This is a genomic window from Pseudomonas sp. 05N433, from assembly GCF_056396925.1.
Genome location: NZ_JBFTML010000018.1, coordinates 57672 through 114808, shown reverse-complemented (window position 1 = coordinate 114808; position 57137 = coordinate 57672). Strand labels below are relative to the sequence as shown.

The window sequence follows — 57137 nt, the reverse complement described above, 5'->3', positions numbered from 1 at the left end:
TTTCATCGCTTACAACCAGAGGTTCAGCAATTGCGCGCCGCGGGCATCGCTGTCGGCGAAATGCTGCCCGTTGCTGCTGAGGAAGCTTTGACCGGCGCTGCTCTTGTCCCAGAACTGACCGCGCAGGAACACACTCATGCCGGCGATGCTCTGGCTGGCCGGTGGTTGGGCGGTCAGCGTCAGCCGCTGCCAGGCCTGACCTTCGCTGAGTTCGCCGGCCTTGAGGCTGACAGAGCCCGGCGCGGGCAGGCCTCTATAGCCGCGCCATGGTTGATCCCAGGACCCACGCCCGACGACGAACGCCGGGACCGCCACCAGTTGCGCGCCTTGGGCGTCAAGTTTGCGGTAGTTGTCGGGGTACCAGCTGTCGCTGCCGATCAGCACGCCGAGGCGTCCGGCCGGGGTGTCGACGACGTTGACCGGATGATCGGAATTGCCTTGGAGCGTGCCACGTCCAGCGAATGTCGGGTGCACTTGTCGCTGGGGCTGGCCGATTGGCAGGCCGTCGCGACCGAACACCACGCTGCTGTTGTACAGCGCGCCGCGACCGATGTGCAGGGTGCCGTCGCTGACGCTCGGCTCGGGCAGCACGATGGAACCGGCCACCAGGGTCACGTGGAATTCTTTCGCCAGGCCACCGAACAGCGCCTGGTAATCCTTGGCCATGCGTTTGGCTTTCATCCGCAAGTGCGCGTCGTCGAGACGGTTGCTGCCTTCGGCGCTGATCAGGGCGCGGATGAACTGCAGCGGGTTGCTCACCGCCAGCCAGTTCATGGCTTCCTTGAGGGTGGTGGCCTGGTACAGCTCGTCTTTCTCGCCGCTGACCATCAGCCAGGTGCCGACATGTTCAGGCAGTACGACGATGGTTTTTTCATTCAGCAGGCCCTGGTCCTGGGCCTTCTGCAAATAGGCCGYGAGCTTGCGGTGCAGGCGTTCAGGGCTTTGATAGTCGGTGGGGAACAGCTCGGGCTGGATGCCCAGCAGATTGCCACGATCGGCGGGTGTGCCCTGATCGACCGCGAGATTGATGCGCAGGTCCGACAGGTAATGACCCACCGGACGGTCCGCGGCCCACATCGCGTAGGTCGTCAGAACGGCGATCAACGCCATGGAGACGGTCAGGTACAGAAGTTTGCGCATGGAAAACAGTCAGCGGCCGTGTGCAGGGTTCGCGACTAGGGTAGGGCCCATGCCAGCGCTTGCCAAGGGGCGCTGCGCATTTGGATCAATAAGTTGTCAGTTACGGTCATTGAGTGACAGCGGTGCGACTCTTAGTCTGTCGAACATGACTGACGGGGGCCGAAGAGCTCCTGCAAATTTTCCGTGATCGCTCGTTGTGGAGTTACCGATGGCCGCCGCTCATTACCCGCACCTGTTGGCCCCGCTGGACCTGGGTTTTACCACGTTGCGCAACCGTACCCTGATGGGTTCGATGCACACGGGCCTCGAGGAAAAACCCGGCGGTTTCGAGCGCATGGCCGCGTACTTTGCCGAACGTGCCCGTGGCGGCGTAGGCCTGATGGTCACTGGCGGTATCGGCCCGAACGATGAGGGTGGGGTTTACTCGGGCGCGRCCAAGCTGACCTCCGATGAAGAAGCGCTCAAACACCGGATCGTCACCCGCGCGGTGCACGAGGCGGGCGGCAAGATCTGCATGCAGATCCTGCATGCCGGGCGTTATGCCTACAGCCCGAAACAGGTGGCGCCGAGCGCGATCCAGGCGCCGATCAACCCGTTCAAGCCTAAAGAACTGGACGAGGAAGGCATCGAGAAGCAGATCAGCGATTTCGTTACCTGCTCGACCCTGGCGCAAAAAGCCGAGTACGACGGCGTCGAGATCATGGGTTCCGAAGGTTATTTCATTAACCAGTTCCTCGCCGCCCACACCAACCATCGCACTGACCGCTGGGGAGGTGTCTACGAAAACCGCATGCGCCTGCCGGTGGAAATCGTCCGTCGGGTGCGCGAAGCGGTCGGCCCGAACTTCATCATTATCTTCCGCCTGTCGATGCTCGACCTGGTGGAAGGCGGCAGCACCTGGGAAGAAATCGTGCAGTTAGCCAAGGCCATCGAGCAGGCGGGCGCGACCATCATCAACACCGGCATCGGCTGGCACGAAGCGCGGATTCCGACCATTGCCACCAAGGTGCCGCGTGCAGCGTTCAGCAAGGTCACGGCGAAACTGCGTGGTTCGGTGAGTATTCCGCTGATCACCACCAACCGCATCAACACCCCGGAAGTCGCCGAGCAGATCCTGGCCGAAGGCGATGCCGACATGGTGTCGATGGCGCGACCGTTCCTCGCCGACCCGGACTTCGTCAACAAGGCGGCGGCCGGCCGTGGCGATGAAATCAATACCTGCATCGGTTGCAACCAGGCTTGCCTGGATCACACGTTCGGCGGCAAGTTGACCAGTTGCCTGGTGAACCCGCGGGCCTGCCATGAAACCGAACTCAATTACCTGCCGGTGCAGCAGATCAAGAAAATCGCCGTGGTTGGCGCCGGTCCCGCGGGGCTGTCCGCCGCCACCGTGGCGGCCGAGCGCGGTCATCAGGTGACGCTGTTCGATTCGGCCAGCGAAATCGGCGGCCAGTTCAACATCGCCAAGCGCGTGCCGGGCAAGGAAGAGTTCTTCGAAACCCTGCGCTACTTCAACCGCAAGTTGCAGACCAGCAACGTCGAGCTGTGCCTGAACACCCGTGTGGACGTGGCGCAGCTGGTCGAGGGCGGTTACGACGAAATCATCCTCGCTACCGGCATCGCGCCGCGGGTGCCGGCGATTCCGGGTGTCGAGCACGCCAAGGTGCTGAGCTACCTGGACGTGATCCTCGAGCGTAAACCGGTGGGCAAACGCGTCGCGGTAATCGGCGCTGGCGGTATCGGTTTCGACGTGTCGGAATTCCTCGTGCACGAAGGCGTGGCCACCAGTCAGGACCGCGACGCGTTCTGGAAGGAGTGGGGTATCGATACGCACCTTGAAGCGCGTGGCGGTGTCGCGGGCATCAAGGCTGCGCCGCATGCGCCGGCCCGCGAAGTATTCCTGCTGCAACGCAAGACCTCCAAGGTCGGTGATGGCCTGGGCAAGACCACCGGCTGGATTCACCGCACCGGTCTGAAGAACAAAAAGGTGCAAATGCTCAACAGCGTCGAGTACCTGAAGATCGACGACGAAGGCCTGCACATCCGCATCGGCGAAAGCGGCGAACCGCAGGTGCTGCCGGTGGACAACATCGTGATCTGCGCCGGGCAGGATCCATTGCGCGAGTTGCACGACGGTCTGGTTGCGGCCGGGCAGAACGTGCACTTGATCGGCGGCGCGGACGTGGCGGCGGAGCTGGATGCCAAGCGTGCGATCAACCAGGGGTCGCGGTTGGCGGCTGAACTCTAACGTTCGCAGCTATCCCTTGTAGCAGCTGGCGCAGCCTGCGTTCGGCTGCGCAGCAGTCGCAAAATCAGCCATCGCGGTATTCCAGATAAACCGAGGTGTCAGGATTGACGACTGCTTCGCAGCCGAACGCAGCCTTCGGCAGCTGCTACAGGGTTCGTGCTGGCTGATAGACTCCTGTTTTTCGTCAGAACGTAACGCATCAATGCTTTTTCCTCCTGCCGACTGGCTCCCCCAAGCCCCTCTCGAACCCCTTCACCTCGACTGGCTCACCACCGCCGGCATCGACGTCGCCATCCTGCGTCTGGACCAGATCGACCCGCTGATCAGCGGCAACAAGTGGTTCAAACTCATCGAACACCTGAAAGCCGCCGACCAGAACGGCGCCCAAGGCATCATCAGCCTGGGCGGTGCTCACTCCAACCATCTCCACGCATTGGCCGCCGCAGGCAAGCGCTTCGGGTTCACCACGGTCGGTTTGCTGCGCGGGCATCCGCAAGACACCCCGACAGTAAAGGACTTGCAGGCGTTCGGCATGCAGTTGCACTGGCTGGGTTATGGCGGTTATCGAGCGCGGCATGAGCCGGGTTTCTGGCAGCCGTGGCGGGCGCAGTATCCCGAGCTGCAACCGGTGCCGGAAGGTGGTGGTGGCTTGCGTGGGGCGAAGGGCTGCATGCAGCTGGTGGCGCAGGCCCGCGAGCAACTGAGTGGTCTGGGCTGGAGCCATTACGACGGCTGGTGGCTGGCCTGCGGAACGGGCACGACCCTGGCCGGTCTGGTGCTGGCCGAGGCGGGTGAACACCCGGTGTATGGCGCGCTGGCGGTGCCCGATGATCATGGCGTGGCGCAGCAGGTCGAGATGATCGGGCGGGAAGCCGGTTGGGTCGATCCCTTGTATGAACTACTGGACGCCAGCCGTGGCGGTTTTGCCAAAGTCGATCCGCAGCTGCTTGCATTCATCGAGCAGACCGAACAGGCCAGCGGCATTCTTTTCGAGCCGCTGTACACCGGCAAAGCGCTCATGGCTCTCAAGCAACAAGTCGAAGCTGGTAAATTTCCCCAAGGCACGCGCCTGATCTTCATCCACACCGGCGGCCTGCAGGGCCGCCGGGGTTTCGAGCAAAGCGGTCGCGATTAACCGCGTTTGGGCATCATCCGCAGCAAGGTGTTATCGCGCACCACATAGTGGTGGTAAATCCCGGCCACCGCGTGCAACCCGATCAGCCAATAACCGATGGTGGCGCCGAGCTCATGCCAGCCTTGGAACTGCTTGGCCAGCGGTTTGTTTTCTTCGATCAGCAATGGCAAGTCGACGCCATAGAACATCACCCGATGCCCCTCGGCGCTGGTAGTCAGCCAACCCAGAACCGGCACGGTGATCATGAAAATATACAGTGCCCAATGCATCAGCCTGGCAACCACGGTTTGCCAGCGAGGGGAGGCGGGGAATATCTGCGGTGCCGGCCCCAGGCTGCGGGCGAACAGCCGCAACCAGACCAGCACGAACACGGTCAGGCCGAGCATGAAGTGCGCTTCCTTGATCAGCGTTCGGCCGCCACTGCCTTTGGGAAAGATCCCGCGAAATTCGATACAGGCGTAGACCAGTATTAACAGAACCAGCATCAACCAGTGCAGCGCGATCGATACGGTGCTGTAGCGTGATTCGGAATTCTTCCAGGGCATACGGTGTTTCCTCACAATTCTGGTCTGAAGTCACCGTTCTTGTTCGACGGCGTGCACTAACTGTAATCCTGTTTCGCAGGATTTGCCCGAGGCAAATGGGCCGCTCAATGCTCTAAATCAAGTGATCGACCACAAAAAAGCGTCAGTTCCATCCAAGGAACTGGCGCTTGTATTATGAGGCGAGGGGTGCGATCAGTTGGCTTGCGGCATCTCGCCGTTGGCCAGGCGCTTGTTGATGTCGGCGATCACCTCGGGCAAATCGGTGATGGTGTCGATCATGTAGTGCGGTCGCGAGCCTTCGAACAGGGCATGAATGCGCTTGCGTTCGCTGGCCAGTTGGTCGCTGCTTAGCGCGCGATAACCTTCGTAGTCCAGACCCAGCGCGTTACCGGAGCAGATCAACGCCACGGTCCACATGCCGGCACGGCGACCTTCGAGAATGCCCGGCACCGTGTCGTCGATCTTCAGGCAGGCCGCGACGTCGTCGATGCCCAGCGCAATCACATTGGCCAGGGCCTGAGCGGGCCATGGGCGGCCGTTGGGCACTTCGTCGGTGGCGACCACGTGATCGGCGACATAGCCGTTGGTGGCGGCCAGTTCCACCACTTTGTCCATGACTTGTTTCGGGTAGCCGGAGCACGAGCCGATCTTGATTCCTTGCTGACGCAGGTTGGCGATGGTGTCCAGGGCGCCCGGAATCAGTGCCGAGTGTTCGGCGATTTTTTTGATCTGCAGCGGCATGAAGCGTTGGTAGATGGCGGTGACGTCATCGTCGGTCGGCGTGCGGCCGAACACCTGGCGATAACGCTCGGCAACTGATGGCTGATCGCACAGGGTGCGGATGTGGTCCCACTTGCCCATGCCCATCGGCTCACGGGCTTCTTCGATGGAAACCTGGACGTCGAACTCGGCGAAGGCTTCGACGAAAATCTGCGTCGGGGCGATGGAGCCGAAGTCGACCACGGTGCCGGCCCAGTCGAGGATGGCGGCTTGCAGTTTGGTTGGGTTGCTGTAGTTCATGGTGATCAAATCCTGTCTTGGGGAATGTGGATCAAATCTCTAATACTTCCATCTCGCGCAGCACCTCGGCCACGGCCGCCACCGCTGCGTGCATTTCGGCCTGGTTGACGTGGCCGATGCAGCCGACCCGGAAGGTTTCGACCTGGGTCAGTTTGCCGGGGTAGAGGATGAAACCCTTGGACTTGACCCGTTCGTAGAATTCCTTGAACTGATAGCGCGGGTCTTTCGGCGCATGGAAGGTAACGATGATCGGCGCCTGGATCGCCGCGGGCAGGAAGCTGCGCAGGCCGAGTTTGGCCATGTCATCGAGCAGCACCTGGCAGTTGTTGGCGTAGCGCTGATGCCGGGCGGGCAAGCCACCTTCTTCGTGGTATTGCAGCAAGGCTTCGTGCAGCGCCGCGACCACGTGGGTCGGCGGGGTGAAACGCCATTGACCGGTCTTGGCCATGTAGGTGTGCTGATCGAACAAGTCCATCGCCAGCGAGTGCGAGTTGCCGGCGGCGTTCGCTAGCGCTTCTTTGCGAGCGAAAACGAAGCCCATCCCCGGCACGCCCTCCAGGCATTTACCCGAGGCGGCGATCAGGGCGTCGAAAGGCACCTGTTGCGCATCGATCGGCAGGGCGCCAAACGAGCTCATGGCGTCGATGATCAGGCGTTTGCCGTGCTGCTCGATGACGTGGGCGATTTCTGCCAGTGGGTTGAGGATGCCGGTGCTGGTTTCGCAGTGAATCAAGGCGACGTGGGTGATGCTGGCGTCGGCCCGCAGCAAGCGGTCGACGTCGACGGCGGTGGTCGGCTCGTCTTCGGCGGTTTCGAAGGTGTTGAACGAACGGCCGAGCACTTCGCAGATCTTCGCCAGGCGTTTGCCGTAGGCGCCGTTGATCAGCACCAGGACTTTGCCGTCCCGGGGCACCAGCGTGCCGATCGCCGCTTCGACCGCGAACGTGCCGCTGCCTTGCAGGGGCACGCAGTGGTGGCTGTCGCCGGCGTTGATGATCACCAGCAATTTCTCGCACAGGCTGGCGGTCAATTGGTTGAAGCGGTCATCCCATGAACCCCAGTCGACCATCATCGCCTGACGGGTACGTTGCGATGTGGTCAATGGGCCGGGGGTGAGCAGGATGTGCTCGGCAGTACGCATTCTTGTGTCCTTGCAAAAGCTCAGTGGGATGAAACTACGGGGCATAAATTGCAATTCGGCGTGCTATCAATCAAATTGTTTGTTGTTATGCCAGCCATCAGTGAGAGTTATTCATGAATCTGTTCCAGCTGCGTGCCTTCGATGCCGTGGCCCGAGAGGGCAGCTTCACCCGCGCCGCCGAGCGCCTGTTTATCAGCCAACCGGCGGTCACCGGGCACATCAAGGCGCTGGAGGAGCACTACCAGATCACCTTGCTGCGCCGCACCGCGCGGCGGGTCGAGTTGACGGAAGAGGGCACCAGGCTCGCGGCGATCACCCGGGCAATGTTCGGCCTGGCCGAAGAAGCGCAGGCGATGCTGGAGGCCAACCGGCAGCTACTCACCGGGCGCCTGGAAGTGGCGGCGGATGGCCCGCACATGGTCATGCCGATGCTCGCCAGCCTGCGTGCGCGTTATCCGGGGATCACCGTGAACCTGCGGTTGGGCAATGCCCAGGAAACCCTCGCGGCGTTGCTGTCGGAGCATGCCGACGTGGCGGTGCTGACCGAAGTGGAGCCGCGCAAAGGGTTGCATCTGCAAGGGTTGAGCGAGTCGAGGATTTGCGCGTTGGTGCCCGCGGGCCATCCGTGGGCGCAGCAGTCGCAAGGGCTGCCGCTCAAGGCGCTGGATCAGGTGATCATGGTGCTGCGCGAGCCGAGTTCGATTACCCGGCGCACGTTCGACGAGGCGTGCGTTCAGGCCGGGGTCAATCCACGGGTGTTGCTGGAACTGGACAGTCGCGAGGCCGTGACCGAGGCAGTGGCCGCCGAGTTAGGCGTGGGCGTGGTGTCGTCGGTGGAAGTCAGCCACGACCCACGGGTGGCGGCGGTGCCGATCATTGGCGAGGGGCTGGTCAATCGGCACATGATCGGTTGTATGGAACGGCGGCGGGATTTGCGCTTGATACAGGCGTTTTTTGGGCTGGCGCCCGTCGGGTAGACCGCGGCGCGGCTATCGCGGGCAAGCCACGCTCCCACAGGTTTTGCGTCGTACGCAAGGTTGGCGGCCAGCATAAATTCCTGTGGGAGCGGCCCGGTAAAATCACGGCATGGGATCCGAGCGGTTGATCAGCCAGTCGAGCAGTAGATGCGCATCGCGGCGCGGCTCGGGAGCGGGACGGGAAGGCTGGAGGTGGCTCATGCCGGCACACAACACCGGCCGGTCCGGGTCGCTGTCGAGAAAACTGACCAACACTTCGGTGCCGGCCAAGGGCAGCCTGGACGGATCGATCCGACCGTCCGGTGCTGCGAGGGCGACCGGTAGCCAGAGCCCAACGGACTCATCCGCCTCGAACCCCGGTTTCGGCCACAAGCAGACCTGTATTCGGCCTTGCTCATCGAGTGCCGCCGGTTGCCCGACGGGGCCCAGCACCCGGGCGGTCTGATAGCCCGGGATGCTCGGCCTGACCTGTTTGAGCGCCGGCCTGAACACCGTTGACCAGGGAATGGCGGTGAAACGATTGCTGTAGCGCCCGGCCATGTCATGGCCGGGCTTGTCCTCGGCGAGAATCGACGGCTGCTGCCCCTGGTGCTGGATGTTGGTGAGCAGCCACTGATCGTTGAAGCTCGAGAGCGGGTGCTGCGCCACTTGTACGATTCGTCCGCTGCGCAGCTCGTTCAGGGTGCTTTGGCCGTGGATCTGCCGGTGCTGGCAACGCAGGCGTTCCAGCGAGCGGCGGCCCAGCTGTTCGCGATGAAGCTGTTCGGGCGCAGGTCTTGCCGTAACCGGGCCCGTTCCGGTGAGCGGGTGGTTGGCCGCGCCGTCGCCGATCACGTGCGCGCCGCGGTTTCTGGCATCCCATTGTGCCGGGGCGGGGTCCGGGTCATGGCGCTGGAACAGTTCGCTGATCGCCGGCAAGAGCGGGTCGTTGAACACGTCGGCATGGAACGGCATCAGCAGCGGTTCCTGCGGGAAACTCAGGCTGTCATCGGCCAGGACCAGCACGTGCCCGTCGTGCTGATGTTCGAAGTGGAAGTGGATGCCTTCTTCTTCACACAGCCGCTGCATGAAGGCCAGATCGCTCTCATCGTACTGAATGCAAAAGGGCCGCAGCGGGTAGTGGCCGCAGGTCAGGTCGAAGCGATAGCTGTGCTCGGGCAGCTGATGCTTTTCCAGCAACTGACGCATGATCGCCGGCACGCTGAGACGATGAAAAACCCGACGCGAGCTGTGCAACTGAAGTCGTTGCAGATGGGGCGCCAGCACCAGTGAGTAGCCGACCCGATACGGGCCGCGATGTTCGCGGCTGACGCTGTGGATCACGCCGTGAATGCCCTGATCAGCCGACAGCCTCAGGAACGCCGGCTGTTGCAGCAACCGATCCAGGTTCATCGCCGGCGCGAGGCCGATCACCTCGATGTCGAATCGATAGGGCTGGTTGAGGCCCTCGCGGCCATTGAACTGCAACACCTGCAAACTCAGACCGCTGTCGAGGAGTGTCAGGGTGTAGGGGCTTTCCTTGTCGTTGTGCATCGAGCGCGCTTCTGCCTTGGAGAACGGGCGCAGAGGGTACGAAACCATAGCCCTGAAGCGTCACCGCAAATCGACTTTTCAGAATCGCCCTACAAACGCTGGTGAAGATGTCGACCCGTCGTGGGCTGAAGATGTTGGAATTTTTTGGTCGATTGGCATCTTTAGGCCGTATAAACTTGCGCTACGCGTCGGCCAATAGATGTCTCGGCGCCACAGATCAAGAGAGTGAGTAATGGGCGCACAGTGGAAGGTTAAACACAAAGAAGCGGCWGCCAACGCCAAGGGCAAGATCTTCGGCAAACTGGTGAAGGAAATCACCATTGCTGCGCGCAACGGTGCCGATACCGCCACCAACGCACACCTGCGTCTGGTGGTCGAACAGGCGAAAAAAGCCTCGATGCCTCGCGAAACCCTGGAACGCGCGATCAAGAAAGGCTCCGGCCAGCTCGGCGAAACCGTGCAATACCATCGCGTGACGTATGAAGGGTTCGCACCGCATCAGGTGCCGCTGATCGTTGAATGCGTGACTGACAACATCAACCGCACCGTCGCTGAAATCCGCGTGGCGTTCCGCAAGGGCCAGTTGGGCGCTTCCGGTTCGGTGGCCTGGGACTTCAACCACGTCGGCATGATCGAGGCGTCCCCGGACAGCCCTGACGCCGATCCGGAAATGGCCGCGATCGAAGCCGGCGCCCAGGATTTCGAGCCGGGCGAAGACGGCGCGACGCTGTTCCTGACCGACCCTGCGGACCTGGATGCGGTACAGAAAGCGCTGCCGGAGCAAGGCTTCACCGTGTTGTCGGCCAAGTTGGGTTATCAGCCGAAGAACCCGGTGAGCGGCTTGAGCGACGAGCAGATGGCAGAAGTCGAAGCGTTCCTCGAAGGCCTCGATAACCACGATGACGTACAGGACATGTTTGTCGGGTTGGCGGGTTAAGCGGTTCTGACCGTTGTGATTTAACCTGTGGTGAGGGAGCTCCCTCGCCACAGGTTCTATATTTGCCGCTAGTTGAACGCAGCCATCTCCCGCACCACCTCACTGAACCCCGGCCGCGCCAACACATCCGGCTGACAGCAGCGCTGTTGTAAATCCTCTAACGCGACCCGCTGTTCAGCGCTCAACCCTGAGTCGATCCGCTCCAGCAATTCTCCCAGCAAAATCCCGAACGCCCGTACCTCGATCCGTTGCAGCGCGCGGCTTTCAAGGCTGTCCGAGGTGGCATGGAAAGATGCCGCGCCAAAATCCCCCAACAGACAATCGCCATGCTCGTTCCACAGAATGTTGTGGCCATAGAGGTCGCCGTGGGTGATGCCTTGGCGGTGCAGGTGTTCGGCCACCGAGGCGATGCCACTGGCGATGCGCATTGCCACGCCGGCGCTGAACCGGGTGTCGTCGGCATAGATGTCGCGGGAGCAGGACGCCAGGCTCGGCAGGCTGGCCAGGTTGCGGTAGCTCGGATCGATCAGTTGCATCACCAGCCCGGCTTGCGCCTGTGGGTGCCCGACGATCCGCCCTTCGACCCGGATCAGGTTGGGGTGGATACCGGCAGTGATGCAGGCGTTCATTTCGTGCAACGGCGAGCCGTCGCTGGTCATCTCGCCTTTGTAGAGTTTTACCGCGACCTGTTTTGTCTGCTCCCACAACGCCTGATGAATGACCCCCGACGCGCCTTCGCCGAGTTTCTGCTCCAGGCTCAGCTCGGACCAGGGAATGCTCGTCGTGGCTTCAAGTGCGGCCGCATCGGCTTCGGTCTCCAATGGATTACCGGCGTACGCCAGCCAGGTCAGGCCCGGCAGGGTCAGCAGCCATTCGGGAAGCTCGGTGAGCTGATTGGCGGCAATGCGGATCAGTTCAAGTCGATGACAGTGGCTCAGGCTCTCGGGCAAACGCTGTAAGCGGTTACCGGCGAGCATGAGTTTTTGCAGGTACGGGCGCTCGCCCAGTTCGGTTGGCAGATCCGTGATGCGGTTGTCGGTCAGGATCAGCCAGCGCAACAGCGGCGGCAGGGCGGCGGCCGGCACGTGTTCGATGGCGTTGGCCTTGAAACCGATCATTGTCAGCGCCGTACACTGGCCGAGGCAGGCGGGCAGTTCGGTGAACTGATTGTCCGAGCAGAACAGCACGCGCAAACGGGTCAGGCGGTGCAGATCGTCCGGCAGGCTGCGCAAGGCGTTGCCGCTGAGGTTGAGCACTTCCAGCGAGTCCGCCAGGTCGAAGATTTCCCGGGGGAATTCGGTCAGGCCACAGACCAGGTCCAGGCGGGTGATACCCGACAGTTGGCCGGCGCGCAGTTGTGCGAGGGTGTGCATAGGCAGGTTCGCTATTGATCTGAAGGAAGGCGCTGGGGCCTGGAAATGGGCGACATGATAGCGGGAAAGTGGTGGTGGTTGTCAGGCGAGTTCCCTGACTTCCAGTAACTGCCCCAGCCGGCTGCGCGTGCGCGCCAGGTCGATGGCATCGCCATCCAGGCATTCGCGCAATGACTGGTGGCCGAGCAGAATCAGGTGTTTGTCCTGGTCGTACAAGACGTCGATCAGGTTGATGAAGCGTTGCTGGGCGGCGATTGAACAGCCGGCGAGGCTGGGCAGTTTGTCGATGATCCAGCGGTCGAAGCGCCGGCACAGTTCCAGGTAGTCCATGACGGCGGTGGGGTGTTCGCACAAGTCGGCGAAGGTGAAGCCAATGGTTCGCCCTTCGCAGTATCGGGCTTGAAGGTGTCGTGTCCCGACGGGCAGCCGAATGGGCGGTGCGTCGTGTTCGAGCAGGTGCAGCGCCTGACGCTGGCTCACCGTGGCCGGCCAGACGTACTGGCCCTGGGTAAACAGCTGCTGCGCACGGGGTCGCGCCTGACTGCGGTAATCATGGGGGCCGCCGACTTCCATCACCTGCATGCGCGTGTTGATCAGGTCGATCACCGGTTTGAAACGGGCATGGTAAAGCGGGTTGGGCAGTAAACCTTCCGGCGGGTAGTTTGAGGTCACCAGCAGCAGAATCCCCCGGCGAAACAGCGCCTTGAACAACCGCGTGATGAGCATCGCATCGCCGATGTCATGCACGTGGAATTCATCGAAACACAGCACCCGGCAGTCTTGCAGCAGTTCGTCGAGGGTGGTTGCCAGCGCATCGGGCTGATCGCGATGGCTGAACATGCCCTGGTGCAACTGCGCAAAAAACTCATGGAAGTGCAGGCGCTGTTTTGCCGTGACGGGGATGGCCTGGAAAAAACCGTCGAGCAGCCAGCTCTTGCCGCGCCCGACCGCACCATGGAGGTAAAGTCCGGGGAGTGGCGTCGATGACCCCGGCAGCGCCGACGCGTGCTGCGCCATGCAGTCGATCACGCGCAACTGGCTGTGGCTGAGGGTGTAGCCCTGAACATGGGCCTTGTGGCGGAAGTAGTCGTGGATCACCCGGCCTTGCGCGCTGCCACTGGATGGCGCCGCGAATGCCTTGCCGAAAAAACGGCGTAGCGCGGACCAGCGTGGTGTGAGTTGCGGACGGTTGGGCGGTCGTACGGCCAATGTGATGTCACCCCGTAATCTTCAGGCCGGCTCCCCCTGAGCCGCAGCGGCGTAGTTTAACCAAGAGGGTAATTTCCCTTCCACTGCTGCCGACCAAGCTTTTGTGTCGAGAAGGCTTTTGTGGCGAGGGAGCTTGCTCCCGTTGGGCTGCGAAGCGGCCCCAAAAAAGGAACTGCTGCGCAGTTCAACGGGAGCAAGCTCCCTCGCCACAGGCAAGCTCCCGTGCCACAAAAGCCCTCTCACCTGATCTTCGAGGTTAGCGCTCGATACTGCGATTCCACCGGTCATTCCACGTCGGACGCTGTTCGTTGACCTGATCCCAATCGATGGCAATCGCCGTTTCCAGATAGTGTTTCATTGCCTCGACCTGACCGCGGGTCTTGTCGGTGGTTGGCGTATTCGGGTTCGACGGAATCTGATCGCCGTCTTCAAGCGCCGCAGCCTGTGCGGCAGGCGTCAGCAAGAAGGCTGCGAGTTTCTGCGCCAGTTCCGGTTGGGTGTTGTTGGCGATGGCGCATTCGGCCACGTTGAGCACCACCGAGCCTTCCTTCGGCTGCGCATATTCCACCGGCATGCCCTTGAGTTTCAGCGCGGTAACCTGGGTCGGGGTCAGCGGGAACAGCGCCGCTTCGTCGGTCTGGAGCATTTCGGAGATTTTCGCCGAGCTCGGAATGTACTCCAGCACGTTGCGCCCGACGGTGTTCGGCCAGGCCTTGAACCCCGGTTCGACGTTAGTCTCGCTGCCGCCCTGAATCCGGTTGAACATCAGGAAACCGTGCAGGCCGAAGGTCGAGGAGGCCATCGACTGGAACACCAGTTTGTCCTTGAAGCGCGGATCGGCCATGTCCATCCAGGAGGTCGGCGCGTTCCAGCCCTTTTCCTTGAACAGCCGCGTGTTGTACGCCAACCCGGTAACGCCGAGGCTGACCGCCACCGCTTGATCCTTGATGCGGCCCTTGGGCGGAATCTGCGCCAGGGTCGGGCTGTCTTCGAGTTTGTCGCACAGGCCCATGGCAATGGCGCGGTACATGATGCCGTCGTCGAGGAACATCACGTGCAATTGCGGGTTGCCTTTGCTGGCCTGGACCTTGGCCAGAATATCGGCCGAGGTCCCCGGCACAATCACCACTTTGACGTTATTGGCTTTCTCGAAAGCCGGCAGCACCTTGTCGGCGTAGAGCCGCTCCATGGTCCCGCCGTTCATGCCCAGGTAAAGCGTCGGTTCGGCGTGGGCCTGAGTGACCGTGAGCAGGGCGCTCATGCAGGACAAACCGAGTAGTGCAGTGCGTTTGAGGTTATTCATTGGCGCGACCTTCCTCTATCAAGCTACGGAGATGGAGTGAAACCGGGTGATGGAAAACGCATCCAGCGGCGTCTTTGACGCGCCGCTACAGATGATCTCGGTGAGCGCCTGGCCCACCGCAGGCCCGATCTGAAAGCCCGCGCCGGCAAAGCCGAATGCGTGCAACAGACCGGGTTGGGTGCTGCTGTGACCGATCACCGGTTGGCGGTCGGGTAAATAACCTTCGGTGCCGCTCCAGGTACGAATCGCCTGGGCGCCTTCAAGAAACGGGTAAAGCTCGACGGCCTGACGCAGGATCTCGATCACCGCGCTCTGACCAGGTCGGGCGCGGGCACCATCAAGGGCAAAGCCCTGACCGCCGCCCAACACACAATTGCCCCGCGCGACCTGACGGGCATAGATGCCGCCGCCTTCGACGCCGGTGCTGGCATTCATCACCAGCGGCAACGGCTCGGTGACCAGCATCGCCGGGTGCCCGGCATGCATCGGCACCGCTTCACCGAATTGCGCGGCAAGGTTGCCGGCCCAGGCGCCGGCGCAGTTCAGCAGCCAGGGGGCGCGCAGTTCGAGGCCGGATTGAGTGCTGACGCGAAAGCGCTGACCATCGTGGTCCACCGCCGTGACTGCGCATTGCTCATGCACCTGCGCGCCATGCCGACGTGCCGCTTGGGCAAACGCCGGAGACACCAGGCGCGGGTTGGCGTGGCCATCGTCCGGGCACAGCGAAGCACCGACCGCGACGTCTCCGACCCACGGAAAACGTGCGCGCAACTCATCGCGATCAAACAGCTGCAAATCAAGGCCGAACCCCTGGCTGCTGGCGGCGTAATCCTGCAAGGCATGCAGATCGTTGAGGCTGCGGGCGAGTTTCAGGTGACCGCTGCGCTGGTACTCACCGTCGATGCCGATCAGTTGTGGCAGCTGCCCCCAGATCTCATGAGCTCGTTGCGACAACGGCAATTGCGACAGCGGCCGGCCCTGACGACGCACGCCGCCATAGTTCACACCGCTGGAATGCGAACCGCAAAAATCTCGTTCCAGCAGCGCTACGCGTCGGCCAGCCTTGCTCAGAAACAGGGCGGCGGAGGCCCCGACAATGCCACCGCCAATGATGACCGCCTCGACTTCGATCATGGCTCGACCTCCAGACCGAACGGCAAGGGTTTGATCGGTGCCTGAGCCCGCAACCGACCGATGTCGGCTACTGAACGCTGACTTTCGCAGGCAATGATTTCCGCGGCGGCGGCCCCGCACATCCGGCCCTGACAGCGACCCATGCCGATCCGGCAGTGGGCCTTGACCCGGTTGATCTCCCAATGACCTTCGCGCACCACCTGGCGGATGTCGCCGGCGCGTACTTCTTCGCAGCGACAGATCATCAGGTCATCCGCAGCGTCGGTGGCCCAGCTTTCGGGGAAGGCAAAGGCACGCTCAAGGCCCTGGCGGAATCTGCCGATTGCTTTCAGCGACTGTTCCAGCTGGGTGGCACGTTGCGGCGGGAGCAGGTAACCGCTGTCTTCGAGCAGCGCCAGGGCTGCCCGTTCGCCAGCCATTTCCGCCGCGTCGGCGCCCATGATGCCGGCGCCGTCACCCGCCAGGTACACCTCGGCGACACTGCTGCGCCCGGCGCTGTCGCGCTGTGGCAGCCAGGCGCGGTTGAGCGGGTTCCAGGTGAATTCGCAGCCCAGCAGATCGGCGAGTTGGGTTTCGCTGCGCAGGCCATGGGCGAAGGCGACAGCGTCGCAGTCGATTCGATGTTGGCCTTTTGCGTTGCGCCAGATCAGCGATTGCACACGCTGTTGGCCATCGATGCCTGACAGGCTGGCGCCCTGATGCACCGGGATGCCGTGGGTGGTCAGCCAGGTGCGGTAATAGAGGCCTTTGGCGAGGGTAGCCGGTTGCGACAACAGACCGGGCAGGGCGCGGGCCTGAGCGCTGAACGGCGAACTGTCGAGCACCGCGACCACGTTGGCACCGGCCTTGGCGTATTGATAGGCCACCAGGTACAGCAACGGTCCGCTGCCGGCGAACACCACGCGTTCACCAATGGCACAGCCCTGAAACTTCAAGGCGATCTGCGCCGCGCCGAGGCTGTACACCCCCGGCAACGTCCAGCCCGGCACCGGCAGAATCCGGTCGGTGGCACCCGTGGCGACAATCACCCGAGAGAACGCCACGCGCATGGCGCGGCCCTCGTGCAAAGTGTCGAGTGCGTTGGCCTCGGCGTTCCATACCAGCGTGTCGGGGCGGTAATCGAGTTGTTCGCGCAGTGCGTCGATGGTTTGATGCAGCGCGTTGGCCTTGGGGGCTTCGAAGCCATACAACTTGACGGGCGAGCGCTTGAAGTTCGCCGGTTGCCGCCGATAAATCTGCCCGCCACCGCGTGCGGCTTCGTCCAGCAGAACCGGGCGCACGCCATGCGCCACCAGCGTCTGCGCCGCACGAATCCCGGCGGGGCCGGCGCCGATGATCACCACCGCGTTCATACCGAGCGCCCCGGTTCGCGGCTGACCTGCTGGCCGGCTTCAAGCTGCGTCGAGCAGGCCCGCACCCGGCGACCATCGCCCAGGCGTACCCAGCAGTCCTGGCAGGCGCCCATCAGGCAGAAGCCGGCGCGGGGTTCGGCGCTGAAGTCGCTGCCGCGCAGGTGTTCGCTGCAGGTCAGCACGGCGGTCAGCAGGGTGTCGCCGAGCAAGCCACTGGCAGGCACGCCGTCGAGGGTAAAGTCCAGGGCCGGGCGGTCGCCTTCGGCCAGTCGTTTCAGCAGAGCCATGGCGCCCTCATTGTTTACCCACCAGAACCCGATCCAGGCCGTAGACCCGATCGAGCAGAATCATCGTCAGCGCAGTCAGCGCGATCACCAGGGCCGACACCGCCGCCATCATCGGATCGATGGATTCGGTGGCGTACACGTACATGCGTACCGGCAAGGTTTGCGTGGCCGGCGAGGTGACGAAGATCGACAACGTGACCTCGTCAAAACTGTTGATGAACGCCAGCAGCCAGCCACCGGCGACCCCCGGCAGAATCATCGGCAAGGTGATTTGCCGGAACAGCGTGAAGCGCCCGGCGCCCAAGGATTGCGCGGCGTGTTCGGCGCTGCGGTCCAGGCCGATGGCCGACGCCAATACCAGCCGCAACACATACGGCGTGATTACCAGCACATGGGCGAAGATCAGCCAGGCGAAGCTGCCGTTGACGCCCATCAGCGCAAACAACCGCAGCAACGCCACCCCCAGCACCAGGTGCGGAATGATGATCGGCGACAGGAACAGGGCATTGAAAAAGTCCCGTCCGGGGAACTCGAAACGGGTGATCGCCAGCGCCGCCGGAACCGCAATCAGCGTCGCCAGACTGGCCGCGCTGAAGGCCAGGATCAGGCTGTTGTAGAACGCATCGACAAAGTCCGCGCGTTCGAACACGGCGCGGAACCAGCGCAGGGAGAAATCCGTGGTCGGCAGGCTCAGGGTGTTTTCCGGGGTGAAGGCGACGAGGCACACCACCACCAGCGGCGCGAGCATGAACAGCACCACCAGGGCATGGAACAGCAGGGCGAAAGGACCGTTTCTGGACATGACGAATTATCCCAATGACTTCTTGTAGCGGCCTTCGATCATTCGGTTCCACGACAGCATGATCAGCAGGTTGAGCAACAGCAGGGCCACGGCAATCGCGGCGCCCATCGGCCAGTTCAGCTCCGACAGGTACTGGTCGTAGATCAGCGTGGCGACCATCTTCAGCCGGCGTCCGCCGAGCAGGCCGGGAATGGCGAAGGAACTGGCCGCGAGGCCGAACACGATCAAGGTGCCGGAGAGCACGCCGGGCATGACCTGCGGCAACACCACTTTGCGTATCACCGTGAAGTGGCTGGCGCCCAGTGACAGCGCAGCCTGCTCGGCGGCCGGGTCGAGTTTTTGCAGCGAGGTCCAGACCGGAATGATCATGAACGGCAGCATCACGTGGACCAGCGCGATCACCACTGCGAACGGCGTGTAGAGCAGCTTCATCGGCGAGCCACCGAAGGCTTGCAAGGTCTGGTTGACCAGCCCGTCGGCGCCCAGCAACAGGCTCCAGCCGAACGCCCGCACCACCACCGAAATCAGCAGCGGCGTGAGGATCAGAATCAGGAAAATCGAACGCCACGGTGCGCCCATGCGACTGAGGATGTAGGCCTCGGGCACGCCGATCAGCACGCAGAGCAGGGTGGTCAGGGCGCTGATCCACATCGTGCGCAGAAAGATCTCGTAGAAGTACGGATCGCCCAGCAGGCTGCTGTAATGGGCGAAGGTGTAGGCGTCGCTGTTGATCCCCGAGCTGTAGTCGAAGACGTTCAACGACAACACCAGCGTCAGCAGCAGCGGGATCGCCAGCAGGCCGACGTACAACGCCAGGGCCGGCGCCGACAACACATACCCTTGGCGTCCCTGACGGATGGCGGCGAGCGTATTCATGCCGACACCTCGTCGACACTCAGCACCCGCAGCAGTGCCGCGTCCCAGTCGAGGCCGACCGCCGTGCCTTCGGCCAGTGGCGCCGAGCCGTCGTTGCGGCGCACCACGCAGAGTTCGCCCAGGGTTGTCGTTACGCCGTACAACCATTGGCTGCCGAGGAAGAAGCGGCTGGCGATCTTGCCTTGCAGACGGCCATGGCCTTTTTCCCGCAGATCGATTTTCTCCGGGCGCAGGCTTAACGTCAGTTCACCGTTGCCGGTGTTGCACACCTGAACCACGCCGGCGCCATCTCGCTTACCGGGCAGCAGATTGGCTTTGCCGACGAACCCGGAAATGAACTCGGTGCGCGGGTGTTCGTAGAGGGTGTAAGGGGCGTCGATCTGGGTGATGCGCCCGGCCTGCATCACCACCACCCGATCGCTGATCGACAGCGCTTCGGACTGGTCGTGGGTGACCATCAGCGTGGTGATCCCGACTTCACGCTGGATGCGGCGGATTTCGAACTGCATCTCTTCGCGCAAATTGGCGTCGAGGTTGGACAGCGGTTCGTCGAGCAGCAACACCGGCGGCTCGATCACCAACGCCCGGGCCAGTGCAACACGCTGGCGCTGGCCGCCGGAAAGCTCTCGCGGGTAACGCTCGGCGTGCTGGTGCAGGCGAACCAGTTTCAGCACCCGGTCCACCCGTTGCTGCAACTCACCGTTGGGTACTTTGCGCATGCGCAGGCCGAAGGCGACGTTGTCTTGCACGGTCATGTGCGGGAACAGCGCGTAACTCTGGAACACCACGCCCAGGCCACGGCTGGCGGGTTTGGCGTGGGTGATGTCGCGACCGTCCAGCACAATGCGTCCGCTGCTGACTTCGACGAAGCCGGCGATCATTTGCAGGGTGGTGGTTTTGCCGCAGCCGGAGGGGCCGAGCAGTGAGACGAACTCGCCTTTTTCCACCGACAGGTTGGTGGCGACGACTGCGTCGATCTCGCCATATCGTTTGCCGAGGTTTTCAAGCTGCACAAAGGCCATGACTGCGCTCCACCTGAGATTGTTATGCGTCGCCAACGGCGCGCTTTTTTGTATGGGCAGATACGAAAAGATATTGCGGGGGGTGTTGGCGCTCGACGTGTGTCGGCTGCCGTTGTTGTTCGAATCGCCCCTGTATGGACGCAGAGTAGGACGAAGAATAGGATGGGCTCAATAACCTATTTCACTGAAGTGATGACTATTTTCAGTTTTATTCAGTGAGTAAATTTATTGATGAGAAATCAAATGTCAGATTCCACTGATCGGAATGAAAACAAAAATGAAGTCGGTGTCGGTGCGGTCTCAAGACTGTTTGCGGTGCTGCGCAGCCTGGGTGACACCGTCGAGGGCGGCGAACGCGTGACGCAACTGGCGCAGCGCATCGGCTTGTCGCAACCGACTACCCACCGCTTGCTGCGCAGCTTGATGGACGAGGGCATGGTCGAGCAGGACGCCCGCAGCAAACGCTATCGCCTGAGCCTGGAGTTTTTTGCCTTGGCGGCCCGCGCCGGCAATACCAACAACCTGCGCGAACTGGCGCGGCCGGCATTGCTGCGGTTATCGGCATCGCTGGGCGATTCGCTGTTTTTGCTGGCGCGCAGTGGCTTTGATGCGATCTGTCTGGACCGCAGTGAAGGGCCGTTTCCGATCCGCACATTTACCGGTGACATCGGCGGGCGGGTGGCGCTCGGCGTGGGTCAGGGCAGCCTGGCGATTCTGGCATTCCTGCCGCAAGAGGAACGCGACACGGTGATTCACTACAACTTGCCGCGGCTCAAGGATTTTCACCTGTATGACGAAGTGTTCCTGCGCTCGGAAGTCGAGAATGTGCGCGCGCTCGGGTACGCCGGGCGCAACACCGGCGTGTTGCAGGGCATGGCCGGCGTGGCCGTGCCGATCCTCGATCGCGACGGCCGGGCAGTGGCGGCGTTGAGCGTGGCCACGATCAGTGATCGCCTGGGGCCGGATCGTTTGCCGACCGTGGTGGAAATGCTCAAGCGCGAAGCGGCGTTGATCGGGCCGCGGATCAACCCGTTCGACCCGCTGTTGCGCAGGCCTTCGCAGGTGTTTGGGCAGGGGTGACCACAACCCGGATCAGAACTTCAGTGTCTGCTTGAGTATCTGCGCCGCCGGTGTGTCACTCGGGCTGACCATCGCGTAGTTGTACCCGGCATCCGACCAATACTCGGCCTGCAGTTCGCCGTCGCTGCGGCTGCCGCGGGGCAGGAGGAAGTTTTTCGGTCCCGGCGGACGGACGTAAAAGCTGACTTTGTGGCCGCCCTGATCTTCGTAGACCACCATCGCTGCCGGCCCTTGTTCGGTACTGAGCAAACGGCCGCTGACCGGTTTGTAGCCTGCCCCCGCCAGGTTCGGCAGACGATGGGCCTGGCTGAAATAGCGGTCGAGCCAACCCTGCATGTCGCCATCGTCGCTGACTTGGTAATCCGCCGGCAGCATGCCTTGCTGGGCAATCAGTCGGTAGGCCTGCATCGCATCGGCCATCGGCAGTGGGGGGCTGACCAGAGTCATCTCCCGCGCGTGCCAACCGCCCAATCCGCCGACGCTGACCGCAATCAACAACATCGCGGCACTGGCCAGATGACGGCGGGACTGGCGTTTGAGGCGCTGGCGAATCAGCGCCGGGTCAAGTTGCGGGTTGGCCGGTTGCTGCAAGGCGCCGCTCAGGGCTGCGCGCAATTGTTGGGCGTCTTGCTGCCAGGCGCGTACTTGTGCGGCCACTTCGGCGTTGCCGGCCAGATAAATTTCCACTTGATGTCGGTCGGCATCGCTGAGTTGGTGATCGACGTAGGCGTGCAGGTCACGCTCGTTGGGAGGCAGGCTGATCATTTGAGTCTCCGCAGGGAAGGGCGGGTGATTTCGCCGTCGCTGAGCTGGCGCAAGGCCTGACGCGCGCGGGACAGGCGTGACATCACGGTGCCGATGGGGACGTCGAGAATCTCGGCGACCTCCTTGTAACTCAAGCCTTCCACCGATACCCAGAGCAGCAGCGCGCGCTGTTCGGTGTTGAGCTGATCGAAGGCTTGCAGGGTCGACTGGGCGATTACCGTGCGTTCTACCGAAGGCTGCGCATCGTCGCGCCCGGTAAAGAATTCGAGCATCCGCGCATACCGCCGGGAGCGGCGGTGGGCGTCGAGAAACTGCCGATAAAGAATCGAAAACAGCCAGGCCCGCAGGTCGCCCTCCGGACGTTTAGCGCTCCAATTCGACAGCGCTCGTTCCAGGCTTGCCTGCACCAGATCGTCGGCGCTGCTGGGGTTGCGCGTCAGCGATACGGCGAAGCGCCGCAGCCTGGGAATGATTTCACGCAATTGTCCGTCGATGTTGTTCATGGAAATGGCGTGTTCTCTGGCTGTGATGAATGGCACTGACAAGAAGGACGCCGGCCACTGTGGTTTATTCCTTCGTCGGGGAAAACCATTACTTATTTGTGTAGGAGATTTCTGAGGGGTTTGTAATCCATGTAATGGCATCGAACTTCGCGGCTCAACCCATGCAGCAAGCTCAGGCAGTCAGCCCAGCCTCTCACCAGGCTGCGCAGAACCACCCGTGCTTGAACGTAAATATTGAGCCTGAAGAGAATTTTTTAACATGCAAGAGTGCAAAATTTCCCTTGAGTCGGCATCGATGTGTTCGCTGCTTCCGGACAACAACACCCATGACGTGTGGCCGCGGTTCGGTCGTGGGCCGACGGTTGAGCCTGAGTATCTTCTGATCCATCACGCCATCGAGGCGCAAGCCGCCGCCAGACCTCAGGACATTGCCGCCCATTGTGAGGGCGAAGCCATCACCTACGGTGAACTGAACCGGCAGGCCAACCGACTGGCCACGCTGTTGCGTCAGCAGGGCGTCGCCCCGGGCGATCACGTGGCCTTGTTTGTGGAGCGTTCGATCCCGATGCTGGCGGGAATGTTGGCCGCATTGAAAGTGGGTGCTGCCTACATCCCTCAGCACGTAGGGATTACTCCCACCGCGCAATTGCGCCACATCATGGACGTGGCCTCGACGCGGGTGGTGCTGACACTGTCGAGCCTCGAGTCGCGAATTCCCCTGACGTCGCAGCAACACTGCATTTGCCTCGATGAGCTCATGGAGGTTGCGTCAACACCCGCTGATGACCTGAATGTGGCCAGTTCGCTGTCATCGACCCCGGACCGGTTGTGTTTCGTGCTGTTTACCTCCGGCACCACCGGCCTGCCCAATGGGGTTCGGGTGACCCACCGCAATGTGTGCAATATTTTGCTGACAGCCCCTGGCAATCTCGGCATGCGGCCTGGGCTCAAGGTCGGACAGATACTTAACATCGCCTTTGACATGGCGGCCTGGGAAATACTCGGGTGCCTGGCTCATGGTGCGACCTTGATGATCCGTGGCAAGGACATCGCCCAGACGGCCGAACAATGCGACGTGCTGATCGCTACACCTTCGATACTCGGCACACTCGATCCATTGCGTTGCCAGCAAGTCAAGGTCGTGGCCCTTGCCGGGGAGCCTTGCCCTCAGCCCCTGGCTGATCGCTGGTCCTCGTTCTGCACTTTTTACAATGCCTGCGGCCCGACCGAAACCACGATCGTCAACACCATGCAGCATTACAGGGGCGCAGGTGCATTGACGATCGGCAAACCCACGCCCAACAACACGGTGTACGTGCTGGATGAGGCGGGCCAGCTCTGTCAGGCGGGTGAGCAAGGTGAGATGTGGGCGGGCGGCGACTGTGTGACCGCCGGTTATTTGAGTAACCCGACGCTGACCGCCGAACGCTATCGGCCCGATCCGTTTCTGGGGCAGGGCCGGATGATGTTTCGCACACGTGATCTGGGGCGCTGGACAGCGAACGGCGAACTTGAACACCTGGGACGTGTCGATGATCAGGTCAAGGTCAGAGGGTTTCGGGTGGAGCTTGACTCTGTTTCTACGGTTCTGGAGTCATCTGATCGCTGCGAGCGGGCGGTCACGTTGAAACTCGACAGTCGCCATCTGGTGGCCTTCGTCTATCCCGTTACCACGGACATCGATGATGCAAGACGGCGCTGTGAAGAGCGGCTTGCCTACTATTGCGTCCCTTCGCTGATCCTCGCTGTGGAGCACATTCCGCTGACCTCACGCGGCAAGGTCGACAAACGCTTGCTGCTGGAGTGGGCGATGACGCACCAGGCCGACGCGACGACCCGGCAAGGGGTGGGCGCATGAAGGGGGGGAATCCGGATACCGCGCTGCCGGTCAAGCGCGTGCTGTGGCGGCGATTAGGGACGTTGCCGATATTCTCGCATTACAACCGCCTCGTAGCGCTGGTGCTTGCACTCAATATCGCGGCACTGGCGCATGGGTTGACCGCCGGGCAGTGGTGGACATCCACGGGGATAGTCCTTGAGGCGCTGTCGGGATTGGTGGTGGCGAATCTGTCGCTGGCGATTTTGATTCGCCAGCAATACATCATCAATCTGCTGTTCTGGCTGGCAACCCGGGCGCCCACTTCCTGGCCGCTTGCGATACGCCGCTCACTGGCCAAGGTTTACCACTTCGGCGGCTTGCACAGTGGCGGGGCGCTGGCGGCGATTGGCTGGTTCGCGGTGTTGATCGGCTCCCTGGCCTGGCATTGGACTGAAAGCTTGGGCGGCGTTTCCCTGGCGCTGCTCGGGGTGAGCGCCGGGTTGCTGGGGATCTTGCTGCTGGTGGCCGTCATGGCTCACCCGCGGATTCGCGGGCGTTTTCACAACGGCTTCGAGCGAATGCACCGCTTTGGTGGGTGGAGCGCACTTGCCCTGTTCTGGGTATGGAGCGTTCTGTTTACCCGGGACCAGAACCCGCAGGCCTCCGTGAGCGAGGCGCTGTCGACGTCGGTGGCATTCTGGATGCTGATTGTGCTGACGTTCAGCATCGCCTTGCCATGGTTTCGTCTGCGCAAAGTGCCGGTGCAACTGATCAGGCCTTCTTCTCATGCGGTAATAGCCCGTTTTGACCATGTCACGCCGTTTGCCGGCTCCTCCAACGCCATCAGTCTCAACCCGCTGATGGAGTGGCATTCCTTTGCCAATATTCCCGCACCGGGTGAAGCGGGTTTTCGCCTGATCATTTCCCGGGCAGGTGATTGGACCGGCGAGTTCATCGAGCAAATGCCGACGCATGTCTGGGTCAAAGGCATTACCACCGCTGGCGTGGCGCACATCGAAACCCTGTTCAAATCGGTGGTGTACATCGCCACGGGCAGCGGCATCGGCCCGGTGTTGCCCCATTTGTTGGCCAGGCAAGTACCCATACGGCTGGTCTGGTCGACCCGCAGCCCGCGAAAAACCTACGGTGACGAACTGGTGGAAGAGATCCTGCGGGCCAATCCTGATGCCTTGATCTGGGACACCGATGTGCTCGGCAAGCCAGACCTTGTGCAACTGGCTTATGACGCGGTTTGCTCGTTCGGTGCTGAGGCGGTGATCTGCATTTCGAACCAGACGCTCACCCAGCGAGTGGTTGAGGAAATGGAGGGGCGGGGCATTCCGGCGTATGGCGCAATCTGGGATTCCTGAAGTGTGCCAAGAGCGTTTTTTCATTCAAACATTTCACATCTATTTAATGAGATCACCATGCACACATTGATCGAACGTCATGATCGAGTCGTATTGATTCGTCTTAATCGGCCGCAGACCAGGAATGCTTTGAGTTCGGCCCTGATGCGCGAACTGCTGGACACCTTGCAACGGCTGGACCGCGACCCCGGAGTCGGCTGTTTCGTGATCACCGGGACAGCGGATTTTTTTGCGGCGGGTGCCGACATCAAGGAGATGTACGGAAAATCTTACCTGGACATGGTCCATGAGGATTATTTCGCCGATTGGGAAGCCTTTGCCGCGTTGCGTACGCCCAAGCTGGCCGCTGTTGCCGGTTATGCATACGGTGGCGGCTGTGAGTTGGCCATGATGTGCGATCTGATCTTTGCTGCCGATAACGCTCGTTTTGGCCAACCGGAAATCAGGTTGGGGGTGATGCCTGGAATGGGCGGGACCCAACGTCTCACGCGCCTGATCGGCAAGTCGAAGGCCATGGACATGATTTTGACTGGACGCTCGATGTCGGCCGAAGAGGCCGAGCGGGCAGGATTGGTGTCGCGGGTCATCGTTGCCAGCGATCTGCTGGAGCAATCCTTGGCCGCAGCGCAGATCATTGCCGGTTTCGCCAAAACCGCCACACTGGCTGCGCGAGAAGCAGTGGACCGGGCACTGGAGTCAGGATTGCGCGATGGCCTTCTTTTCGAGCGAAGAGTGTTTCATGGTTTGTTTGCCACGCAGGGGCAACAGGAAGGTATGCAGGCTTTTTTGCAGAAGCGTGAGCCGAGTTTTAACCCGGTTTGACCAACCTTGAGGATTCGTCGCTAGCGGTGCTTTGAAAGAAACTACAGTTCAGGGGGAATAATCCTACGTGACGTTCGTCTCATAGCTCTTTCCCCCTGTGGCCTATGGCCCCGGAGACTTTCATGGTTGATCGCTCATCTACAACAGGGCCGTCTCGGCCGCCCCTGAGCACCGCGAGCCTGACGTTGCGCCTGACCGGCATTGCCGTGGTGGTCGCCGCGCTGGCCGGGGCTTTTGCCTACGTCAACGGCACACTCGACCCACAGCGCCTGACGCCGAAAGCGTTGATCAATGTGCTGGAGAAAAACAACGGCGTGCACCCGGGGTTCCGTCGTAACCACGCCAAAGGGGTGTGCGTTATCGGGCATTTCGAGAGCAGCGGCCAGGTGCGCGAGTATTCCAGCGCCCAAGTGTTCAATGAAGCGCGGACCCCGGTGGTCGGGCGTTTCGCGCTGCCTGCCGGCAACCCTTACGCACCGGACAACAGCGTGCCGATCCGCAGCCTGGCGTTGCGCTTTACCCAGGCCAACGGTCAGCAGTGGCGCACCGGGATGAACAGCATGCCGGTGTTCCCGGTGGGCACGCCCGAGGCGTTCTATCAGCTGCAACAGGCGCAGTCACCGGACCCGGCCACCGGCAAACCGAATCCTGCGGCGGTGCCGGCGTTCTTCGGTTCTCACCCGGAAGCCGCGCCGTTTCTTGCCTGGATCAAGACTGCCAAACCTTCTGCCAGTTATGCGACCGAGACGTATAACAGCGTCAATGCGTTTTACCTGGTGAACGCAGCGGGGCAGCGGCAAGCGGTGCGTTGGAGCATGACCCCGGTTGCTCAGGATGCGGCGGGCGCGACGGCACCGGAGGGCGCTGACTTTCTGGAGAAGGATCTGGTTCAGCGTTTGTCCGCCGGACCGCTGCGTTGGCAGTTGAACATCACCCTGGCGAACTCTGGGGACCCGGTCAACGACGCGAGCAAGGCCTGGCCCGGCGACCGAAAAGTTGTGAACGCCGGCACTCTGGTGCTCGAAAGCACCCAGCCACAACTCAATGGCGAGTGCCGTGACATCAACTACGACCCACTGGTATTGCCCAGCGGTATCGAAGGCTCCGACGACCCGCTGCTCGCCGCTCGTTCAGCGGGCTATGCCAATTCCTATCTGCGTCGCACCAGCGAAGTGAATCAGTTGCCCAACGCCAAGCAGGAGGCTCATCAATGAGCGCTCAACCGAACCATTTCGCTCCCCTGGCGCGGCTGCTGCATTGGCTGATGGCGCTGATGATCATCGCGATGCTGTTCATCGGCGCCGGCATGGTGGCCTCGGTGTCCGAGCGTCACGAGTGGCTGATCCACCTGCACAAACCGTTGGGCATCGCCATTCTGCTGTTGGTGGTCGTGCGTCTGGCCGTGCGTTTTTCGACCCGGCAACCACCGCTGCCGGCGGACTTGCCGGGTTGGCAAGTGCTCGCGGCGAAGGCTTCGCATGTCTTGCTGTACGCCTTGATGCTGATTTTGCCGCTGCTGGGCTGGGCGATGATTTCGGCGGCTGGCGATCCGGTGATGCTCAGCAGCTCGTTGCAACTGCCGTCGATCCTGCCGGCGAATGCGCAGGTGTTTGCATTCCTGCGCAAGGCACATAGGTATCTGGCGTATCTACTGTTCCTGACCGTGCTGCTGCACCTGGCGGCGGCGTTGTTTCACGGTTGGGTGCGCCGCGATGAGGTACTGGACAGCATGTTGCGGGGCAGGGACCGTGGGTGAGTCGGGGGACTGCCGATAACTGTGGCGAGGGGGCTTGCCACAGGTGTTGGGTGTTTTGGCGGCGAGCGTCAGCCACCAATAGATCAACGCTACGACGCTGATGCCCGCACCCAGCCAGCACACCGCGATCCAGCCGGCCCAGGCATACATCGCCGTCGAACCGATAGAGCCCAAGGCGCTGCCGATCGAATAGAACAGCATGTAGCCGGCGGTGAGTCGGCTTTGCGCTTCGGGGCGCACGCTGTAGATCATGCTCTGGCTGGTGACATGGACGGCCTGCAAACCCAGATCCAGCGTAATCACCCCGAGCAGCAGCGCCCACAGCGAGGATTGAGTGAGGGCGATGGGCAGCCATGAGGCGAGYATCAGCAACAACGACAGTCCGCTGGTCCATTGACCCAGGCCACGATCGGCCAGATGCCCGGCGCGAGCAGCGGCCAGTGCGCCGGCAGCCCCGGCCAGCCCGAACAGTCCGATTTCGGTGTGGGACAGTGAAAGCGGCGGGGCGCTCAACGGCAATACCAAAGGGGTCCACAGCACCATGGCACTGGCGAACGTCAGCAGGGCAAGGATGGCCCGTTGACGCAACACCGGTTCTTCCTTGAACAACGTGAAGACTGAGCCGATCAACGCGCCGTAAGCGCTATCCGGTCGCGCGTCTTCGTGCCTGGGCAGCACACGAAACAACAGCAGCGCCATCACCAGGGTCAACCCGGCGGACAGCAGATAAATCGAACGCCAACCAGCCAGGTCGGCCATGCCGCCGGCCACCGTTCGTGCCAATAGAATGCCGACGACAATGCCGCTGGTGATCACGCCTACCACACGTCCACGTTGCGCCGGGATGGCCAGCGTCGCGGCGTAGGCCACCAGGACTTGCGTAACGACCGCCAGTAACCCGGTCAGCGCCATGCCGAGCAACAGCCAGGTGCTGCTCGGGGCTAACGCAATCATCAACAAGGCCAGTGCCGACAGCAGGGTTTGCAAGACGATCAATCGGCGGCGGTTGAGCAGATCCCCCAGAGGGACCAGCAACAACAGGCCCACGCCATAACCGATCTGAGTGAGGGTGATGATGATACCGATGGTTGCCGGGTCCATGGCGAAGGCTTCGGCCATGGCATCGAGCAATGGTTGTGCGTAATACACATTGCCGACGGCCAGGCCGCAGGCGACGGCAAACAGCAGCACCACGGCGCCGCTTAACGGGTGGTCAGGTTTCATCACAGGCTTCCTTGTGTGGTTGCAATATAAAACCAGTTGTACGGTAAGGATTCTGGTTTTATATTGCAACCACATTGGTTGCCGGCGGACGCGGTCATGGTTAAACGTACAAGCATGGAAGGCGCCGAATGCCCGGTCGCTCGTTCACTGGATGCGATTGGGGATTGGTGGTCGCTATTGATCGTGCGCGATGCGTTCGATGGCCTGCGACGCTTCGGTGAGTTCCAGCGCAATCTCGGCATGGCCAAGAACATTCTTTCGGCACGCCTGCGCACATTGGTGGCCCACGGGATTTTCGATCTGGTGCCGGCGTCGGATGGCAGCGCGTATCAGGAATATGTGCTGACGGAGAAGGGCCAGGGCTTGTTCCCGTTAATCATCGGGTTGCGGCAGTGGGGCGAGGCGTTTTTCTATGAGGCGGGGGAGGCGCATTCGCAGGTTGTCGATCGTGAGAACGGTCGACCGGTGCGGCCGCTGGAATTGCGCGCCGAGGATGGGCGGCTGTTGGGGCCCCAGGATTGTGTGCGGATCCCGGCTGAGTAAAACATCAAAAAATCGCCGCCTTGCAGGAGCTGCGAAGGCTGCGATCTTTTGTCCAAGGGTGATCAGCGCAAGGTATCGACCATGTCGGCAATGGTCGTCAGCACATCCTTGCCCAACTGCTTCGAACGCTTACCAGACCAGCCGGTCAGCGCATTCGGCGCGTCGTTGTTGTCCTTGAAGGGCATTTCAATGGTAAAGGACAGGCAGTCGAACTTCTGACCGACGCTGTTGCAGGCCAGGGTCATGTTGGCTTTGCCCGGTTCGTCGCGGGTGTAGCCGTGTTTGGTCTGAAAGTCCTTGGTCAGGTGCTTCAGAAGGCTGCGGAAGCGCTCTTCGAGTTTTTCGATCCGCGGTGTATAGCCGGGGTTGCCTTCGCAACCGGCGGTGAACACGTAGGGAATTTCTTCATCGCCATGGATGTCGAGGAACAGGTCGACGCCGTATTTTTCCATTTGCTGCTGAACGAACAGCACTTCCGGGCTGATTTCCTGGCTGGCGTTCTGCCAGGCGCGATTCAGGTCCTGGCCCATGGCATTGGTGCGCAAATGACCGTGGAAGGCGCCGTCCGGGTTCATGTTCGGCACCAGGTACAGGTCGGCGCTGGCCAGGAGCTTATTCAGCACCGGGTCGTCGTGTTTTTCCAGGCGTTCGATCACGCCTTCCATGAACCATTCGGCCATGTGTTCGCCGGGGTGTTGCTGGGCGATGATCCAGACCTTGCGCTGGCCTTCGGCGCCAGTCCCTTTGCGCAACAGCTGGATGTCACGACCCTCAACGCTCTTGCCGGTGGCCAACAGTTCGGTGCCGGCCTTGGTCAGTGCCTGTTCGATCAGCCAGTCGTGACGGCCACGGCTATAGGGTTCGAAGTAGGCGAACCAGGCATGGGTGGCAGTGGCTTCAAGGCTGAAACGCAGGCAGTCGCCTTCGAAGATGGTCGGCACCCGGAACCAGTTGACGTGGTCGTAGGACGCCACCGCCTGATAACCATCCCAGGCCTTGTTGTATGAGGATTTGCTGGCGTTGTTCAGACGAAACCAATGCTCCTGACCCACATGCAGGCCGCTGGCCTTGAAATGGAACCACTGGAAATGCTGGCTGCGAGTGTCTGGCCTGATGGCCAGCAATGCTTGCAGAGGATTGCTGATGTCCAGCACATCAATGTTGCCGCTGTCGAAGTTAGCGCTGATGTCGAAAGAAGATTTAGCCCCGGCCATAATCATTTCCTGAATACGATTTTTATGGCTGCTACTTTACACGCAAGAGGGGGAGAAACCGGGGGGAAATTACGGGGGGGTAAAAGGGGGGGCGTCCTCCTTGACGCCGATGCAGCTTAGAGACTGCGCAATTGATTCTCAAGTGCTATTTTTCGTTAGTTTGGCCCAGTGCTGCCGGGCTTCTCTTGGCAGTAGATATTCTTTTGATATCATCCGCGCCAATCGAATTTTGCAGCACCTACAGACTTCATTAGCCTGAAGCCAAAGCCAGCCTGACTGGCAAAAAAAGACCCGGCAAAAAGCCGGGTCAAAAACCGTGATTAGCCTGATGAGGAGATAGTCCAGGAGTCCGACCTAAGGTCTCTTGGTCTATCGACTGATCTCGCGACCAGTTGATGCAATAATAATCATTATCATTTGCAAGTCAAATGTTTCTACCTGCGCGATTGGAAAAATTTTCCTGTCCTCCTCCAATGCGCTCCCGCCTCAATTGTTCTGATTGCCCTCCAGGGCCCGTTCGACCATCGCCTTGGCCATGTCGATCATGTGCACCGTCGAAAACGCCAGATCCCGGCTTGCGCCCTGCAGTTGGTTGGCTGACTCATGCGCGGTGGCAACGGCGCACCGCAGCAGATCCGAAGCATGGACCAGCGCCTCTTCGCTGCTGATGTTACGGTTCACATCAAAGAAACGTTCTTCGCTGGCTACTTCTGACACAGCTGGTTTCAAGTAATAGTCCAGTGCGCGCTGCGCCGCGGCAGAGCCTTTTGGCGAGGTGAGGCTGGTGTCGATTTGCATATCGGGCAAGGTATTGCTGGGGATGGTCATGACGATGGCGAGCTCCGTGAGAAATTCAAATCCGTGAGCCCAGCTTAGTACTTACTGTATTTGTGTCTTCAGTTTTAATACTACAATTTGTGTTTTGATGGTCGGAGTACCCCACGTATCGTGCCGCACATGGATAAATGGATTGAATTGGTCAAGGCCAAAATGAGTGAACTCAAAGTCACTCAGGAAATACTCGCCGAGCGCATCGGGATGTCCCAGGGTGGCGTCGGCCACTGGCTCAATAAACGTCGTCAGCCCGGCATCGCAGAGATGAATCGTGTCTTGCGGGCGCTCGGCATGGACTATCTGGAAGTGGCGATGGTGATCAGGGAGCCGCTGCCCTCAGAGGATGAGGAGATCTCCCTGGCGCAAAAGTACAACCCGTACTTTCGCTACCCGGTCAGTGACTGGCGGGAAACCGGGGAGGTGCGCGACGGCGAGCTATCGACCTACGGTACTTCGCTGGCTGTCAGCAAGCCACGTTTCGAGCTGTCCGATTACCACGCACAGGGCGCGGCGTTCTGGCTGGTGGTGGTCGGCGACGCGATGACCGCCCCTACGGGAGCGAGCATTGCCGAGGGCATGCTGATTCTGGTCGACCCGGCGATCGTGCCGGAGCCTGGCAAACTGGTGATCGCCCAATGGCCCGGCAGCGCCGAGGCGGTCTTTCGCAAACTGATCGAAGAGGGCGGGCAGCGTTACCTGGTCCCGCTCAATCCGACGTATCCGAAAGCCCTTTACACCGAGGAATGCCGAATCATCGGCGTGGTGGTTCAGGCGACTGCCAAATTCTAATCGGATCGGTCCTCGCAACGCGTAGGACCGATCTTCATTTCACGCTTGCTCCAACTCCACCAACGCACTGCCTTCGYTGACCATYTCGCCTTCCTGGCAATACAACGCCTTGATTACCCCGGTGTGGGGCGCGCGAATGCTGTGCTCCATCTTCATCGCTTCCAGCACCACCAGTTGCGCCCCGGCTTCGACCGTTTGCCCGGCCTCCACCAACACCCGCACGATGCTGCCGTTCATGGGCGCGGTAAGCCCGCCTTGATGGCTGTGACTGGCTTCGACGGCGCCGATCGGGTCATACGACTCGATGCGGCGCAGCTCGCCGTCCCATTGCAGATACAGCGCATCGCCACGGCGGATGGCCCGGTGCTGGCGGCGCAAACCGCTGTGCTCGGTCAGCAGGTATTCACCCTTGAGCCGTGCGGTATGCGCGTCGGCATCGCCCAGGGTCAGCGCCCGGTCTTGCCCTTCGCAACTCAAATGCAGGGTGATTTCTGTCGGCAACCCGGCACGGAAACCATTGTTGAAGGCCCACGGCGAACTCGGATCATCGGCGCGCAACACAGCCGGCTGACTTTGCGCAAACGCCTGGGCCGCCGCTTGCCAGAACTCATCACTGAGCGGCGAAGGTGCTGGCAGCAGTTGCTCCTGATAACGCGGAATGAACCCGGTATCCAGTTCGGCGGCGGCAAACGCCGGGTGGCCGATGATCCGGTGCAGGAAGTTGATGTTGGTCTTCAGCCCGCCAATGGCAAACTCCTCGAGCATGCTCAGCAATCGCAGCCGCGCCTGTTCACGGTCTTCGCCCCAGGCAATCAGCTTGCCAAGCATCGGGTCGTAGAACGGCGAAATCTCGTCGCCTTCTTCGACGCCACTGTCCACACGACGCCCCGGCCCTTCGGCGGATTCGCGGTACAACGYCAGGCGCCCGGTGGCCGGCAGAAAATCGTTGCCCGGGTCTTCGGCGTACAACCGCACTTCGATCGCATGGCCGATCAGCGGCACCTGATCCTGTGTCATCGGCAGCGCTTCGCCGCGGGCTACACGAATTTGCCAGGCCACCAGGTCGAGGCCGGTAATGGCCTCGGTCACCGGGTGTTCGACTTGCAGGCGCGTGTTCATTTCCATGAAGAAGAACTCACCGCGCGCATCCAGCAAAAACTCCACGGTGCCGGCGCCCACATAGCCGATCGCTTGAGCCGAGCGTACGGCGGCTTCGCCCATGGCCCGACGCAATTGCGGGGTCAGGCCTGGAGCGGGTGCTTCTTCGACGACTTTCTGATGACGACGCTGAATCGAGCAGTCACGCTCGTTGAGGTACAGACAATTGCCATGCTGGTCGGCGAACACCTGGATTTCCACGTGACGTGGCTTGAGCAGGTATTTCTCGACCAACATCCGCGAATCGCCGAACGACGATTGTGCTTCACGCTGCGCCGAGGCCAGGGCTTCGGCCAGTTGGCTGACGTCCTCGACCACTTTCATGCCCTTACCGCCGCCGCCCGCCGTGGCCTTGAGCAACACCGGATAACCGATGCGTTCGCAGGCATCGCGGAAGGTGTCGAGGTCTTGGGCTTCGCCGTGATAGCCGGGCACCAGCGGCACACCGGCGGTTTCCATCAAGGCTTTGGCCGCAGACTTGCTGCCCATGGCGTCGATGGCCGAGGCGGGCGGGCCGAGGAAAATCAGGCCCGCCGCCTCGATCGCCCGGGCGAAACCGGCGTTTTCCGAGAGAAAACCATAACCGGGATGAATTGCCTGAGCACCGCTGGCTTTCGCGGCGGCGATCAGTTTGTCGATTTGCAGGTAACTGTCGGCGGCTTTGCTGCCGCCCAGGTCGACGCGGATTTCCGCTTCGCGGCTGTGCCGGGCGTCACGGTCGGTGGCGCTGTGCACGGCCACAGTGGTCAGGCCCAGAGCCTTGGCGGTGCGCATCACCCGGCAGGCGATTTCGCCACGGTTGGCCACCAGCAGGGTGGTGAGAACAGGTGCGCTCATCAACGCGGCTCCTTGAGGGTGATTTCGGCTTGCCAGGTGGGCGAACGTTTTTGCAGGAAGGCGCGCAGGCCTTCCTGGCCTTCCGGGCTGACGCGAATTCGGGCGATGGCATTCTCGGTGTAGCGGCGCAGCGCCGGAGTCAGCGCGCCGTTGCCGACTTCACGCAGCAGATCCTTGCTGGCGCGCATGGCTGCCGGGCTGTTGAGCAGTAGATTGTCGATCCACTGATCGACTTTCTGCTCCAGCTCAGCCATCGGATAGCTCTCTGACAACAGGCCGATTTCCCGAGCCCGTTGCCCGCCGAAACGTTCGGCAGTCAAGGCATAACGCCGCGCCGCACGCTCGCCAATGGCTTGCACCACGAACGGGCTGATGACCGCTGGCGCCAGGCCGATGCGCACTTCCGACAGGCAGAACTGCGCGTCGTCGGCGCCAATCGCCATGTCRCAGCAACTGATCAGGCCCAGTGCACCGCCAAATGCCGCGCCTTGCACCACGGCCAGCGTCGGGACTTTCAGTTTGGCGAGGTTGTACATCAACTCCGCCAGTTCCCGTGCGTCATCAAGATTGGTGTGGTAATCGAGTTCGGCCGATTGCTGCATCCAGGCCAGATCGGCACCGGCGCTGAAATGCTTGCCGCGCCCACGGATCAGCAGAAAACGCAGGCTGGCGTCGCTCGACACTTTATCCAGCGCGAGGATCAGTTCGCGGATCATTTCGGCGTTGAACGCGTTGTTCTTTTCTTCTCGGCTGAGCCACAGGGTGGCAAAACCACGGGGATCGGTCTGCAGCTCAAGGGTATTGAAGTCGCTCATGGTTTTCTCCAGATCACATCCGGAACACGCCGAAGCGGCTCGGTTCGATGGGTGCGTTCAGCGACGCCGACAAGGCCAGGGCCAACACGTCGCGGGTCTGCGCCGGGTCAATGACGCCGTCGTCCCACAGCCGGGCGCTGGAGTAGTAGGGGTGCCCCTGTTCTTCGTACTGATCGAGGATCGGTTGCTTGATTTCGGCTTCCTGCTCGGCGCTGAAACGATGCCCGCTGCGCTCGGTTTGCTCGCGCTTGACCTGCACCAGCACACCCGCCGCCTGTTCGGCGCCCATCACGCCGATTCGCGCGTTCGGCCACATCCACAGGAAGCGTGGATCGTAGGCCCGGCCACACATGCCGTAGTTACCGGCGCCGAAGCTGCCGCCGATGATCACGGTGAATTTCGGCACCTTGGCACAAGCCACGGCGGTCACCAATTTCGCGCCGTGCTTGGCGATGCCGCCGGCCTCGTATTTCTGGCCGACCATGAACCCGGTGATGTTCTGCAGAAACAGCAACGGAATGCCGCGCTGGCAGGCCAGTTCGATGAAATGCGCGCCTTTCTGTGCGGCCTCGGCGAAGAGGATGCCGTTGTTGGCGAGGATCGCGATCGGGTAGCCGTGCAGGTGGGCGAAGCCGCACACCAAAGTCGTCCCGAACAGCGCCTTGAACTCATCGAACGCCGAGCCGTCCACCAGTCGTGAGATCACTTCGCGCACATCGAACGGTTGCTTGGCGTCGGCCGAGACCACGCCGTACAACTCGTCGCTGCTATACAGCGGCGCGATCGGCGTACGTTGTTGCAGTTCGCCGAGCTTGCGCCAGTTGAGGTTGGCCACGCTGCGCCGGGCCAATGCCAGGGCATGTTCATCGCTTTCGGCGTAGTGGTCGGCGACCCCGGAAATCTTGCAGTGCACATCGGCCCCGCCGAGGTCTTCGGCGCTGACCACTTCACCGGTCGCGGCTTTCACCAGCGGTGGGCCAGCGAGGAAGATGGTRGCCTGCTGACGAACCATGATCGCCTCGTCGGCCATCGCCGGAACGTAGGCGCCCCCGGCGGTGCAAGAGCCCATGACCACCGCAATTTGCGGAATGCCCATGGCGCTCATGTTGGCCTGGTTGAAGAAGATCCGCCCGAAGTGTTCGCGGTCCGGGAACACTTCATCCTGGCGCGGCAGGTTGGCGCCACCGGAGTCCACCAGATAAATGCACGGCAGGCGATTCTGCTGGGCGATGGTCTGTGCGCGTAGGTGTTTTTTAACGGTCAGCGGGTAGTACGAGCCACCTTTCACGGTGGCATCGTTGGCGACGATCATGCATTCGACGCCTTCCACCCGGCCGATCCCGGCAATCACGCCAGCGGCGGGAACGTCTTCGCCGTACACCGCGTAGGCCGCCAGTTGGCTGATCTCGAGAAACGGCGAACCCGGATCGAGCAGGCGATTGATCCGCTCACGGGGTAGCAGTTTGCCCCGCGAGGTGTGACGTTCTTGCGCCTTCGGGCCACCACCTTGCTGCACTTGCGCGAGCAGGGTGTGCAGGGCGTCGACCTGTTTGAGCATCGCCGCGCTGTTAGCCGCGAACTCTGCCGAACGGGGGTTGAGCTGGGTATGCAGGATAGCCATGGACAGCTCCGTTTAGCGGGTTTCGTTGAACAGTTCGCGACCGATCAGCATGCGACGGATCTCACTGGTGCCGGCGCCGATTTCATACAGCTTGGCGTCACGCAGCAGACGACCGGCCGGGAATTCGTTGATGTAGCCGTTGCCGCCGAGAATCTGGATCGCGTCGAGGGCCATTTGCGTGGCGCGCTCGGCACTGTAGAGGATCACCCCGGCAGCGTCCTTGCGAGTGGTTTCGCCACGTTCGCAGGCCTGCGCCACGGCATACAGGTAAGCGCGGCTGGCATTGAGTTGGGTGTACATGTCGGCGACTTTGCCCTGGATCAGCTGGAATTCGCCGATGCTCTGGCCGAACTGTTTGCGGTCATGGATGTACGGCACGATCAGGTCCATGCAGGCCTGCATGATCCCGGTCGGGCCACCGGAAAGCACCACGCGCTCGTAGTCGAGGCCGCTCATCAGCACTTTCACGCCGCCATTGAGTACGCCGAGGATGTTTTCTTCCGGCACTTCGACGTCATCGAAGAACAGCTCGCAGGTGTTCGAGCCACGCATGCCGAGCTTGTCGAATTTGTTGCTGCGGCTGAAACCTTTCCAGTCGCGCTCGACGATGAACGCGGTGATGCCATGCGGGCCTTTTTCCAGGTCGGTCTTGGCGTAGATCACGTAGGTGTTGGCGTCAGGACCGTTGGTGATCCAGGTCTTGCTGCCGTTGAGTACGTAGTGATCGCCGCGTTTGTCGGCGCGCAGCTTCATCGAGACCACGTCGGAACCGGCGTTCGGCTCGCTCATGGCCAGGGCACCGATGTGCTCGCCGCTGATCAGTTTCGGCAGGTATTTGCTTTTCTGTTCGTGAGTGCCGTTGCGGTTGATCTGGTTGACGCAGAGGTTGGAGTGCGCGCCGTAGGACAGGGCGACCGAGGCCGAACCGCGGCTGATTTCTTCCATGGCGACCACGTGCGCCAGGTAACCCAGGCCGGCGCCGCCGTACTCTTCCGGCACGGTGATGCCCAGCAGGCCCATGTCGCCGAATTTACGCCACAGGTCGGCCGGGAACAGGTTGTCGATGTCGATCTGAGCGGCGCGCGGGGCGATCTCTTTGGCGACGAAGGACTGAACCTGATCGCGCAGCATGTCGATGGTTTCACCGAGGGCAAAGTTCAGGGATGGGTAGCTCATGGGGCACCTTTTGGCTTTTTTGTAGGGTGGGGAGGGCAGTGATTCAACTCTCACCTTTACGTTAACGTAAGCCTGTGACGAATGGCTGTCAATCACCCTTTACGTTAACGTCAACTTGAGCGAGAGTAGAGCCAGTTCTGAAAGACCTGCGTCGCCTTATGTGGCTTGCCACACAAGCCTCGCTCCTACAATAAAGACAATAGGGGTCGTCATGGATCAACCCAGTGCAAGCCCGCAGCGCAGCTATACCCGTGGTTCCCAGGACAAAGCCTTGCTGGCGATGACCATCGGCCAGGCGTTTGATAACACCGTCGCGCAATACCCGAACGGGGAGGCGCTGGTCGTGCGCCACCAACAGCTGCGTTACACCTGGCAGCAGCTGTCGGATGCTGTTGATCTGCACGCCAGAGCATTCCTGGCGCTGGGTTTGCAAACCGGTGACCGGCTCGGCATCTGGGCCCCGAACTGCGCCCAGTGGTGCATCAGCCAGTTCGCCAGTGCGAAAATCGGCGTGATCCTGGTCAACATCAACCCGGCTTATCGCAGTTCGGAACTCGAATACGTATTGAAGCAATCCGGCTGCCAATGGCTGGTTTGCGCCGGGGCCTTCAAGACCTCCGACTATCACGGCATGCTGCAAGGGTTGGTACCGGAATTGGCGGAGCAATCCATCGGCCGCTTGCAGAGCGAACGCCTGCCGGAACTGCGTGGGGTCATCAGCCTGGACGCGCAGCCACCCTCGGGTTTCCTGCCGTGGTCGCAATTGGCCGATCTGGCAGCCAGTGTGTCGATCGAGCCATTGCACGAACGCCAGGACAGCCTGCATTTCGACCAGGCGGTGAACATCCAGTACACCTCCGGCACCACCGGTTTCCCCAAGGGCGCGACCCTCAGCCACTACAACATTCTCAACAACGGTTACATGGTCGGCGAAAGCCTCGGCCTGACCGCCGATGATCGGCTGGTGATTCCGGTGCCGCTGTATCACTGCTTCGGCATGGTCATGGGCAACCTCGGCTGCGTCACCCACGGCAGCACCATGATTTACCCCAACGATGCCTTCGATCCGCTGTTGACCCTGACCACCGTCGCCGAAGAAAAAGCCACCGCGCTTTATGGCGTGCCGACCATGTTCATCGCCATGCTCGATCAGCCCAAGCGCGCCGAATTTGATTTGTCGAGCCTGCGCACCGGGATCATGGCCGGGGCGACGTGTCCGATCGAGGTGATGCGTCGGGTTATCGGCGAAATGCACATGAGCGAAGTGCAGATTGCCTACGGCATGACGGAAACCAGCCCCGTGTCTTTGCAGACCGGTCCGTCGGACGACCTGGAATTGCGCGTCACCACGGTCGGCCGCACCCAGCCGCAACTGGAAAGCAAGATCATCGACGAGGCGGGCAATCTGGTGCCACGCGGCACCATTGGCGAGCTGTGCACTCGGGGTTACAGCGTGATGCTTGGCTACTGGAAGAACCCGCAAGCCACCGCCGAGGCTATCGATGACGCTGGCTGGATGCACACCGGCGATCTGGCGAGCATGAACGACGAAGGCCACGTGTGCATCGCCGGGCGTAACAAGGACATGATCATTCGCGGCGGTGAGAATATTTACCCGCGCGAACTTGAAGAGTTCTTCTTCACCCACCCGGCGGTTGCCGATGTGCAGGTGATCGGCGTTCCTTGCTCCCGGTATGGCGAAGAGATTGTCGCCTGGATCAAATTTCATCCCGGCCACAGCGCCACCGAACAGGAGTTGCAGGCCTGGTGCAAGGAGCGTATCGCGCACTTCAAGACGCCGCGTTACTTCAAGTTCGTCGAGGAGTTTCCGATGACCGTGACCGGCAAGATCCAGAAGTTTCGGATGCGCGAGATCAGCATCGAGGAGCTGCGCAGCAAAAACGCCTGACACATAACCAGTGTGGGGGCGAGCCTGCTTCCACATGTGGGTCGAGAAAAATAGAAAGACAAGAAAGCACAAAGGGGAGCCGAAGCTCCCCTTTAATTTTGTCGTTACGTGCTCTTTTTTTATTATTGAGGGGCGGTCTGTTGTTGTTTTTGGCAACCGTGGCCCTTTACCGCTGTTTTTGTCGATCCCCATCCGGGATCAAGAGCAAACGTATTTTTTTGAGCGCTGATCTACTTTTTCGCCAAGCGATCCAACCAGTTCGGGAGCTACCTGAAGGTAGTTTTATTGTTCTCTGCCCGGTTGCGGGTTACTCCGAAAAGCACCCTGAAAAGCACACCTTCTCCAAAAAAATCTGTTAGCTGCGTCTCTGCCGTGTTGTTCTTGTTATGTCAGAGTCGTTACGTCTTATTTTTATTGGTTTGCAGCTTTTTATTCTTGTTATGCCATAGAGATAGCAGAAGCCATGCCAACTTTGAAAAGTCCTTTAAAATCAATGATTTGATTTTTTGTGAGATTTTTCACCCGTACCAAACCTGACAATTTGTTTCCGTGTTACTCGTTTTCGCCCCACGTGCCAGAACACGCGGTAACACCCGGACACATCCACACTGTCACTGTGCGCTGCGAGCCTTGGCCACGCGAGAACCGGTAGGGCGCCCCAGCACCGCGCAAATCTGCTGGCCGGCGCGAATCAAGGCGTCCAGGTCGATCCCGGTCTCGATGCCCAGGCCGTTGAGCAGGTAAACCACGTCTTCGGTGGCGACGTTACCGCTGGCGCCCTTGGCGTACGGGCAGCCGCCAAGGCCGGCGATGGAGCTGTCGAATACCGAAATGCCTTCCAGCAGGCTGGCGTAGATATTGGCCATGGCCTGGCCATAGGTGTCGTGGAAGTGCCCGGCCAGTTTTTCCCGTGGCACGTCGGCCGAAACCACTTCAAACATCTTGCGGGTCGCGCCAGCGGTGCCGGTGCCGATGGTGTCTCCCAGCGAAACCTCGTAGCAGCCCATCGCATAGAGCTCGCGAGCGACCCGGGCGACTTGTGCAGGCTTGACATCACCCTCATAAGGGCAGCCCAGCACACAGGACACGTAACCGCGCACGCTGACGCCGTGTTGTTTGGCGGCGTCCATGATCGGCACGAAGCGCTCCAGGCTCTCGCTGATCGAGCAATTGATATTACGCTGGGAGAACGCTTCGGACGCTGCGGCGAACACCGCGACTTCCTTGACCCCGGCGGCGATAGCGTCTTCAAAGCCCCGCAGGTTGGGGGCGAGGGCGCCATAGGTCACCCCTGGTTTGCGCTGGATCTGCGCGAAGACCTCGGCGGAACCGGCCATTTGCGGCACCCATTTGGGCGAGACGAAACTGCCGACTTCTATATAGCCGAGGCCAGCGGCGGTGAGCGCATCGACCAGTTGCACCTTGTCCGCGACGCTGATGGGTTGGGCTTCGTTTTGCAGACCGTCGCGGGGGCCGACTTCGACCAGGCGTACGTGGGTGGGGAGGGACATGGGAATCGACCTGTTGAGATTGTATGAATGTTCACAGAGCCCTGTAGGAGCTGAGCTTGCTCGCGAAAGCGTCAGGTCAGTCGACATCCATGTTGAAGGACATACCGCTTTCGCGAGCAAGCTCAGCTCCTACACGAGCTGCTGGCTCTTGATCGTCTGCTCCAGCGCCTGGGTGCAGCGCTCCTCGGCTGTGTCGAGTTCCAGCTTCATCTGTTCGATGTCCAGCAGTTGCTGCTCGAGTTGTTCCCGACGCTCGGCAATTTTCGCCAGCATGCTGTGCAATTGCTTGGTGTTACCGCTGGAGGGGTCGTAGAGCTCGATCAGCTCGCGGCATTCGGCCAGGGAAAAACCAATGCGCTTGCCCCGCAGGATCAGCTTCAGACTGACCTTGTCACGGGGCGAATAAATGCGTTCCTGACCGCGACGCTCGGGGCTGAGCAGGCCTTGCTCTTCATAGAAGCGAATGGCCCGGGTGGTGATGTCGAGCTCGCGGGCGAGGTCGGAAATGCTATAGGTCTGGCTGCTCATGGAAGCGCTCGAAAAAGGTCATGGCGCTAAGCTAATGTCAGGTTGACGTTTACGTCAAGGGGCATGAATTGTCTGTGTAGTGACGGGCCTCTTCGCGGGCAAGCCTCGCTCCTACAGGTTTGGTGTCGATCATTTAATCGTGGTTCGACGCTAACCTTGTAGGAGCGAGGCTTGCCCGCGAAGAACGATGACGCGGATTAACGTCCTACACCGTATCCAGCTTCTTCTCGTGCGCCGTGACCTGCTGGCACAACTCGATCATCTGCTCGCGCATCCAGCGGTTGGCCGGGTCCTGGTCGGTGCTTTCGTGCCAGTAGAGGTGGGTTTCCACCGGCGGAACTTCTTTGACCGGCAGGTTCACCGAGTACAAATCATGGCGACGGGCGAAGCGTTCAGGCACGGTCATGACCATGTCGGTCTGCTGTAACACCTGGGACGCCATCAGGTAATGCTGGGAGCGCAGGGCGATCTTGCGCTGGATGCCCATTTTGCCCAGGGCCAGGTCGACATAGCCCAGGCCGCTGCGGCGGCTGGAGATATGGATGTGGGTCAGGGACAGGTAATCGTCGAGGGTGAATTTCTCTTTGCCCGCCAGCGGATGGCCCTTGCGCATGGCGCACACATAACGGTCTTCCATCAACTTGACGTGGCGCACCTGCGGGTCGGTGTTGAGCGGCGCATCCACCGCGAAATCCAGGCGCCCGGCCGCCAGTTCCTTGGTGGTTTCGCGGCGTTTGGACAGGAAACTTTCGATGATCACCGTCGGCGCCAGGCGGCGCAGGCGCTGGAACAATGGTGGGAGGATCACCGCTTCGGTGAGGTCGGTCATGCTGATGCGGTAGGTCTTGACCGCCTGCAACGGGTTGAAGATGCGGCTTTCCTGCACCGACACCCGCAGCAGGGAGAGGGCGTTACGCACGGGGCCGATGATGTTCTGCGCCATCGGTGTGGGCACCATGCCCTGGGCGGTGCGCACGAAAAGCGGGTCGTTGAAGGTTTCGCGCAGGCGGGCCAGAGCGTTCGACACCGCCGGTTGAGTAATGCCGACGATCTGCCCGGCGCGGGTCAGGTTGGCTTCGGTGTAGATCGCGTCGAAGACGATGAAAAGGTTGAGGTCGACCTTGCTCAGATTCATGCGCTGCACTCTTGTTATCAGGGGCGTCTTGATCGGACCCGAGGGCCTTGGCAATCAGCCGATCATATATCGGTGATGAATGTTAATACACGCCGAGAATAGGTTAGGTAAATTTTCGTAGCTGTTCTAGCATCGATTGCATGACCTGAACAACTCCTCTGAACCCCTGATTAAAAGGTAGAGCTGCCATGGATTTCGCTTATTCGCCCAAGGTCCAGGAACTGCGTGAGCGCGTGACTGCGTTCATGGACACCTACGTTTATCCCGCCGAAGCGGTGTTCGAACGCCAGGTCGCCGAGGGCGATCGCTGGCAGCCGACGGCGATCATGGAAGAACTCAAACTCAAGGCCAAGGCCGAAGGCCTGTGGAATTTGTTTCTGCCTGAGTCTGAACTGGGTGCCGGCCTGACCAACCTCGAATACGCGCCATTGGCGGAAATCATGGGTCGCTCATTGCTGGGCCCTGAGCCGTTCAACTGCTCGGCGCCCGACACCGGCAACATGGAAGTGCTGGTGCGTTACGCCAACGAAGAGCAGAAGCAATGCTGGCTCGAACCGCTGTTGCGCGGCGAGATCCGCTCGGCGTTCGCCATGACCGAGCCGGACGTGGCCTCGTCCGACGCCACCAACATGGCTGCCCGTGCCGTGCGTGATGGCGATGAGTGGGTGATCAACGGCAAGAAATGGTGGACTTCAGGGGCCTGCGATCCGCGCTGCAAGATCCTGATCTTCATGGGCCTGAGCAATCCGGATGCACCACGCCACGCTCAGCACTCGATGATTCTGGTGCCGGTGGATACGCCGGGCGTGAAGATTGTGCGTCCGCTGCCGGTGTTCGGTTACGACGACGCGCCTCACGGCCACGCCGAAGTGCTATTCGAGAACGTCCGGGTGCCGTACGAAAACGTCCTGTTGGGCGAAGGACGCGGCTTCGAAATCGCCCAGGGTCGCCTCGGCCCGGGCCGGATTCACCACTGCATGCGTTCGATCGGCATGGCTGAACGTGCGCTGGAGCTGATGTGCAAACGGGCGGTCAACCGCACTGCATTCGGTAAACCTCTGGCGCGTCTGGGCGGCAACATTGACAAAATCGCCGACTCGCGGATGGAGATCGACATGGCGCGACTGCTGACGTTGAAAGCGGCGTACATGATGGACGCCGTCGGCAACAAAGTGGCGAAGAGCGAGATCGCGCAGATCAAAGTGGTTGCACCGAACGTGGCGTTACGGGTGATCGACCGGGCGATCCAGATCCATGGCGGGGCAGGGGTGTCCAACGATTTCCCGCTGGCCTACATGTATGCCATGCAACGCACCCTGCGCCTGGCCGACGGCCCGGACGAAGTGCACCGCGCGGCGATTGGCAAGTTCGAGATCGGCAAGTACGTGCCTAAGGAAATGATGCGCAGCGGGCACTGAGACCTGTGGCGAGGGGGCTTGCCCCCGTTCGGCTGCGCAGCAGTCGTAAATTGTACACCGCGTCTTTCCAGGAAAAATGCGGTGGCCGGTTTGAGGCCCGCTTCGCAGTCCAACGGGGGCAAGCCCCCTCGCCACAGTAGGCCCCCAAGCCACAATGTTTGGTGCTTACTTCAATACACCCAAACCTCAACCCGCCGATTCTTGATCCGCCCTTCATCCCCGCTGTTGGCCGCCACCGGCATCTCGGCGCCAAAACCGCGAATTTCGCGAAACACCACGCCGCTTTTCACCAGTTCTCGCCGCACCGCCATGGCCCGCAGTTTCGACAGCAGGTCGGCCCGCGCGGGGTCGCTCTTGGCATCGCCAAACCCTACCAGCGTCACCTGCCGATTGGCTTTGTCGTGCTGCCTTATATAGTCGAGCACCCGCGACAGGTCCTGGCGGGCCTTGTTGTCCAGCGTCGCGCTGCCTTCTTCGAAACGAAAATTCACCGTCAGCCGCTGGGCATGCCGACTGAGTGCCTGATAACCCTCGGGCATCAGCGCATTCGGTGTGACCGCCATGGCCTGAACGGTCTGCGCGATAAAACCGTTAGCCGCGACAATCGCCTGGCCTTTGCTGCTTTGGGCGAACTTGACCAAGGCCTTGGCCCAGGGATTTTTCCCGTTCGGCGGCAGGTAAAAGAACAGCCGACGGGACAGCGGGTAATCTTCCGTCGCGATCAGGCTATTGAGCGGCAGCATGGCCTGGGAGTCACCATCGACAATGGCCGCGGCTTTGGCCTGGCGCACATAAGGCAAACCGATGAAGCCGATGGCTTGCGGGTCCAGACTCACCGCGTCGGACAATTGCTCACTGGATTCGAAGCGTTTCGCGTTGCCGCTCAGCATTTTCCCACGCGGGCTGAGGACCAACTCCTTGAACGTGTCGTAGGTGCCCGATTGGTCATCCCGCGCGTAGAGATGAATCGTCCCACCGGTGCCGCCGAGCTCTTCCCAGGTTTTCGTTTCGCCGCTGAAAATTCGCGCCAGTTGCTCGGTGTTGAGCTGCTTCAGCGGATTGTGCGGATGAAGGATGATGGCCAGCCCGTCGATGGCGATGACTTGTTCGGCAACCGGGCTTTTCAGGTCGCCCAGCGGTTCGAGATCCAGTCGTTCGCTGTCCTTGATCGGCCGTGACGAGGCCGCAAGATCGGCGGAGGCGATTTTCAGGGCTTTGAATCCGGTGCTGGAACCGTGGGCCGCGACTTCCACCTCCACTCGGCGGCCCTGAGCGGTTTCTCCGACGATGCGTTGTTCGTTGGCTTTGTCCGGGGCTTCGCGGTGCACCTTGAGCAGGCCCTGTTCATGCATCAACCCCTCGACCAGCGCCGGCCCCAACGCCGCGCCAATGGTGTTGGAACCCTGGATGCGCAGCACCGGGCCGCGTTCGGGCGTCGGCAGATCACCGGCCGATACTGTCAACGGCAGCACGGCGCCGAGCAGCAGGAACAACACGCGCAGGGACATGCCGGCACCTTAATAAGCCAAAGAAAGTGCCGGGAGAATAAGTCAGTAAGGTTTCTGAACGATGACAGTGATTATTCCCACGCGGAGCGTGGGAACGATCAGCAAAACGTTATCAGCTCAACTCAAGCCAGATCGGCGCGTGATCGGAAGGCTTTTCCATTGCGCGCAGTTCGTAATCCACGCCTGCGTCCTTGACCCGAGGCAACAACCCGTTGGACGCCATGATCAGGTCAATCCGCAGCCCACGCTTGGGCTCATCTTCAAAACCGCGGCTGCGGTAGTCGAACCAGCTGAAACGGTCGGCAACCTCCGGGTTCAGGTGACGGAAACTGTCCACCAGACCCCAGTTCTTCAGGCGTGCCATCCATTCGCGTTCTTCGGGCAGGAAGCTGCATTTGCCGGTTTTCAGCCAGCGTTTCATGTTATCCGGGCCAATGCCGATGTCGCAGTCTTCCGGGGAAATGTTCACATCGCCCATCACTACGATCGGCTGGTCGTTGCTGAACTGGCTTTCCAGCAATTGCTGCAAATCGCTGTAGAAACGTTCCTTGGCCGGGAACTTGGTGGGGTGATCGCGGCTTTCGCCCTGTGGGAAATAGCCGTTCATGATGGTCACCGGCACGCCATTGGCGTCGGCGAACGTGCCCCAGATAAAGCGCCGTTGAGCGTCTTCTTCATCAGTGGCGAAACCTTTGTGCAGCGCAATCGGCTCCTGGCGCGAGAGCAGGGCCACGCCGTAGTGACTCTTCTGGCCGTGGAAATACACGTGATACCCCAGCGCCTGCACCTCGGCCAGGGGAAACTGGTCGTCGTGGACCTTGGTTTCCTGTAACCCGATCACGTCCGGCTGATGCTTTTCGATCAGCGCCGCCAGCTGATGCGGGCGAGCGCGCAGCCCGTTGATGTTGAAGGAGACGATCTTCATGGTCGGCAGTCCTGGCAAAAGTGCGATGCTAGCTGACATGTAGGAATGGGGCCAGCTTTGGGGTGAGGGGATTCATTGTGTCCTGTCAGAGATGTGTTGGCAGATCCGGCCTCTTCGCGGGCAAGCCCGGTCGATGAAGCTCCTCGCTTGGTCTATACCTGTCTGGGGAACTGTGAAGCCACCCCAAGGCTCGTACCAAGAAGAGCGCAGCCATCTGAGCTGTGCCCCAGGGAGATCCGCCGTTATGCCCGAAACCTCGACCGCCATCGCCGATATTCACATGCTCGACAGCGGCTATTCCCGCGAAGCGCGTTCCCTGTTGTACCAGGCGTACCGGCACGAGCCGACGTTCGGCTACCTGTTCGAAGCCGAACGCCCCGGTTATGAACAGCGAGTCCGGGCGACGGTGCGCGAACTGATCAAACAGCACTTTCTGCAGGATTTGCCGGCCATCGGCCTGCTGGTGAATGACCGCTTGATCGGCATCGCCCTGATCGCGCCGCCGCAACGCCGCCTGGGCATCACCGAAAGCTGGGCCTGGCGCCTGCGGATGGTGCTCAGCACCGGGTTTCGCTGTACCCGACGCTACCTCGATTACCACGCCGCCGTGATGGCGTGCGTGCCGTCCGACTCGGTGCACGTCCTGCCATTGCTGGGGGTTCACCCGCAGTTCCAGGGCAAGCACTTTGGCGAACAGTTGCTGCAAGCGGTGCACAACTGGTGCGCGGTCGATGAGCACTCCCAGGGTGTGATCCTCGACACCGGGAATCCTCGCTATCTGGAGTTCTATAAGCGTCAGGGCTATGAGGAAATCGGCGAAGTGGCCGTAGGACCGATTCGTGAGCACGTGTTTTTCCACGCCAACCCGCAGGTGTTACAAACAGCAACAGCGTAATCGCCGAACTTATGGGACAAGTCCGGCTCTATCAGGCTCCCAAGCTCGTGATAGCATCCGCGCCTATGAATGTTCCAGGAAGAATCACCAGCGGCCTGTTGATGCTGTTATCCAGCTGCGCGGCGCTGGCGCAAAGTGAATTGGATGTGCGGATCAAACCGTCCAACGATGAACTGAAGGCCAATATAGAGGGCTATATCGGTAGCCTCGGCGATCGCGATGAAGAAGCCTTGCTGCGCTTCAGTCGCGGCGCCGAAGAACAGGCGCGCAAGGCCGCCCAGGCCTTGGGGTATTACCAGCCGCAAATCGACAGCGACGTGAAGGGCGGCAAGACGCCGCGCCTGGTGCTGAACATCGATCCCGGCGAGCCGATCCATTTGCGTAACGTCACGATACGTGTCGACGGTCCTGCCGCCTCGCTCAAATCCTTTCGTGTGCCCAAAAGCGACCTGCTAATGCCAGGCGCGGTGCTTAACCATGGCCGTTACGAAGACGCCAAGCGGCTGATCCAGAACCAGGCCTCGCGTTTCGGCTTCTTCAGTGGGCGCTTCACTCGCCAGAAGCTGCTGGTGGACCCGCGCGCGGGCGTCGCCGACATCGAATTGATCTACGACAGCGGCCCGCGTTATGCGCTGGGCAAAGTCAGTTTTGAAGGCGACACGCCGTTCGACGAAGACCTGCTGCAACGCATGGTGCCGTTCAAGGCCGGTACGCCCTATGACTCGGAACTGATCGCCGAACTCAATCAGGCGCTGCAATCGAGCGGTTATTTCGAAGGCGTGCGCGTCGACGCGGCGCCAACGGCCTCCAAGGACGACGTGATCCCGGTGGCGGTCAAACTCGACACCCGCAAGCCTCGGACCATGGGCTTGGGTCTGGGGTTTTCCACCGACGTCGGCCCGCGAATCAAGGCCAACTGGACCCGGCACTGGGTCAACCCGCAAGGCGACAGCTATGGCTGGGAAGCCGAACTGTCGGCACCGCGGCAGAACGTCGGGGTGTTTTACGACATTCCCCTGGACCCACCGTTGACCGACAAACTGCGCTGGGCCGCTGGCTATCAATATGAAGATATCGCTGGCACCGACTCCCGCAGCAAATTGCTGACCCTCGGCCCCGAATGGCACAGCAAGTTGCCCAGCGGCTGGCAGCGGGTGGTGTCGCTTAAATGGCAACGCGAGGAATATACACTCGGTGACGACTCGGGGCTCAGTACCTTGCTAATGCCCGGCGTGAGCTATTCGTACCTGAAAAGCGACAACCGCATCGATCCGCATAATGGCTATCGCCTGCAATTCGAAACCAAGGTCGCCAAGGAAGGATTGGGTTCGGACACCAACCTGGTGTATGGCACGGCATTGGTCAAAGGCCTGACCACGGTCTTCGATAAACACCGCTTCCTCGGTCGGGTGCAGGTCGGCGGCAGCGCCACCAACGGTTACAAATCGGTGCCGCCGTCTCTGCGCTTCTTCGCCGGTGGCGATCAGAGCGTGCGCGGTTACGATTACCAGAGCCTGTCCCCGGAGAACTCCGATGGCGACCGTATCGGTGGCCGTTACATGGTGGCCGGCAGCGTCGAGTATCAATACTCCATCGCCGAAAAGTGGCGGGTCGCAACCTTCATCGATCAGGGCAACTCCTTCAACACCCTCGAACTGCCGAACCTGAAGACCGGCGTCGGTATTGGCGTACGCTGGGTTTCGCCGGTAGGACCAATTCGCCTCGACCTGGCCCACGCGATGGACGACGACGGCGGCATTCGACTGCACTTTTCCATGGGGCCTGAGCTGTGAAGCGTGGTTTGAAAATAGCGCTGCTGGCGATCCCGGCGCTGCTGATGCTGGTCGTGCTGGCCTTGATCATCGTGCTGGGTACGGCGACGGGCAGTCGCTGGGCGCTCGGGTTTGTGCCGGGTTTGACCGTGGAGAATTTCCAGGGCCGTTTGGGTGGACAGTGGAGCGCCGACCATCTGCTGTGGCAGCAGGACAACAGCCGGGTTGAGCTGAACCAGGCGATTTTCGCCTGGTCGCCGCTGTGCCTGACGCGCATGACGCTGTGCATCGAGCAATTGCAGGCTGAGCAGGTCAGCCTGCAATTTCCGCCAGGCGCAGAAGAGCAAAGCAGCGGGCCGATCAGCCTTCCGGACTTGAAGTTGCCGCTGGCCATTGAGTTGGGTGACGTCAAGGTCGGCCGTCTGCTGTTCAACGGCAGCGAAGAGCTCAAAGGCCTGCAACTGGCGGCGCACTGGACCGAACAGGGTTTGCAGATCGACTCGGTGCACTTGCAGCGGGATGAACTGAGCCTGAACCTGTCTGGCCTGTTGCAACCGAGCGGCAACTGGCCGCTGACCGCCGAAGGCAAACTGACCTTGCCGGCGCCGGGCACCGAACCCTGGGCGCTGGTGTTGAAGGTCGACGGCGACCTGCTGAAAACCCTGAAGCTGAAAGCCGACAGCAGCGGTTACCTGAACGGGCAGTTGACCGGCGAATTGCAGCCGCTGGTGGAAAACCTGCCGGCAAAAGTGCGTATCACCGCTGACGGCTTCAAGGCCAGCGCCGAGCTGCCGGACACCCTGCAACTCAATCAACTGGAGCTCACCGGCGACGGCGACCTGAAAAACGGCTACCAGTTGCTCGGCAAAGCCACGTTGCCCGCCGAACTTGGCCCGGTCGCGTTGTTGCTGCAAGGCAAGGTTGACGCCAAGGGCGCGCAAATCGCGGGTCTCGACCTGACCGCCAATGACAAACAAAGCCTCAAGCTCACCGGGCAACTGGACTGGAGCAAAGGCTTCAGTGCCGAAGCGAAAATCGACTGGCTGGATTTCCCCTGGCACCGCCTCTATCCGCTGATCGATGAGCCGCAAGTGGCACTGCGCAGCTTCAACGGTGAAGTCTCCTACACCGACGGCAACTACATCGGTAACTTCAAGGCCGCACTGGATGGCCCGGCCGGGGCGTTCAGCCTGAACAGCCCGTTCAGCGGCGACCTGAGCCAAATCCATCTGCCGCAATTCAAGCTCGAAGCCGGGCAGGGCAAGGCCGAAGGGCACCTGAACCTGCAATTTGCCGACGGCATCGCCTGGGATACCGCGCTGGACCTCTCGGCGATCAACCCGGCGTACTGGCTCGCGGAGTTGCCGGGTACCTTGGCGRGTCCGTTACGCAGCAAAGGCGAGATGAAGAATGAAAGGCTCAGCCTGACCGCCGACCTGGACCTGAAAGGCAAACTGCGCGGGCAGCCGGCGGTGTTGCAAGCCAAGGCTGATGGCGGCGGCGAGCAATGGAACCTCAGCGCGTTGCAGATTCGCCTGGGTGACAACAGCATCAATGGCCAAGGCAGCCTGCAACAGAAACTCGCCGGCCAGATCGACATCAAAATGCCGCGCCTGGCCCAACTCTGGCCGCAACTGCGCGGCCAGCTCAATGGTCGGGTCAATGTCGCCGGCACGCTCAAGGCACCGCAAGGCAAGCTCGCCCTGCAAGGCACGCAACTGGTTTTCGAAGACAACCGCCTGCAAAGCCTCAATCTGGATGCCACCCTCGACAGTGCCCAACGGGCGAAGATCGACCTCAAGGGCAGCGGCATCCAGACCGGCGACACGTCACTGGGCACCTTGACCGCCAGCGGCCAGGGCGACATCAAAAACCAGAAGCTGACCCTCGACCTGCAAGGACCGAAACTGAAACTGGCGCTCGGTCTCGACGGCGCGTTGGATAAAGGTAACTGGCGYGGGCGTTTGGCCAGTGGCGATATCCAGGCCGGTGGTCAGGACTGGAAGCTGCAAAACCCGGCCAGACTCGAACGGCTGGCGGACGGCAAAATCAACTTCGGTGCCCATTGCTGGATGTCCGGCCCGGCCAGCCTGTGTGGCGAAGACCAGCGCTTGATGCCCGAGCCAAAGCTGCGTTACCACCTCAAGCAGTTCCCGATCGACAGCCTGGCGCAATGGCTGCCGAAGGATTTTGCCTGGCAGGGCCGGCTCAACGCCGACCTGCAACTGGACTTGCCGGCCAGCGGCCCGAACGGCCAGATCAGCGTCGATGCCAGCGGCGGCACGTTGCGCATGAAGGAAAAGGATCAGTGGCTGGACTTCCCGTACCAGACCCTGAAACTCACCAGCAAACTCACGCCAAAACGCATCGACACCGACCTCAGCTTCGTCGGTGGCAAGCTTGGTGAGCTGATGCTGCAGGCGCAGATCAACCCGTTGCCGAAGAACAAACCGCTGACCGGCTCATTCCGCCTCAATGGCCTGGATTTGTCGGTGGCGCGGCCGTTTGTGCCGATGGTCGAGAAACTCACCGGGCATTTGAACGGCAGCGGCACGCTGTCTGGCGGGTTGCTGGCGCCGCTGGTCAACGGCAACCTTGAGCTGCGCGACGGTGAAATCTCCGGACCGGAACTGCCGATGGCGCTCCAGGCCCTGCAACTTCAAGCGGTGATTGCCGGCGAAACCGTACAGCTGAATGGCGGCTGGAAAAGCGGCAAGGCCGGGCAGGGCACTCTCAATGGCAATATCGCCTGGGGCCAGGCGCTGGTGGTGGACCTGGCCCTCAAAGGCACGCAGTTGCCGGTCAGCGTCGAGCCACACGCCAAGCTCGAAGTGGCGCCGGACCTGAAAATTTCGATGAAGGACGACAAACTCGCAATCGTCGGCAAAGTGCTGGTGCCCAAGGGCGAAATCACCGTGCGTGAGCTGCCGCCGTCGACGGTCAAGGTCTCCGATGACACGGTGATCGTCGGTCAGCAGACCGAAGAGGGCAAGCCGCCGATGGCCATGGCGATGGACATCGATGTGGTGGTCGGGGAAGACAAACTCAGCTTCGCCGGGTTTGGCCTGACCGCCAACCTGCAAGGTCATGTGCACATCGGCGACAACATGGACACACGCGGCGAGCTCTGGCTCAACGACGGGCGTTATCGCGCCTACGGCCAGCGGCTGACGGTGCGTCGGGCCCGATTGCTGTTTGCCGGTCCCATCGATCAGCCGTACCTGGACATCGAAGCGATTCGCCAGACCGACGACGTGATTGCCGGCATTCGCTTGAGCGGCAGTGCCGAACAGCCGACCACGCAGATCTTTTCCGAGCCGGCGATGAGTCAGGAGCAGGCGTTGTCCTACCTGGTGCTGGGGCGTCCGCTGAGTACCACCGGTGAAGACAACAACATGCTCGCCCAGGCCGCCCTCGGCTTGGGTTTGATGGGCAGCTCCGGGGTCACTAGCGGGTTGGCCAAGGATCTGGGCATTCAGGACTTCCAGCTCGATACCCAAGGCAGCGGCAATACCACCAGTGTGGTGGCCAGCGGCAACATCTCCGAGAAGCTCAGCCTGCGTTATGGCGTAGGCGTGTTTGAACCGGCCAACACCATCGCCTTGCGTTACAAGCTGAGCAAAAAAGTCTACCTCGAAGCCGCCAGCGGCGTGGCCAGTTCGCTGGACATCTTCTACAAGCGGGATTTCTAACACCTCGATCCTTTCAGATAGACCGGGTCGCTCCCGTCGTAAGCAGGTCCGCCCCACACGGTCCGGTGTGGTCCTTGCGGGAGTGGGGCGGCGGCGCTCAGAGTTTGAACTGGGCGACCAAGGTGCTGAACGAACCGGCCAGGCGAGACAGCTCCTGGCTAGCGGCCGCCGTCTGATTGGCCCCCGCGGTACTCTGGGTCGACAGGTCTTGGATGTTCGTCAGGTTACGGTCCACTTCCCGTGCGACCTGGGCCTGCTCTTCGGAGGCGGAGGCAATCACCAGATTGCGTTCGTTGATGATCGAAACGCCGTCCGTAATCTTCTGCAACGCCGAACCGGCGTCCTGCGCCAGGTCCTGGGTTTGAGTGGCCAGTGCCAGGCTCTTGCCCATGGCGTTCACGGCCCCGTCGGCCCCGCGTTGCACAGTGCTGATCATGCCTTCGATTTCCACGGTGGAGGCCTGGGTGCGATGGGCCAAGGCACGAACTTCGTCGGCCACCACGGCAAAACCACGACCTTGCTCTCCCGCACGGGCCGCTTCGATAGCGGCATTCAAGGCCAGCAGATTGGTCTGTTCGGCAATGCTGCGAATCACGTCCAGCACCTTGCTGATCTCCCGGACATTGCCGGCCAGTTCGGTCACTGCCTGGTTGGAATCGGTGATTTCGGCCACCATGTGGGTAATGCCTGTCACGGTCTGTTTGACTTGTGACTGACCGTTAATGGCGTCGCTACTGGCGCTGCTTGAGGCTTGTGAAGTAGTGACGGCGTTACGTGCTACTTCTTCAACCGCAGCGGTCATCTCGTTGACCGCCGTGGCAGCCTGCTGGATTTCATCATTCTGACGGGTTAACCCGCGTGTGCTTTCTTCGGTCACAGCTGACAGTTCTTCGGCGGCTGAGGCCAGTTGATCCGATGCGTTGGCGATTTGTGTGAGGGTACGCTTCAGGCCCCCTTGCATCGCAGAAATGGCATTGAGCAACTGGCCTGCTTCGTCGTGGCTGTTGCCGCTGATGGCTCGGGTGAGGTCCCCACCTGCAATCTCCTGTGCGTAAGACACGGCCAGCGCCAATGGACGTGTGATCATGCGGGTGATGAAGACGCCAAGGGCGATTGCCAGGACGAACGCAATGATGATCCCGGTCGTCAACGACAGTATGGCGGTGCGGTGCAACGCTTCCGCCTCAGCAGCGCCTTCGCCTATCTGTCGGTTGTTGGAATCAACCATCACCCGTATCAGGCTTCGCGCTTCACGGAACGCGATGTTATTGGTGCCGTTGAGGATGACGGCGGCCTGGTCCAGATTTTTGGCGTCTATCAGTTCGACAATCTTTTGTGATGTGCTGATGTAGGTCGGCCAGACCAGGTCCAGTTTGTCACCCGCCGCGCGCTCATCGTCCTGCAGTGGCGTCGCACGGTAGCTGGCGTAGGCATTTTTTGCAGTGTTCAAATCAGTCACCAGCGCTTCGTGCAGGCGGTGATTTTCGCTGTCCGGTAACACGCCTCTTTGCCCATCAAGCAGACGATACATCCCACGGTTGTGCGCGGTGAGGCTGCTCAGGGTTTCCCCGATTTTGCCCACTGACACGAGGTCGTCAGAAAAGGTCAACGCCAGCGCCGTGGACAACCGATTAATGCTCAGGATGCTACCGGCGCCTACGAGTAGAGTAATCAAGGCGCAGAAAACAAACGCTGTCAGCAGTTTGGTCGAGAATTCAGAGCGGCTCAGGATGTTCATTCAGTGAGCTCGGTTGGAGTTTGTATGGGTTTGATCAGTGGGGATTAATCGCCACCATAATGGCTTCACAATAATTCACTAACTAGAACATTTATCATTTTTTCGCTCGTAGCCCAGAGCAAGACATCACGGACTCTGGACGTGGGGGGAGGAAACACACCCAGTCTATTTCTGCGGGATCGCTGAAGGTCTGACAGGTGCGCCTGTGCTCAAATCCGTTGAGCGGGTGGGGCGTAATCGGATGCCGCGATTGACATCAAAATGTCATCTTTTAATCGCATGAACGCCATGTTCGCTGAGTAATGTTCTCGCGAATGAGATCGATCTCAAGCGAGCGACAATGACTGATTTGAAAGAAGTTGCACGACTGGCAGGTGTATCGCGGGCGACTGCCGCGCGGACCTTCGCCTCCCCTGAAGTGGTGCGTCCGGCGACCCGCGAGCAAGTGTTCGCCGCTGCCCGCGAACTGGGTTTTCGGCCCAATCGCCTCGGCCGTCAACTGCGTTTGCAAACCACCAACCTGATCGGGGTGGTGGTCCCCAATCTCCTCAATCCGGTGTTCGCCGAGCAATTCCAGGCAATGGAGCGGGCCGCGCGTTTGCGTGGCTACAATTTGTTGCTGGCGACCACCGATTACAACAGCGAGCGTGAAAGCGCGGTGGTCGAGGAGTTGTTGCGCCAGCGGGTTGACGGGCTGGTGCTGACCGTTACCGATGCCGAAAGCAACCGCGTGCTGCAAAGCCTCGCCAGCGAGGACACGCCGTTTGTGCTGGCTTATCACCAACCGGGCAATCCCGATTACAGCGCGGTGTCGGTCGACAACCGCGCCGGGATGGCACTGGCCACGCGCTATTTGCTGGACGCTGGGCATCGGCGCATTGGCATGGTCGCCGGCCCGGCCTTGCAGTCTGACCGTGCCCGTCTGCGTTACGCCGGTTATGGCGACGCGATGCGTGAGCACGGCCTCGACAGCTTGCCGGTGATCGAAATGCCCGCCCATACCCAAGCCGATTTCGCCGCCCTTGAACCTTTTTTGTCCGGACCACAGGCGCCCAGCGCGTTGGTTTGTTCCAACGATTTGCTGGCGATCAGCCTGATCGCCGAACTGCGCCGACACGGCTGGAATGTGCCTGGGCAGCTGTCAGTGATCGGTTTCGACGGTATCGCCCTGGGCACGCAAATGCACCCCACGCTGTGCAGCGTGGTGCAGCCAATTGCAACGCTGGCCAGCACGGTCATTGACCAATTGCTGGCACAAATTGCTGGCGCTGCCCCGGTTTCCCATTGCCTGCCTTGCCATGTCCGGCCAGGCGAAAGTACTCAACCCTACGAGGAGAAACTCGATGACCCGCTTCACTAAAACCCTGGCTGCGTTATGGCTGTGCGGTGTGGCCAGCCTGGCCCAGGCCGCTGAAACGGCGATTTGCTACAACTGTCCACCGGAATGGGCAGATTGGGGCACTCAACTCAAGGCCATTGCCGACACCACAGGTGTGCAGGTACCGCTGGACAATAAAAACTCTGGCCAGGCTCTGGCGCAGTTGGTTGCCGAGCACGCCGCGCCGGTGGCGGACGTGGTGTATTACGGCGTGACATTCGGTTTACAGGCACAAAAAGCCGGAGTCGTCGGGACTTATAAGCCCAAAGGCTGGGAGCAGATTCCGACGGGGTTGAAAGACCCGCAGGGGCACTGGTTTGCAATTCATTCCGGCACGTTGGGAATCATGGTCAACGTCGATGCGCTGG

General features: G+C 61.1%; 49 protein-coding genes and 1 pseudogene (2 of these 50 cut by a window edge). 19 read left to right on the top strand and 31 right to left on the bottom strand.

The genetic code is table 11. The features are described from left to right. Positions 1 to 6 carry the 5' end (the start) of an AraC family transcriptional regulator gene (locus AC1DIS_RS12525; protein ID WP_018925427.1) on the bottom strand. Its footprint begins 1080 nt before the window's first position, so 6 of the gene's 1086 nt are visible here — the first part of the coding sequence; it begins with the start codon at positions 4 to 6; its stop codon lies off the left edge, out of view. A gap of 3 nt (positions 7 to 9) precedes the next feature. Then, on the bottom strand, positions 10 to 1140 hold the full coding sequence (locus tag AC1DIS_RS12520; protein ID WP_477780900.1) for a carbon-nitrogen hydrolase family protein: 1131 nt from the start codon (positions 1138 to 1140) through the stop codon (positions 10 to 12). 208 nt (positions 1141 to 1348) lie between these two features. Here AC1DIS_RS12520 and AC1DIS_RS12515 point away from each other — a divergent pair, with 208 nt between their 5' ends. Next, positions 1349 to 3388: an oxidoreductase gene (locus AC1DIS_RS12515; protein WP_477780899.1), complete on the top strand. Its 2040-nt coding sequence runs from the start codon at positions 1349 to 1351 to the stop codon at positions 3386 to 3388. A gap of 202 nt (positions 3389 to 3590) precedes the next feature. Further along, positions 3591 to 4523, top strand: a complete 933-nt coding sequence (locus AC1DIS_RS12510) for a 1-aminocyclopropane-1-carboxylate deaminase/D-cysteine desulfhydrase (RefSeq protein ID WP_064618897.1) — start codon at positions 3591 to 3593, stop codon at positions 4521 to 4523. On the opposite strand, the gene AC1DIS_RS12505 is transcribed toward AC1DIS_RS12510, so the two are convergent. The 3 genes from AC1DIS_RS12505 to AC1DIS_RS12495 form a co-directional block, all read right to left on the bottom strand. Then, positions 4520 to 5068: a cytochrome b gene (locus tag AC1DIS_RS12505; RefSeq protein WP_018925431.1), complete on the bottom strand. Its 549-nt coding sequence runs from the start codon at positions 5066 to 5068 to the stop codon at positions 4520 to 4522. The two genes, AC1DIS_RS12510 and AC1DIS_RS12505, sit on opposite strands and share 4 nt — an antisense overlap. 192 nt (positions 5069 to 5260) lie before the next feature. After that, the gene (gene phnX / locus AC1DIS_RS12500) at positions 5261 to 6088 is read right to left on the bottom strand and encodes a phosphonoacetaldehyde hydrolase (protein WP_477743728.1); all 828 of its coding nucleotides are present in this window, start codon (positions 6086 to 6088) and stop codon (positions 5261 to 5263) included. A 31-nt stretch (positions 6089 to 6119) separates the two neighbouring features. Beyond that, complete coding sequence (locus AC1DIS_RS12495) at positions 6120 to 7229, bottom strand: 2-aminoethylphosphonate--pyruvate transaminase (protein ID WP_477743727.1); 1110 nt, start codon at positions 7227 to 7229, stop codon at positions 6120 to 6122. Between the two features lie 113 nt (positions 7230 to 7342). Here AC1DIS_RS12495 and AC1DIS_RS12490 point away from each other — a divergent pair, with 113 nt between their 5' ends. Continuing rightward, positions 7343 to 8206, top strand: a complete 864-nt coding sequence (locus tag AC1DIS_RS12490; protein WP_018925434.1) for a LysR substrate-binding domain-containing protein — start codon at positions 7343 to 7345, stop codon at positions 8204 to 8206. A 102-nt stretch (positions 8207 to 8308) separates the two neighbouring features. Here the strand turns inward: AC1DIS_RS12490 and AC1DIS_RS12485 are convergent, their stop codons facing one another. After that, positions 8309 to 9739: a type VI secretion system Vgr family protein gene (locus AC1DIS_RS12485; RefSeq protein ID WP_477743823.1), complete on the bottom strand. Its 1431-nt coding sequence runs from the start codon at positions 9737 to 9739 to the stop codon at positions 8309 to 8311. A 232-nt stretch (positions 9740 to 9971) separates the two neighbouring features. On the opposite strand from AC1DIS_RS12485, the gene AC1DIS_RS12480 reads away from it, so the two are divergent. Continuing rightward, positions 9972 to 10676, top strand: a complete 705-nt coding sequence (locus AC1DIS_RS12480) for a YebC/PmpR family DNA-binding transcriptional regulator (protein ID WP_007940960.1) — start codon at positions 9972 to 9974, stop codon at positions 10674 to 10676. A 68-nt stretch (positions 10677 to 10744) separates the two neighbouring features. Here AC1DIS_RS12480 and AC1DIS_RS12475 read toward each other — a convergent pair whose 3' ends face one another. The 9 genes from AC1DIS_RS12475 to AC1DIS_RS12435 form a co-directional block, all read right to left on the bottom strand. Beyond that, positions 10745 to 12049 (bottom strand): leucine-rich repeat-containing protein kinase family protein, encoded by a 1305-nt coding sequence (locus tag AC1DIS_RS12475; RefSeq protein WP_138867935.1) that lies wholly within the window; start codon positions 12047 to 12049, stop codon positions 10745 to 10747. A gap of 81 nt (positions 12050 to 12130) precedes the next feature. Continuing rightward, positions 12131 to 13258: a cell division protein ZapE gene (zapE, locus tag AC1DIS_RS12470; protein ID WP_111454094.1), complete on the bottom strand. Its 1128-nt coding sequence runs from the start codon at positions 13256 to 13258 to the stop codon at positions 12131 to 12133. A gap of 256 nt (positions 13259 to 13514) precedes the next feature. Further along, positions 13515 to 14561, bottom strand: coding sequence for an ABC transporter substrate-binding protein (locus AC1DIS_RS12465; protein ID WP_018925438.1), 1047 nt, complete (start codon positions 14559 to 14561; stop codon positions 13515 to 13517). A gap of 18 nt (positions 14562 to 14579) precedes the next feature. After that, positions 14580 to 15695, bottom strand: coding sequence for an NAD(P)/FAD-dependent oxidoreductase (locus AC1DIS_RS12460; RefSeq protein WP_477743726.1), 1116 nt, complete (start codon positions 15693 to 15695; stop codon positions 14580 to 14582). After that, on the bottom strand, positions 15692 to 17047 hold the full coding sequence (locus tag AC1DIS_RS12455) for an FAD/NAD(P)-dependent oxidoreductase (RefSeq protein ID WP_477743725.1): 1356 nt from the start codon (positions 17045 to 17047) through the stop codon (positions 15692 to 15694). Before AC1DIS_RS12455 ends, AC1DIS_RS12460 begins: the two co-directional genes overlap by 4 nt. Beyond that, on the bottom strand, positions 17044 to 17334 hold the full coding sequence (locus AC1DIS_RS12450; protein WP_018925441.1) for a (2Fe-2S)-binding protein: 291 nt from the start codon (positions 17332 to 17334) through the stop codon (positions 17044 to 17046). The genes AC1DIS_RS12455 and AC1DIS_RS12450 overlap by 4 nt, the downstream gene beginning before the upstream one ends. A 7-nt stretch (positions 17335 to 17341) precedes the next feature. Then, complete coding sequence (locus AC1DIS_RS12445; protein WP_019580025.1) at positions 17342 to 18136, bottom strand: ABC transporter permease; 795 nt, start codon at positions 18134 to 18136, stop codon at positions 17342 to 17344. A 6-nt stretch (positions 18137 to 18142) separates the two neighbouring features. Then, positions 18143 to 19012: an ABC transporter permease gene (locus AC1DIS_RS12440; RefSeq protein ID WP_086945059.1), complete on the bottom strand. Its 870-nt coding sequence runs from the start codon at positions 19010 to 19012 to the stop codon at positions 18143 to 18145. Continuing rightward, positions 19009 to 20034 carry an ABC transporter ATP-binding protein gene (locus AC1DIS_RS12435; RefSeq protein ID WP_477743724.1) on the bottom strand — a complete coding sequence of 342 codons (1026 nt, stop codon included), beginning with the start codon at positions 20032 to 20034 and terminating at the stop codon, positions 19009 to 19011. The genes AC1DIS_RS12440 and AC1DIS_RS12435 overlap by 4 nt, the downstream gene beginning before the upstream one ends. Positions 20035 to 20277: 243 nt before the next feature. Between AC1DIS_RS12435 and AC1DIS_RS12430 the strand changes: the two genes are divergently transcribed. Further along, positions 20278 to 21114: an IclR family transcriptional regulator gene (locus tag AC1DIS_RS12430; protein WP_018925445.1), complete on the top strand. Its 837-nt coding sequence runs from the start codon at positions 20278 to 20280 to the stop codon at positions 21112 to 21114. A 12-nt stretch (positions 21115 to 21126) separates the two neighbouring features. Here AC1DIS_RS12430 and AC1DIS_RS12425 read toward each other — a convergent pair whose 3' ends face one another. Both AC1DIS_RS12425 and AC1DIS_RS12420 read right to left on the bottom strand, forming a co-directional pair. Then, positions 21127 to 21879 carry an anti-sigma factor family protein gene (locus AC1DIS_RS12425; protein ID WP_064618867.1) on the bottom strand — a complete coding sequence of 251 codons (753 nt, stop codon included), beginning with the start codon at positions 21877 to 21879 and terminating at the stop codon, positions 21127 to 21129. After that, positions 21876 to 22382, bottom strand: coding sequence for an RNA polymerase sigma factor (locus AC1DIS_RS12420; protein WP_086945058.1), 507 nt, complete (start codon positions 22380 to 22382; stop codon positions 21876 to 21878). Before AC1DIS_RS12420 ends, AC1DIS_RS12425 begins: the two co-directional genes overlap by 4 nt. 295 nt (positions 22383 to 22677) lie before the next feature. Between AC1DIS_RS12420 and AC1DIS_RS12415 the strand changes: the two genes are divergently transcribed. The 5 genes from AC1DIS_RS12415 (at position 22678) to AC1DIS_RS12395 (ending at position 28149) form a co-directional block, all read left to right on the top strand. Beyond that, positions 22678 to 24240, top strand: coding sequence for an amino acid adenylation domain-containing protein (locus AC1DIS_RS12415; protein WP_477743723.1), 1563 nt, complete (start codon positions 22678 to 22680; stop codon positions 24238 to 24240). After that, a complete protein-coding gene (locus AC1DIS_RS12410) occupies positions 24237 to 25571 on the top strand; it encodes a ferredoxin reductase domain-containing protein (RefSeq protein ID WP_477743722.1) in 1335 nt (444 codons plus the stop codon). The genes AC1DIS_RS12415 and AC1DIS_RS12410 overlap by 4 nt, the downstream gene beginning before the upstream one ends. A gap of 57 nt (positions 25572 to 25628) precedes the next feature. Next, entirely contained in the window at positions 25629 to 26393 is a 765-nt protein-coding gene (locus tag AC1DIS_RS12405) for an enoyl-CoA hydratase-related protein (protein WP_309475730.1), read from the top strand. A 122-nt stretch (positions 26394 to 26515) separates the two neighbouring features. Further along, entirely contained in the window at positions 26516 to 27607 is a 1092-nt protein-coding gene (locus tag AC1DIS_RS12400) for a catalase family peroxidase (RefSeq protein ID WP_096479890.1), read from the top strand. Continuing rightward, on the top strand, positions 27604 to 28149 hold the full coding sequence (locus tag AC1DIS_RS12395) for a cytochrome b (protein ID WP_018925452.1): 546 nt from the start codon (positions 27604 to 27606) through the stop codon (positions 28147 to 28149). Before AC1DIS_RS12400 ends, AC1DIS_RS12395 begins: the two co-directional genes overlap by 4 nt. On the opposite strand, the gene AC1DIS_RS12390 is transcribed toward AC1DIS_RS12395, so the two are convergent. After that, the gene (locus AC1DIS_RS12390) at positions 28042 to 29373 is read right to left on the bottom strand and encodes an MFS transporter (RefSeq protein WP_477780898.1); all 1332 of its coding nucleotides are present in this window, start codon (positions 29371 to 29373) and stop codon (positions 28042 to 28044) included. The genes AC1DIS_RS12395 and AC1DIS_RS12390 overlap by 108 nt on opposite strands. 96 nt (positions 29374 to 29469) lie before the next feature. Here AC1DIS_RS12390 and AC1DIS_RS12385 point away from each other — a divergent pair, with 96 nt between their 5' ends. Beyond that, entirely contained in the window at positions 29470 to 29916 is a 447-nt protein-coding gene (locus tag AC1DIS_RS12385) for a winged helix-turn-helix transcriptional regulator (protein ID WP_026286359.1), read from the top strand. 62 nt (positions 29917 to 29978) lie between these two features. On the opposite strand, the gene AC1DIS_RS12380 is transcribed toward AC1DIS_RS12385, so the two are convergent. Continuing rightward, positions 29979 to 31130 carry a M14 family metallopeptidase gene (locus AC1DIS_RS12380; RefSeq protein WP_477743720.1) on the bottom strand — a complete coding sequence of 384 codons (1152 nt, stop codon included), beginning with the start codon at positions 31128 to 31130 and terminating at the stop codon, positions 29979 to 29981. 486 nt (positions 31131 to 31616) lie between these two features. After that, the gene (locus AC1DIS_RS12375) at positions 31617 to 31958 is read right to left on the bottom strand and encodes a DUF6124 family protein (protein WP_018925456.1); all 342 of its coding nucleotides are present in this window, start codon (positions 31956 to 31958) and stop codon (positions 31617 to 31619) included. Between the two features lie 129 nt (positions 31959 to 32087). Between AC1DIS_RS12375 and AC1DIS_RS12370 the strand changes: the two genes are divergently transcribed. Then, the gene (locus AC1DIS_RS12370; protein ID WP_018925457.1) at positions 32088 to 32753 is read left to right on the top strand and encodes a LexA family protein; all 666 of its coding nucleotides are present in this window, start codon (positions 32088 to 32090) and stop codon (positions 32751 to 32753) included. Positions 32754 to 32792: 39 nt separating this feature from the next. Here AC1DIS_RS12370 and AC1DIS_RS12365 read toward each other — a convergent pair whose 3' ends face one another. Genes AC1DIS_RS12365 through AC1DIS_RS12350 form a run of 4 tightly spaced genes read right to left on the bottom strand, consistent with a single transcriptional unit; the run spans position 32793 to position 38360 of the window. After that, positions 32793 to 34748 carry an acetyl/propionyl/methylcrotonyl-CoA carboxylase subunit alpha gene (locus AC1DIS_RS12365; RefSeq protein ID WP_477780897.1) on the bottom strand — a complete coding sequence of 652 codons (1956 nt, stop codon included), beginning with the start codon at positions 34746 to 34748 and terminating at the stop codon, positions 32793 to 32795. Next, a complete protein-coding gene (locus AC1DIS_RS12360) occupies positions 34748 to 35563 on the bottom strand; it encodes a gamma-carboxygeranoyl-CoA hydratase (protein WP_007940935.1) in 816 nt (271 codons plus the stop codon). Before AC1DIS_RS12360 ends, AC1DIS_RS12365 begins: the two co-directional genes overlap by 1 nt. Before the next feature lie 13 nt (positions 35564 to 35576). Next, positions 35577 to 37184 (bottom strand): carboxyl transferase domain-containing protein, encoded by a 1608-nt coding sequence (locus tag AC1DIS_RS12355; protein ID WP_086945009.1) that lies wholly within the window; start codon positions 37182 to 37184, stop codon positions 35577 to 35579. Between the two features lie 12 nt (positions 37185 to 37196). After that, the gene (locus AC1DIS_RS12350; protein ID WP_007940933.1) at positions 37197 to 38360 is read right to left on the bottom strand and encodes an isovaleryl-CoA dehydrogenase; all 1164 of its coding nucleotides are present in this window, start codon (positions 38358 to 38360) and stop codon (positions 37197 to 37199) included. Between the two features lie 211 nt (positions 38361 to 38571). Between AC1DIS_RS12350 and AC1DIS_RS12345 the strand changes: the two genes are divergently transcribed. After that, positions 38572 to 40269, top strand: coding sequence for an AMP-binding protein (locus tag AC1DIS_RS12345; RefSeq protein WP_477743718.1), 1698 nt, complete (start codon positions 38572 to 38574; stop codon positions 40267 to 40269). Between the two features lie 611 nt (positions 40270 to 40880). On the opposite strand, the gene AC1DIS_RS12340 is transcribed toward AC1DIS_RS12345, so the two are convergent. The 3 genes from AC1DIS_RS12340 to AC1DIS_RS12330 form a co-directional block, all read right to left on the bottom strand. Beyond that, a complete protein-coding gene (locus AC1DIS_RS12340) occupies positions 40881 to 41780 on the bottom strand; it encodes a hydroxymethylglutaryl-CoA lyase (RefSeq protein WP_018925461.1) in 900 nt (299 codons plus the stop codon). Positions 41781 to 41909: 129 nt separating this feature from the next. Then, positions 41910 to 42308: a MerR family transcriptional regulator gene (locus AC1DIS_RS12335; protein WP_007904077.1), complete on the bottom strand. Its 399-nt coding sequence runs from the start codon at positions 42306 to 42308 to the stop codon at positions 41910 to 41912. A 205-nt stretch (positions 42309 to 42513) separates the two neighbouring features. After that, positions 42514 to 43443, bottom strand: a complete 930-nt coding sequence (locus AC1DIS_RS12330; protein WP_018925462.1) for a LysR family transcriptional regulator — start codon at positions 43441 to 43443, stop codon at positions 42514 to 42516. Positions 43444 to 43631: 188 nt separating this feature from the next. On the opposite strand from AC1DIS_RS12330, the gene AC1DIS_RS12325 reads away from it, so the two are divergent. Beyond that, positions 43632 to 44861 carry an acyl-CoA dehydrogenase gene (locus tag AC1DIS_RS12325; protein ID WP_477743717.1) on the top strand — a complete coding sequence of 410 codons (1230 nt, stop codon included), beginning with the start codon at positions 43632 to 43634 and terminating at the stop codon, positions 44859 to 44861. A 170-nt stretch (positions 44862 to 45031) separates the two neighbouring features. Here AC1DIS_RS12325 and AC1DIS_RS12320 read toward each other — a convergent pair whose 3' ends face one another. Together AC1DIS_RS12320 and xthA are read right to left on the bottom strand one after the other, a co-directional pair. Next, positions 45032 to 46369, bottom strand: a complete 1338-nt coding sequence (locus AC1DIS_RS12320) for a substrate-binding domain-containing protein (protein WP_086945004.1) — start codon at positions 46367 to 46369, stop codon at positions 45032 to 45034. A gap of 112 nt (positions 46370 to 46481) precedes the next feature. Beyond that, positions 46482 to 47294, bottom strand: coding sequence for an exodeoxyribonuclease III (gene xthA / locus AC1DIS_RS12315; protein WP_018925465.1), 813 nt, complete (start codon positions 47292 to 47294; stop codon positions 46482 to 46484). Positions 47295 to 47538: 244 nt separating this feature from the next. On the opposite strand from xthA, the gene AC1DIS_RS12310 reads away from it, so the two are divergent. The 3 genes from AC1DIS_RS12310 (at position 47539) to AC1DIS_RS12300 (ending at position 53653) form a co-directional block, all read left to right on the top strand. Then, positions 47539 to 48189 (top strand): GNAT family N-acetyltransferase, encoded by a 651-nt coding sequence (locus AC1DIS_RS12310; RefSeq protein ID WP_018925466.1) that lies wholly within the window; start codon positions 47539 to 47541, stop codon positions 48187 to 48189. 65 nt (positions 48190 to 48254) lie between these two features. Continuing rightward, entirely contained in the window at positions 48255 to 49982 is a 1728-nt protein-coding gene (locus AC1DIS_RS12305) for an autotransporter assembly complex protein TamA (RefSeq protein WP_207238872.1), read from the top strand. Beyond that, positions 49979 to 53653 carry a translocation/assembly module TamB domain-containing protein gene (locus AC1DIS_RS12300; protein WP_477780896.1) on the top strand — a complete coding sequence of 1225 codons (3675 nt, stop codon included), beginning with the start codon at positions 49979 to 49981 and terminating at the stop codon, positions 53651 to 53653. Before AC1DIS_RS12305 ends, AC1DIS_RS12300 begins: the two co-directional genes overlap by 4 nt. A gap of 97 nt (positions 53654 to 53750) precedes the next feature. On the opposite strand, the gene AC1DIS_RS12295 is transcribed toward AC1DIS_RS12300, so the two are convergent. After that, positions 53751 to 54614 (bottom strand): methyl-accepting chemotaxis protein, encoded by an 864-nt coding sequence (locus tag AC1DIS_RS12295; RefSeq protein WP_371924316.1) that lies wholly within the window; start codon positions 54612 to 54614, stop codon positions 53751 to 53753. After that, positions 54609 to 55391 (bottom strand): annotated as a pseudogene (locus AC1DIS_RS12290) (MCP four helix bundle domain-containing protein); the annotation flags it as partial. The pseudogene AC1DIS_RS12290 and the gene AC1DIS_RS12295, both read right to left, overlap by 6 nt. Positions 55392 to 55731: 340 nt before the next feature. Between AC1DIS_RS12290 and AC1DIS_RS12285 the strand changes: the two are divergent. After that, the gene (locus tag AC1DIS_RS12285) at positions 55732 to 56751 is read left to right on the top strand and encodes a LacI family DNA-binding transcriptional regulator (RefSeq protein WP_477743715.1); all 1020 of its coding nucleotides are present in this window, start codon (positions 55732 to 55734) and stop codon (positions 56749 to 56751) included. Continuing rightward, positions 56735 to 57137 carry the beginning of an ABC transporter substrate-binding protein gene (locus AC1DIS_RS12280; protein ID WP_018925471.1) on the top strand. It continues 602 nt past the right edge of the window, so the window shows 403 of its 1005 coding nt (coding positions 1-403); the start codon lies at positions 56735 to 56737; the stop codon falls past the right edge of the window. Before AC1DIS_RS12285 ends, AC1DIS_RS12280 begins: the two co-directional genes overlap by 17 nt.

Bases quoted from the DNA above. Each gene is read 5' to 3' on its own strand.
- AC1DIS_RS12510 (WP_064618897.1), top strand. From the start codon at position 3,591: ATGCTTTTTCCTCCTGCCGACTGGCTCCCCCAAGCCCCTCTCGAACCC.
- AC1DIS_RS12505 (WP_018925431.1), bottom strand. From the start codon at position 5,068: ATGCCCTGGAAGAATTCCGAATCACGCTACAGCACCGTATCGATCGCG.
- phnX (WP_477743728.1), bottom strand. From the start codon at position 6,088: ATGAACTACAGCAACCCAACCAAACTGCAAGCCGCCATCCTCGACTGG.
- AC1DIS_RS12495 (WP_477743727.1), bottom strand. From the start codon at position 7,229: ATGCGTACTGCCGAGCACATCCTGCTCACCCCCGGCCCATTGACCACA.
- AC1DIS_RS12490 (WP_018925434.1), top strand. From the start codon at position 7,343: ATGAATCTGTTCCAGCTGCGTGCCTTCGATGCCGTGGCCCGAGAGGGC.
- AC1DIS_RS12485 (WP_477743823.1), bottom strand. From the start codon at position 9,739: ATGCACAACGACAAGGAAAGCCCCTACACCCTGACACTCCTCGACAGC.
- AC1DIS_RS12475 (WP_138867935.1), bottom strand. From the start codon at position 12,049: ATGCACACCCTCGCACAACTGCGCGCCGGCCAACTGTCGGGTATCACC.
- AC1DIS_RS12465 (WP_018925438.1), bottom strand. From the start codon at position 14,561: ATGAATAACCTCAAACGCACTGCACTACTCGGTTTGTCCTGCATGAGC.
- AC1DIS_RS12460 (WP_477743726.1), bottom strand. From the start codon at position 15,695: ATGATCGAAGTCGAGGCGGTCATCATTGGCGGTGGCATTGTCGGGGCC.
- AC1DIS_RS12455 (WP_477743725.1), bottom strand. From the start codon at position 17,047: ATGAACGCGGTGGTGATCATCGGCGCCGGCCCCGCCGGGATTCGTGCG.
- AC1DIS_RS12450 (WP_018925441.1), bottom strand. From the start codon at position 17,334: ATGGCTCTGCTGAAACGACTGGCCGAAGGCGACCGCCCGGCCCTGGAC.
- AC1DIS_RS12445 (WP_019580025.1), bottom strand. From the start codon at position 18,136: ATGTCCAGAAACGGTCCTTTCGCCCTGCTGTTCCATGCCCTGGTGGTG.
- AC1DIS_RS12440 (WP_086945059.1), bottom strand. From the start codon at position 19,012: ATGAATACGCTCGCCGCCATCCGTCAGGGACGCCAAGGGTATGTGTTG.
- AC1DIS_RS12435 (WP_477743724.1), bottom strand. From the start codon at position 20,034: ATGGCCTTTGTGCAGCTTGAAAACCTCGGCAAACGATATGGCGAGATC.
- AC1DIS_RS12430 (WP_018925445.1), top strand. From the start codon at position 20,278: ATGTCAGATTCCACTGATCGGAATGAAAACAAAAATGAAGTCGGTGTC.
- AC1DIS_RS12425 (WP_064618867.1), bottom strand. From the start codon at position 21,879: ATGATCAGCCTGCCTCCCAACGAGCGTGACCTGCACGCCTACGTCGAT.
- AC1DIS_RS12420 (WP_086945058.1), bottom strand. From the start codon at position 22,382: ATGAACAACATCGACGGACAATTGCGTGAAATCATTCCCAGGCTGCGG.
- AC1DIS_RS12415 (WP_477743723.1), top strand. From the start codon at position 22,678: ATGTGTTCGCTGCTTCCGGACAACAACACCCATGACGTGTGGCCGCGG.
- AC1DIS_RS12410 (WP_477743722.1), top strand. From the start codon at position 24,237: ATGAAGGGGGGGAATCCGGATACCGCGCTGCCGGTCAAGCGCGTGCTG.
- AC1DIS_RS12405 (WP_309475730.1), top strand. From the start codon at position 25,629: ATGCACACATTGATCGAACGTCATGATCGAGTCGTATTGATTCGTCTT.
- AC1DIS_RS12400 (WP_096479890.1), top strand. From the start codon at position 26,516: ATGGTTGATCGCTCATCTACAACAGGGCCGTCTCGGCCGCCCCTGAGC.
- AC1DIS_RS12395 (WP_018925452.1), top strand. From the start codon at position 27,604: ATGAGCGCTCAACCGAACCATTTCGCTCCCCTGGCGCGGCTGCTGCAT.
- AC1DIS_RS12385 (WP_026286359.1), top strand. From the start codon at position 29,470: ATGGTTAAACGTACAAGCATGGAAGGCGCCGAATGCCCGGTCGCTCGT.
- AC1DIS_RS12380 (WP_477743720.1), bottom strand. From the start codon at position 31,130: ATGGCCGGGGCTAAATCTTCTTTCGACATCAGCGCTAACTTCGACAGC.
- AC1DIS_RS12375 (WP_018925456.1), bottom strand. From the start codon at position 31,958: ATGACCATCCCCAGCAATACCTTGCCCGATATGCAAATCGACACCAGC.
- AC1DIS_RS12370 (WP_018925457.1), top strand. From the start codon at position 32,088: ATGGATAAATGGATTGAATTGGTCAAGGCCAAAATGAGTGAACTCAAA.
- AC1DIS_RS12350 (WP_007940933.1), bottom strand. From the start codon at position 38,360: ATGAGCTACCCATCCCTGAACTTTGCCCTCGGTGAAACCATCGACATG.
- AC1DIS_RS12345 (WP_477743718.1), top strand. From the start codon at position 38,572: ATGGATCAACCCAGTGCAAGCCCGCAGCGCAGCTATACCCGTGGTTCC.
- AC1DIS_RS12340 (WP_018925461.1), bottom strand. From the start codon at position 41,780: ATGTCCCTCCCCACCCACGTACGCCTGGTCGAAGTCGGCCCCCGCGAC.
- AC1DIS_RS12335 (WP_007904077.1), bottom strand. From the start codon at position 42,308: ATGAGCAGCCAGACCTATAGCATTTCCGACCTCGCCCGCGAGCTCGAC.
- AC1DIS_RS12330 (WP_018925462.1), bottom strand. From the start codon at position 43,443: ATGAATCTGAGCAAGGTCGACCTCAACCTTTTCATCGTCTTCGACGCG.
- AC1DIS_RS12325 (WP_477743717.1), top strand. From the start codon at position 43,632: ATGGATTTCGCTTATTCGCCCAAGGTCCAGGAACTGCGTGAGCGCGTG.
- AC1DIS_RS12320 (WP_086945004.1), bottom strand. From the start codon at position 46,369: ATGTCCCTGCGCGTGTTGTTCCTGCTGCTCGGCGCCGTGCTGCCGTTG.
- xthA (WP_018925465.1), bottom strand. From the start codon at position 47,294: ATGAAGATCGTCTCCTTCAACATCAACGGGCTGCGCGCTCGCCCGCAT.
- AC1DIS_RS12310 (WP_018925466.1), top strand. From the start codon at position 47,539: ATGCCCGAAACCTCGACCGCCATCGCCGATATTCACATGCTCGACAGC.
- AC1DIS_RS12305 (WP_207238872.1), top strand. From the start codon at position 48,255: ATGAATGTTCCAGGAAGAATCACCAGCGGCCTGTTGATGCTGTTATCC.
- AC1DIS_RS12295 (WP_371924316.1), bottom strand. From the start codon at position 54,614: ATGCAAGGGGGCCTGAAGCGTACCCTCACACAAATCGCCAACGCATCG.
- AC1DIS_RS12285 (WP_477743715.1), top strand. From the start codon at position 55,732: ATGACTGATTTGAAAGAAGTTGCACGACTGGCAGGTGTATCGCGGGCG.